General features: G+C 66.6%; 52 protein-coding genes (1 of these 52 cut by a window edge). 29 read left to right on the top strand and 23 right to left on the bottom strand.

All coding sequences use genetic code 11. The annotated features are described in order from the left end of the window. From FAZ98_RS20780 to FAZ98_RS20770, 3 genes are all read right to left on the bottom strand, one after another. Positions 1–33, bottom strand: partial view of an EAL domain-containing protein gene (locus FAZ98_RS20780; protein ID WP_158953319.1) — the 5' end (the start) only. The gene continues 1992 nt to the left of window position 1, outside the view; the window shows 33 of its 2025 coding nt (coding positions 1–33); the start codon lies at positions 31–33; the stop codon falls past the left edge of the window. 377 nt (positions 34–410) lie between these two features. Next, positions 411–1343 (bottom strand): NAD(P)-dependent oxidoreductase, encoded by a 933-nt coding sequence (locus FAZ98_RS20775; protein ID WP_158953317.1) that lies wholly within the window; start codon positions 1341–1343, stop codon positions 411–413. Positions 1344–1468: 125 nt separating this feature from the next. After that, positions 1469–2452 carry an AraC family transcriptional regulator gene (locus FAZ98_RS20770; RefSeq protein ID WP_158953315.1) on the bottom strand — a complete coding sequence of 328 codons (984 nt, stop codon included), beginning with the start codon at positions 2450–2452 and terminating at the stop codon, positions 1469–1471. A gap of 305 nt (positions 2453–2757) precedes the next feature. Between FAZ98_RS20770 and FAZ98_RS20765 the strand changes: the two genes are divergently transcribed. Both FAZ98_RS20765 and FAZ98_RS20760 read left to right on the top strand, forming a co-directional pair. Beyond that, positions 2758–3810 carry an NAD(P)-dependent alcohol dehydrogenase gene (locus FAZ98_RS20765; protein WP_158953313.1) on the top strand — a complete coding sequence of 351 codons (1053 nt, stop codon included), beginning with the start codon at positions 2758–2760 and terminating at the stop codon, positions 3808–3810. A gap of 270 nt (positions 3811–4080) precedes the next feature. Continuing rightward, the gene (locus tag FAZ98_RS20760) at positions 4081–5037 is read left to right on the top strand and encodes a LysR family transcriptional regulator (RefSeq protein WP_158953311.1); all 957 of its coding nucleotides are present in this window, start codon (positions 4081–4083) and stop codon (positions 5035–5037) included. Between the two features lie 71 nt (positions 5038–5108). On the opposite strand, the gene FAZ98_RS20755 is transcribed toward FAZ98_RS20760, so the two are convergent. After that, positions 5109–5765 carry a C39 family peptidase gene (locus FAZ98_RS20755; RefSeq protein ID WP_233272756.1) on the bottom strand — a complete coding sequence of 219 codons (657 nt, stop codon included), beginning with the start codon at positions 5763–5765 and terminating at the stop codon, positions 5109–5111. 287 nt (positions 5766–6052) lie between these two features. Here FAZ98_RS20755 and FAZ98_RS20750 point away from each other — a divergent pair, with 287 nt between their 5' ends. Beyond that, entirely contained in the window at positions 6053–6907 is an 855-nt protein-coding gene (locus FAZ98_RS20750; protein ID WP_158953309.1) for a helix-turn-helix domain-containing protein, read from the top strand. Positions 6908–7050: 143 nt separating this feature from the next. Here the strand turns inward: FAZ98_RS20750 and FAZ98_RS20745 are convergent, their stop codons facing one another. Further along, positions 7051–8967, bottom strand: coding sequence for an ATP-binding response regulator (locus tag FAZ98_RS20745; RefSeq protein WP_233272755.1), 1917 nt, complete (start codon positions 8965–8967; stop codon positions 7051–7053). 22 nt (positions 8968–8989) lie between these two features. Continuing rightward, positions 8990–9526, bottom strand: a complete 537-nt coding sequence (locus FAZ98_RS20740) for a molybdopterin-dependent oxidoreductase (protein WP_158953305.1) — start codon at positions 9524–9526, stop codon at positions 8990–8992. Between the two features lie 218 nt (positions 9527–9744). On the opposite strand from FAZ98_RS20740, the gene FAZ98_RS20735 reads away from it, so the two are divergent. Then, positions 9745–10692, top strand: a complete 948-nt coding sequence (locus tag FAZ98_RS20735) for a phosphoribosyltransferase (protein ID WP_158953303.1) — start codon at positions 9745–9747, stop codon at positions 10690–10692. A 30-nt stretch (positions 10693–10722) separates the two neighbouring features. Here FAZ98_RS20735 and FAZ98_RS20730 read toward each other — a convergent pair whose 3' ends face one another. Then, positions 10723–12417 (bottom strand): ATP-binding domain-containing protein, encoded by a 1695-nt coding sequence (locus tag FAZ98_RS20730; protein WP_158953301.1) that lies wholly within the window; start codon positions 12415–12417, stop codon positions 10723–10725. Between the two features lie 224 nt (positions 12418–12641). On the opposite strand from FAZ98_RS20730, the gene FAZ98_RS20725 reads away from it, so the two are divergent. Then, a complete protein-coding gene (locus FAZ98_RS20725) occupies positions 12642–13268 on the top strand; it encodes a glutathione S-transferase family protein (protein ID WP_158953299.1) in 627 nt (208 codons plus the stop codon). 46 nt (positions 13269–13314) lie between these two features. Beyond that, positions 13315–13935, top strand: a complete 621-nt coding sequence (locus FAZ98_RS20720; RefSeq protein ID WP_158953297.1) for a Fur family transcriptional regulator — start codon at positions 13315–13317, stop codon at positions 13933–13935. Positions 13936–14084: 149 nt separating this feature from the next. On the opposite strand, the gene FAZ98_RS20715 is transcribed toward FAZ98_RS20720, so the two are convergent. The 3 genes from FAZ98_RS20715 to FAZ98_RS20705 all read right to left on the bottom strand — a co-directional run bounded on the left by FAZ98_RS20715 (position 14085) and on the right by FAZ98_RS20705 (position 17321). After that, entirely contained in the window at positions 14085–14495 is a 411-nt protein-coding gene (locus FAZ98_RS20715) for a response regulator (protein WP_158953295.1), read from the bottom strand. Between the two features lie 237 nt (positions 14496–14732). Beyond that, positions 14733–16337: a cryptochrome/photolyase family protein gene (locus tag FAZ98_RS20710; protein ID WP_158953293.1), complete on the bottom strand. Its 1605-nt coding sequence runs from the start codon at positions 16335–16337 to the stop codon at positions 14733–14735. A 237-nt stretch (positions 16338–16574) separates the two neighbouring features. Further along, entirely contained in the window at positions 16575–17321 is a 747-nt protein-coding gene (locus tag FAZ98_RS20705) for a TetR/AcrR family transcriptional regulator (protein WP_158953291.1), read from the bottom strand. A 105-nt stretch (positions 17322–17426) separates the two neighbouring features. Here FAZ98_RS20705 and FAZ98_RS20700 point away from each other — a divergent pair, with 105 nt between their 5' ends. Next, complete coding sequence (locus FAZ98_RS20700; protein ID WP_158953289.1) at positions 17427–18941, top strand: MDR family MFS transporter; 1515 nt, start codon at positions 17427–17429, stop codon at positions 18939–18941. A gap of 40 nt (positions 18942–18981) precedes the next feature. On the opposite strand, the gene FAZ98_RS20695 is transcribed toward FAZ98_RS20700, so the two are convergent. Next, a complete protein-coding gene (locus FAZ98_RS20695; RefSeq protein ID WP_158953288.1) occupies positions 18982–20397 on the bottom strand; it encodes an aminotransferase-like domain-containing protein in 1416 nt (471 codons plus the stop codon). A 119-nt stretch (positions 20398–20516) separates the two neighbouring features. Here FAZ98_RS20695 and FAZ98_RS20690 point away from each other — a divergent pair, with 119 nt between their 5' ends. The 10 genes from FAZ98_RS20690 (at position 20517) to FAZ98_RS20650 (ending at position 29176) form a co-directional block, all read left to right on the top strand. Further along, on the top strand, positions 20517–21422 hold the full coding sequence (locus tag FAZ98_RS20690; protein ID WP_158953286.1) for a DMT family transporter: 906 nt from the start codon (positions 20517–20519) through the stop codon (positions 21420–21422). 247 nt (positions 21423–21669) lie between these two features. Next, positions 21670–22230 carry a GNAT family N-acetyltransferase gene (locus FAZ98_RS20685; RefSeq protein WP_158953284.1) on the top strand — a complete coding sequence of 187 codons (561 nt, stop codon included), beginning with the start codon at positions 21670–21672 and terminating at the stop codon, positions 22228–22230. Positions 22231–22339: 109 nt separating this feature from the next. Next, positions 22340–23215, top strand: coding sequence for a mechanosensitive ion channel family protein (locus FAZ98_RS20680; protein WP_158953282.1), 876 nt, complete (start codon positions 22340–22342; stop codon positions 23213–23215). Between the two features lie 151 nt (positions 23216–23366). Continuing rightward, a complete protein-coding gene (locus FAZ98_RS20675) occupies positions 23367–24245 on the top strand; it encodes an urea transporter (protein WP_158953280.1) in 879 nt (292 codons plus the stop codon). Between the two features lie 31 nt (positions 24246–24276). Then, positions 24277–25053, top strand: coding sequence for a class II aldolase/adducin family protein (locus tag FAZ98_RS20670; RefSeq protein ID WP_158953278.1), 777 nt, complete (start codon positions 24277–24279; stop codon positions 25051–25053). A 34-nt stretch (positions 25054–25087) separates the two neighbouring features. Then, a complete protein-coding gene (locus FAZ98_RS20665) occupies positions 25088–25276 on the top strand; it encodes a 4-oxalocrotonate tautomerase (protein WP_028205614.1) in 189 nt (62 codons plus the stop codon). 403 nt (positions 25277–25679) lie between these two features. Further along, on the top strand, positions 25680–27116 hold the full coding sequence (locus FAZ98_RS20660) for a cytochrome ubiquinol oxidase subunit I (RefSeq protein WP_158953276.1): 1437 nt from the start codon (positions 25680–25682) through the stop codon (positions 27114–27116). Between the two features lie 40 nt (positions 27117–27156). After that, positions 27157–28161 (top strand): cytochrome d ubiquinol oxidase subunit II, encoded by a 1005-nt coding sequence (gene cydB, locus FAZ98_RS20655; RefSeq protein ID WP_158953274.1) that lies wholly within the window; start codon positions 27157–27159, stop codon positions 28159–28161. Positions 28162–28177: 16 nt separating this feature from the next. After that, the gene (locus tag FAZ98_RS35965; protein ID WP_267904863.1) at positions 28178–28303 is read left to right on the top strand and encodes a hypothetical protein; all 126 of its coding nucleotides are present in this window, start codon (positions 28178–28180) and stop codon (positions 28301–28303) included. A 93-nt stretch (positions 28304–28396) separates the two neighbouring features. Further along, positions 28397–29176 carry a hypothetical protein gene (locus FAZ98_RS20650; RefSeq protein ID WP_158953272.1) on the top strand — a complete coding sequence of 260 codons (780 nt, stop codon included), beginning with the start codon at positions 28397–28399 and terminating at the stop codon, positions 29174–29176. Between the two features lie 14 nt (positions 29177–29190). Here FAZ98_RS20650 and FAZ98_RS20645 read toward each other — a convergent pair whose 3' ends face one another. Beyond that, positions 29191–29868: a methyltransferase family protein gene (locus tag FAZ98_RS20645; protein ID WP_158954102.1), complete on the bottom strand. Its 678-nt coding sequence runs from the start codon at positions 29866–29868 to the stop codon at positions 29191–29193. Positions 29869–29962: 94 nt separating this feature from the next. Beyond that, on the bottom strand, positions 29963–30811 hold the full coding sequence (locus tag FAZ98_RS20640) for an arylamine N-acetyltransferase family protein (RefSeq protein ID WP_158953270.1): 849 nt from the start codon (positions 30809–30811) through the stop codon (positions 29963–29965). A gap of 269 nt (positions 30812–31080) precedes the next feature. Between FAZ98_RS20640 and FAZ98_RS20635 the strand changes: the two genes are divergently transcribed. Next, positions 31081–32514 (top strand): carbohydrate porin, encoded by a 1434-nt coding sequence (locus FAZ98_RS20635; RefSeq protein WP_158953268.1) that lies wholly within the window; start codon positions 31081–31083, stop codon positions 32512–32514. A 7-nt stretch (positions 32515–32521) separates the two neighbouring features. Here the strand turns inward: FAZ98_RS20635 and FAZ98_RS20630 are convergent, their stop codons facing one another. Further along, positions 32522–33391, bottom strand: coding sequence for a LysR family transcriptional regulator (locus tag FAZ98_RS20630; protein ID WP_158953266.1), 870 nt, complete (start codon positions 33389–33391; stop codon positions 32522–32524). A gap of 113 nt (positions 33392–33504) precedes the next feature. Here FAZ98_RS20630 and FAZ98_RS20625 point away from each other — a divergent pair, with 113 nt between their 5' ends. Further along, positions 33505–34431, top strand: coding sequence for a DMT family transporter (locus tag FAZ98_RS20625; RefSeq protein ID WP_158953264.1), 927 nt, complete (start codon positions 33505–33507; stop codon positions 34429–34431). A gap of 14 nt (positions 34432–34445) precedes the next feature. Here FAZ98_RS20625 and FAZ98_RS20620 read toward each other — a convergent pair whose 3' ends face one another. Then, the gene (locus FAZ98_RS20620; protein WP_158953262.1) at positions 34446–35747 is read right to left on the bottom strand and encodes an MFS transporter; all 1302 of its coding nucleotides are present in this window, start codon (positions 35745–35747) and stop codon (positions 34446–34448) included. A gap of 219 nt (positions 35748–35966) precedes the next feature. Between FAZ98_RS20620 and FAZ98_RS20615 the strand changes: the two genes are divergently transcribed. From FAZ98_RS20615 to mdcH, 8 genes are read left to right on the top strand one after another with little or no spacing between them, the layout of a single operon-like run. Continuing rightward, positions 35967–36797 carry a GntR family transcriptional regulator gene (locus tag FAZ98_RS20615; RefSeq protein WP_158954100.1) on the top strand — a complete coding sequence of 277 codons (831 nt, stop codon included), beginning with the start codon at positions 35967–35969 and terminating at the stop codon, positions 36795–36797. After that, entirely contained in the window at positions 36781–38442 is a 1662-nt protein-coding gene (gene mdcA / locus FAZ98_RS20610) for a malonate decarboxylase subunit alpha (RefSeq protein ID WP_158953260.1), read from the top strand. The genes FAZ98_RS20615 and mdcA overlap by 17 nt, the downstream gene beginning before the upstream one ends. 5 nt (positions 38443–38447) lie before the next feature. Beyond that, positions 38448–39395: a triphosphoribosyl-dephospho-CoA synthase gene (locus tag FAZ98_RS20605; protein ID WP_233272753.1), complete on the top strand. Its 948-nt coding sequence runs from the start codon at positions 38448–38450 to the stop codon at positions 39393–39395. Beyond that, a complete protein-coding gene (locus FAZ98_RS20600; protein WP_158953256.1) occupies positions 39383–39697 on the top strand; it encodes a malonate decarboxylase subunit delta in 315 nt (104 codons plus the stop codon). Before FAZ98_RS20605 ends, FAZ98_RS20600 begins: the two co-directional genes overlap by 13 nt. Then, positions 39694–40557, top strand: a complete 864-nt coding sequence (locus FAZ98_RS20595) for a biotin-independent malonate decarboxylase subunit beta (protein WP_158953254.1) — start codon at positions 39694–39696, stop codon at positions 40555–40557. Before FAZ98_RS20600 ends, FAZ98_RS20595 begins: the two co-directional genes overlap by 4 nt. Continuing rightward, positions 40554–41387 carry a biotin-independent malonate decarboxylase subunit gamma gene (gene mdcE / locus FAZ98_RS20590; protein WP_158953252.1) on the top strand — a complete coding sequence of 278 codons (834 nt, stop codon included), beginning with the start codon at positions 40554–40556 and terminating at the stop codon, positions 41385–41387. The genes FAZ98_RS20595 and mdcE overlap by 4 nt, the downstream gene beginning before the upstream one ends. Next, on the top strand, positions 41387–42067 hold the full coding sequence (locus tag FAZ98_RS20585) for a malonate decarboxylase holo-ACP synthase (RefSeq protein ID WP_158953250.1): 681 nt from the start codon (positions 41387–41389) through the stop codon (positions 42065–42067). The genes mdcE and FAZ98_RS20585 overlap by 1 nt, the downstream gene beginning before the upstream one ends. Beyond that, the gene (gene mdcH / locus FAZ98_RS20580) at positions 42064–43002 is read left to right on the top strand and encodes a malonate decarboxylase subunit epsilon (RefSeq protein ID WP_158953248.1); all 939 of its coding nucleotides are present in this window, start codon (positions 42064–42066) and stop codon (positions 43000–43002) included. Before FAZ98_RS20585 ends, mdcH begins: the two co-directional genes overlap by 4 nt. Before the next feature lie 113 nt (positions 43003–43115). On the opposite strand, the gene FAZ98_RS20575 is transcribed toward mdcH, so the two are convergent. Continuing rightward, entirely contained in the window at positions 43116–43712 is a 597-nt protein-coding gene (locus FAZ98_RS20575) for an alpha-ketoglutarate-dependent dioxygenase AlkB family protein (RefSeq protein WP_158953246.1), read from the bottom strand. A 177-nt stretch (positions 43713–43889) separates the two neighbouring features. Further along, positions 43890–44222 (bottom strand): hypothetical protein, encoded by a 333-nt coding sequence (locus tag FAZ98_RS20570; protein WP_158954098.1) that lies wholly within the window; start codon positions 44220–44222, stop codon positions 43890–43892. A 451-nt stretch (positions 44223–44673) separates the two neighbouring features. Here FAZ98_RS20570 and FAZ98_RS20565 point away from each other — a divergent pair, with 451 nt between their 5' ends. Further along, positions 44674–45831: a metallophosphoesterase gene (locus tag FAZ98_RS20565; protein WP_158953244.1), complete on the top strand. Its 1158-nt coding sequence runs from the start codon at positions 44674–44676 to the stop codon at positions 45829–45831. 96 nt (positions 45832–45927) lie between these two features. Further along, positions 45928–47019: an AI-2E family transporter gene (locus FAZ98_RS20560; protein ID WP_158953242.1), complete on the top strand. Its 1092-nt coding sequence runs from the start codon at positions 45928–45930 to the stop codon at positions 47017–47019. A 55-nt stretch (positions 47020–47074) separates the two neighbouring features. Here FAZ98_RS20560 and FAZ98_RS20555 read toward each other — a convergent pair whose 3' ends face one another. From FAZ98_RS20555 to FAZ98_RS20530, 6 genes are all read right to left on the bottom strand, one after another. Next, complete coding sequence (locus tag FAZ98_RS20555; protein ID WP_158953240.1) at positions 47075–48514, bottom strand: heavy metal sensor histidine kinase; 1440 nt, start codon at positions 48512–48514, stop codon at positions 47075–47077. Further along, positions 48511–49200 (bottom strand): heavy metal response regulator transcription factor, encoded by a 690-nt coding sequence (locus tag FAZ98_RS20550; protein WP_158953238.1) that lies wholly within the window; start codon positions 49198–49200, stop codon positions 48511–48513. The genes FAZ98_RS20555 and FAZ98_RS20550 overlap by 4 nt, the downstream gene beginning before the upstream one ends. A 141-nt stretch (positions 49201–49341) precedes the next feature. Then, the gene (locus tag FAZ98_RS20545) at positions 49342–50913 is read right to left on the bottom strand and encodes an efflux transporter outer membrane subunit (protein ID WP_158953236.1); all 1572 of its coding nucleotides are present in this window, start codon (positions 50911–50913) and stop codon (positions 49342–49344) included. Continuing rightward, a complete protein-coding gene (locus tag FAZ98_RS20540) occupies positions 50910–52157 on the bottom strand; it encodes an efflux RND transporter periplasmic adaptor subunit (RefSeq protein ID WP_158953234.1) in 1248 nt (415 codons plus the stop codon). Before FAZ98_RS20540 ends, FAZ98_RS20545 begins: the two co-directional genes overlap by 4 nt. A 55-nt stretch (positions 52158–52212) precedes the next feature. Continuing rightward, entirely contained in the window at positions 52213–55422 is a 3210-nt protein-coding gene (locus tag FAZ98_RS20535; protein WP_158953232.1) for an efflux RND transporter permease subunit, read from the bottom strand. 265 nt (positions 55423–55687) lie between these two features. Next, the gene (locus tag FAZ98_RS20530) at positions 55688–56752 is read right to left on the bottom strand and encodes a LysR family transcriptional regulator (RefSeq protein WP_158953230.1); all 1065 of its coding nucleotides are present in this window, start codon (positions 56750–56752) and stop codon (positions 55688–55690) included. Positions 56753–56848 lie beyond the last annotated feature (96 nt).

Here is a 56848-nt window from a genome sequence, read left to right as displayed (position 1 = left end):
ATGGTCATGCAGTACCCCGATCAGCGTTTTCATTATTTGAGCCTTTTAGTCCCCGCTCTGGCGCAGCGGCGTTCGCCGACCCGCGCCAGATTCCCCGGCCATTCGTTTTCTATGGATTTGCTGGCGGCCGCCTGGATCGCGTTACGACTATGCTTTTTGGCTCGCTCGCGCCGAGATCATACGTCATCGGCGAGCGCCTTCCGTACGCAAGACCGCGTTGGCGCGAAAGAATGAGACTAAAACGACAAAAAAGCGCTGAAAAAAACTGAGGAAAATTGAAAATTCCACCGCCGCGCCCGGCCGCCCGGCGCCCGGCGGGACGGCCACCCGCGCGCCGAACGAAACGGCGCGCGCGACGGCAAGCCAAACGGCGAGTTAAACGGCGAGTTAAACGGCGAGCTAAACGGCGCTCAGAGCGGCGTGAGCAGCGGCTCGCCCGCGAAGTGACGCGCGGCGTTGGCGATGAAATGGCGCACCGTGGCGTTGCGCACGTCGGGCGAGGTGCCCGCCGTGTGCGGCGTGAGCACGATGTTCGTCAGGCCGACGAGCGCGGCGGGCGGTTCCGGCTCGCCCTCGTAGACGTCCAGGCCCGCGCCGCCGAGCGTGCCCGCCGCGAGCGCCGCCGCGAGCGCAGCCGTGTCGACCACGCTGCCGCGCGACACGTTGACGAGAAAACCGTCCGGCCCGAGCGCGTCGAGCACCGCGCGATCGACGAGATGCGTCGTTTGCGGGCCGCCCGGCGTGGCGATCACGAGGTAGTCGCTCCATTGCGCGAGCGCCATCAGCGTGTCGAAGTAGCGGCCGTGCGCGTCCTCACGCGGCTTGCGGTTGTGATAGCCGATCTCCATGTCGAAACCGGCGGCGCGCTTCGCGACCTTCGCGCCAATATGCCCGTAACCGACCACGCCGAGCTTGCGCCCCGTCACCGTGGGCCGCATCGCGAGGTCGTCGCGCCACACGCCCGCGCGGCACGCGGCGTCGTACTGCGGCACGGCGCGCACGGCGGCGAGCAGCAGCGCGAGCGCGTGGTCGGCCACGCAATCGGCGTTCACGCCCGCGCCGTTGCTCACGGCGATGCCGCGCTCGCGCGCGCGGTCGACGGCGATGTTCTCGTAACCCGCGCCCAGCGCGCTCACGAGTTCGAGTTGCGGCATGCGGTCGATTTCCGCGGCGGTGAGGCCGGTCGTGCCGTTCGTGAGCACCGCGCGCACGCGCTCGCCGTGCTGCGCGACGGCTTGCGCGCGCGAGTCGGCGTCGGGCGCGTAGATCAGTTCGTAAGTGGCGCCCAGCTTGGCGCGGTCGTCGTCGGTCAGCAGAATCAAGGTCAGCAGGCACGGCTTCATCGGCTTGTCATTCCTCTGTAATCACTCGGTGATGATCTATACGGCGAACACACTACACGGCGCGCCTTACATCGCCATCACACGATGATCGAATCCGCCGCGTCCCCATCGTGCTCGAGCCGCGTTCACACCGCGTTCACATAGCGCGGCGGCGGCGCGACTTCCACGCGCGGCGCGACGACCACGGCCGCATCGCGCGCACGGCGCATTTCGTCGGCGGGACTCATGCCGAACAGGCGCTTGAACTCGCGGCTGAACTGCGAGGCGCTTTCGTAGCCCACGCGCACGGCCGCCGCGCTCACGTTCAGACCGTCATGCGTGATGAGCAGCCGCGCGTGATGCAGGCGCGTGGTTTTCACGTACTGCATCGGCGAGGTGGACGTGACCGCCTTGAAGTGCGCGTGGAAGACCGCGAGGCTCATGCCCGCCTCGGCGGCGAGCGTCACCACGTCGAGATCGCCGCGATAGTCGCTGTGGATGCGGCGCAGCGCCTTGGCGATGCGCCCAAAGTGATGTTGATGCGTGAGCGCCGCGCGAATCGCGTCGCCCTGCTCGCCCGTGAGCACGCGGTAGCAGATCTCGCGCACGATCGCCGGGCCGAGAATGCGCGCCTCGCACGGCTGCGCGAGCGCTTCGAGCAGCCGCAGCACGGCGTTCGAGAGCGGCGCGTCGAGCGGCGTGGCATAGATGCCCGAAGGCTCCGAGTACGCGCCGCCGCGCGAGTCGTCGAGCGCCATCAGCAGTTCGGCGACGGTCGTGAGGTCCACGCGCACGCCAATTGCCAGAATCGGTTTTTCGGGGCTCGCCTCGGTCTCGCACTCGAACGGCATCGGCACGGACAGGACGAGATACTGCTGCGCGTCGTAGATGAACACCTGGTCGCCGAGAAAGCCGCGCTTGCGGCCCTGGCAGACGATGAAGATGCTCGGCTCGTACATCACGGGCTGACGCGGGTGGCTCTGGCTGCCGCGATAAAGCCGCACGCCGTCGATAGGCGTGACGTGCACGCCGTCGCGCTGCGTGAGATGCAGCATCAGTTCGACGATGCGGGTCTGGTTGGCGGCGGGCGGCGCGACGGCCGGCGCCGCGACGGTTTTGACGTAGACCATTGCGGTTGTACCCCAAATGGATGAGGCGGGCAGAGAAACAGGCTTGCCAATCTATCACCGAACGCACGCGCGCGTGCTTCGCCAGGAGAAACAGGCAAGTCTTCGATAGATTCAGGTATTCCCTGGGTGGCTGCCGATCCTTACGATGGGAACCCTGCCGCAACGCCCCAGCCGCACCCGGGGCGCGGCCTGAAGCAACACCGCACACCAACCCCGCACGACACCGCACGAGCCCGCGCAACGCTTCGCGGGACACCGCGGCAACGCACCAGCAACACCCTCGCAACCCGGATCAAGGAGCCCCCATGTACCCGACTCAAGGCTATGCAGCACGCGACGCCGCTTCGCCGCTCGCCCCGTTCGAATTCGAGCGCCGCGACCTGCGCGACCTCGACGTCCGTCTCGACGTGCTCTTCTGCGGCGTGTGCCACTCCGACCTGCACCAGGCACGCGACGAATGGCGCAACTCCATTTTCCCGGTCGTGCCGGGCCACGAGATCGTCGGCCGCGTGACGGAAGTGGGCAACGGCGTGACGAAGTTCAAGGTCGGCGAACTGGTCGGCGTGGGCTGTCTCGTCGACTCCTGCCGCACCTGCCCGAGCTGCGACGAAGGCCTCGAACAGTATTGCGAAAACGGCTGGGTCGGCACCTATAACGGCGCCGACAAGCTGACCGGCGACATCACCTTCGGCGGCTATTCCACGCAACTCGTGGTCGACGAAGCCTTCGTGCTGCGCGTGCCGGAAAGCCTCGACGCCGCCGCCGCCGCGCCGCTGCTGTGCGCGGGCATCACCACGTACTCGCCGCTGCGCACGTGGGGCGCCGGTCCCGGCAAGAAGGTCGGTATCGTCGGTCTCGGCGGCCTCGGCCACATGGGCGTGAAGCTCGCTCACGCCATGGGCGCGCACGTCGTGCTGTTCACGACCTCGGCCTCGAAGATCGAAGACGGCAAGCGCCTCGGCGCCGACGAAGTCGTGATCTCGAAGGACCCGGAGCAGATGGCGAAGCACGCCAACAGCTTCGACCTGATCATCAACACCGTGGCCGCGCAGCACGACCTCAACCCGTTCATCGAGCTGCTGCGCCGCGACGGCACGATGACGCTCGTGGGCGCGCCCGAGCACGATCACCCGTCGCCGCAAGTGTTCAACCTGATCATGAAGCGCCGCCGTCTGGCGGGCTCGCTGATCGGCGGCATCGCGGAAACGCAGGAAATGCTGGACTTCTGCGGGAAGCATGGCATCACGTCGGAAATCGAAATCATCGACATGCAGGACATCAACAACGCCTACGAGCGCATGCTCAAGAGCGATGTGAAGTACCGCTTCGTGATCGATCTCGATTCGCTGCGCAAGTAAGCCGCGCCGCCCTTCTGACTTAACGCCGTGCCCCGCCGGGCCGTCCGATCGGACGGCCCGCCAGTCCTTCCGCTTCCTCCGCATCGAAACCACGCGCAGCCGTGCGCGCCGGTTTCCGTAGTCGAGCCGGCGCCCGCGTGCGCCGCCCTGTCACCGTCACTGAATGGCCCGCTGCCGTGCGTCGCTGTCCGCGAGACGCCCGCTGATCGTTTGCTCTTGCCGTTGCAACGCGGATTTCGTTCCAAGCCGATAAACCGAAGGAGCTCGCCCGTGATCGATCGCATCCAGGCGATGCGCACGTTCGTCCGCATCGTCGATACCAACAGTTTCACCAAAGCCGCGCAGTCGCTGGATATGCCGCGCGCCAGCGCGACTACGCTGATGCAAAACCTCGAATCGCTGCTCGGCACGCAATTGCTCGTGCGTACGACGCGGCGGCTTTCGCTTACGCCCGAAGGCGCCGCGTATTACGAGCGCGCCGCGCAGATCCTCGCCGACATCGACGATGCCGAAGCGAGCGTGCGCCAGCAGCCCGGCGCGATTGGCGGCCGGCTGCGCGTGGAAATGCCCGGCCTGATCGCCAACGCGATCGTGCTGCCCGCGCTCGACGACTTCCACGCGCGCTATCCGCAGATCGACCTCGTGATCGGCGTGAGCCTGCGCAACGTCGACCTGGTCGGCGAAGGCGTCGATTGCAGCATCCAGCTGGGCGAGTTGCCCGACTCGGGGCTCGCGGCGCGGCGTCTGGGCGTGCTCGAACACGTGACGTGCGCGAGTCCCGCGTACCTCGCGCGGCACGGCGCGCCCACCACGCTCGACGACCTCGGGCGGCATCGCGTCGTCAATTTTCTTTCGCCGATCACGGGCCGCCCGTTCGAATTCGACTTCGAAGTGGACGGCAGCGCGACCAAGGTGAAAGTGGACGGCTTCGTGCACGTCTCCGACGAGTTCGCGTATCTGACCTGCGGCCTGCAAGGCTACGGCCTCGTCCAGCCGCCGCTGCTCGCGGCGCAACCGTATCTCGACAGCGGCGCGCTGAACGAGGTGCTGCCGCAGTGGAAACCGCTGCCGACGCCGGTCTCGGTGGCGTTCGTGAAGTCGCGCCAGCTTTCGCCGCGCGTGCGCGTGTTCGTCGACTGGCTCGCCGAGCTGTTCGACGACGCCGGGCCGATCAACCGCGATCTCTCGCACGTGCGGCGTCTGCTGGAAGGCTTGCAGCCGGCCTGACCGCCCGGAGACGAAGCCGCGCCGCAGCCGCGCGCCGGTTTATCGGCAGGTGGCGGGGGCGCGGCGCCGGTTCAACGCGGCTTCGAGAGCGCCATGCCGCGGCGCGCATGAAAGCGCGCGACGGTGGCGCAGGGCAGCCAGGCGTTGGCCTGATACGGCGCGACACCGGACGGATTGTGGAACCACACGCCGCCCTCGCCGCGCCCGTGCAGCAGGATCAGATGGCCGCCCTGGCGCGCGCTCGGGCGGTCCGGATAGCGGATTTCCGGGCTCACGGAGACGATCACGAGCGTGTCCTCGTTCAGGCGCGCGGCGCTCGCCTCGATGGGCTCGTCGGTCATCACCTGCACGCGCACGCCGAACTCCGCCTCCACCCACGCGGCGAACGGCCGGTAAATGAGGCCGTCCACGCCGCCGTCCTCGCGCACGCGGTACACGCCGTGACGCAGCGCCGCCTGGAGCAGGTCGGCGCGCGGCGCGTGCGCGACGCCCCAATAGTCGAGCGCCGATTCCAGGCAGGTCAGCCCGCACAGGCGTTGGGCCCAGAAGCGGTAGTCGTCGGGTCGCGCGAAACCGCTGCGCCGCCAGCCGGGGTCGTCGCACGGGTCGGCGCGCGCCTCGACGATGTTCGCCACCCACTCCGGGCTGCCCCATTGGCTGTAGTACGGCACGGCGAAATGCCGATAACCATGGCCGCTCCCTGCCGCCTCACACGCGTCTTCCAGCACTCGATTGCCTCGTTGCGATCCGGGTAGAACGCGCCATCTTCGCAGATCGCCCGCGCATGCCGCAACGCCGCTCCCGGGCGCTTGCGCGCCCGCGCGCGCCTATACCACACGACCCATCGCACCCCAATTAAGCCGCACGAAAAAAATCGGTCAACTTTTCTCATTTGATGCGATTAGAATATCGAGCTACCCGCACGCAACCGGTCCGGACGCCCATCACGCGGCGCTCGCGGGGGCGCGCCATAATGACTCAGACACCCAATCCACCTTTCCCCCCTTAACGCAGTATGTCGAACGTTGCAGACACAACCGACTCGGCTACGGTCGCGGAACGCGTACGCGAGTTGATGACGCGCCACGGCATCGGCAAACGTCAGCAAACCACGGAGCTGTGCCGCATTCTCGACCTGAGCTTCTCGCAAGGGCACCGCAAGCTGCGCGGCAACAGCCCGTGGACGCTTGCGCAAATCAAGAAGGTGGCCGAGGCGTTCGGCGAGCCCGCGGGCCAGTTGTTCGGCGCGCAGTTGCTCGACCCGGGCATGGTCGGCGCGAACGCGCAGGAAGCGGTGCTGTGCGTGAGCGCGGCCGAACTGCCCTGCACCGCGTGGATCGGCGCGCCCGTGGAAGCCGGCAGCCGCCCCGACTTCGTCGCTTACGAGAAGCAGGGGCAGTGGCGCGTGGTGCGCCCCGACGGCGCGCTGTACCAGAACGCGCGCGAAGTGCACAAGATCGAGATCTATCCGCGCCGCGCGGAATCGGACAAGCCGCTCATCGCCGTGGTCGACGACGACCACGCTTCCGCCGACAACCTGCGCGACTACCTCGAACACAGCGGCTACACGGCGCACGCGCTGTACGGCCTCGCGGCGTTCAACGAGGCGCTCGAGAACCAGGTGTTCGACGGCGTGGTGATCGACTGGCTGTTCGGCCCGCAAACGGCTGCCGAAGCCATTCGCCGCGTGCGCGCCTCGGAAAACCCGGAAGCGCCCATTTTCGTGCTCACCGGCGAACTGCTCACGGGCAAGGCGAGCGAGTCGGAGATCAGCCAGGTGGTGCGCCACTACAACGTGGCCTGCTACGAAAAGCCGGCGCGCATGGCCATTCTCGTGGCCGATCTGTCCAAGCGGCTGAATCGCGGCTGAGCTCGCAAACGTTGGCTTATGCCTATTTCTTGCCGTGAAGGCGTGTTTCGCGCGCCGCCGCACCGCCGCACAACGATGGCGTGACGCGAACCCGCGCGACCGCCATTACCCGTGCCTAGCGGCCCGGTTTGCGCCGCGAGCGCTCAGGCGCGCGCCTCGCGCGGCGTGCCGAGCGCGCGTTGCACGGCCGCGCGCAGCACGTCGTAGTGCACGGGCTTCGAGAGCCGGTCGAAAAATTCCGCCTGAACGCCAGGCGCCGCTTCGGCGAGCGTGGCGATCCCTCCGACATCCGCGCTCACCGCGATCACGCGCGGTTTCTCGCGCGCGCCGTAGTCCGCGTCCAGCGCGGCGGCGAACGCATAGCCGTCGCGGCCCGGCATGTGCAGATCGAGCAGCACCACGTCGCACGGCACGGCGTCGAGCAGCGCGAGCGCGCTGTCGGCGTCGGCGGCGGCGAGCGCCACGTAGCCCATGTGCGCGACCATCTCGCAGAGCGAATCGCGCACGAGCGGGTTGTCGTCGACGACCAGCACCTGCGGCGGCGCCTGCACGCCCGGCTCGGTCACGGGCACGATCGGCGCGGCCGGCGCGTCCACGGTCATGACGGGAATACGCACCGTGAAAGTGGTGCCCTCGCCCACGCGGCTCGCCGTGTCGATGCGGCCGCCGAACAGATCGACCAGCCCGCGCACGATCGCGAGCCCCATCCCCGCGCCTTCGTAGCGCCGCGAGCGCGACGCGTCGAGCTGCGTGAATTCCTGGAAGATGAGCGGAATCTGCTCCGCCGCCACGCCCGGCCCGGTGTCGCTCACGACGATCGCGAACGTACCGGCTCGCGCGCCGCCGCGAAGCCGGGCAGCGGCGTCCGTGCTGGATTGCGCCGCTTCAGGAGAAGCCGCCGCAGACTCGGCCGCCTCCAGCGCGAATTCAACGCGCACCGTGCCGCGCTCCGTGTAGCGGATCGCGTTGGTCACGAGATTGTTGGCGATCTGGCGAATCCGGTGCGGATCGGCGACCACGCGCCGCGCGCCGCCCGTGAAGCCGTGCTCGAACACGAGCGCGCGAGCGCGTGCCGCCCGTTCGTTTTCGTCGACGATCGATTGCAGCAGCTCGTGCGGATCGAACGCTTCCTCGCGCAGTTCGAGCTTGCCCGCGCCGAGCCGCGCGTAGTCGGTGAGATCCTTCATCTGCGCTTCGAGCTGGCGCGCGGCGGTTTCCAGCCGCGTGATGACCTTGCGGTCCGCTTCCGAGTGCGAGTTGAAGCCGAGCAGTTCGATCGACGAAACGATCGCGTGCAGCGGCGTGCGCAACTCGTGGCTGATCATGCCGAGAAACGCGTCCTTCGCCATGCTCGCCTCGCGCGCCGCGCGGCTCGCCTGGTGCTCCGCCTCCAGCGCCGCGCGCTGCTGATGCAACAGCCGCGTGCGCCGATAGCCGTTCATCACGAGCAGCACCGCCGCCGCCGCCGAGAGCACGAGCAGCACGAAGCCCGCCGCGAACAGCTCGCGGCGCTTGGCGATGAAGTCGCGCCGGATCGCCTCGCGCTCGCTCACGTCGACGGAGCGGCGGCTCAGCGCCAGGTCGGTCACCTGCGCCCAGTGCAGGTCGAGCAAGGTGAGCATGGGCACCGCGCTCGACGGATGCGTGTCGAGCGTGGCGATCTGCGATTCGAACGGCGTGATGGTCGCGTCGAGGACGGCGAGATCGGCCTCCTGGCGCTTCATGAGGCGCGGCGTGGCTTCGAGCGAGCGCGTGGAGCCCTTCATCACGTTGAGTTTGGATTGCAGCAGTTCGTAGCGCAGCCGCACCTTGTCCGCGTCGCGGTCCATACCGCTGGCGTAGATCAGCAACTGGCTCTCGAAGCGCGCATAGGCGATCTGCAACTGCGCGGCGTCCCAGTACAGCCCGTCGTAACTGCCGGTCAGACGCTGCACGACGCGCGGATTGAGCAGGTTCGCATACAGCAGATAACCAACCGCGACCACCGGCGGCGCGAGCGCCGCGACCCAGATCGCCACCTGCACGATACGGCGCAGGCGGGACTGCAGCGGAGTCAGCAACCGGTCTTGCATCGCCTGCGGCTCACCGTTTGATGGTCATCGACTTGATCTGCCAGGCGAACTTGGCGTCGCCGGCCGCGCCGTCGAGATCGAGCGGATATTGATCGCGCGGATAGATCAGAAAGAGCGGGCCGAAGTCGCTGACCTTGAGACGCTGGCCATTCATCGCGTAAGCGAGCACGACGCCGTAGCGCGCGGCGTCGGCGACGGGCACGACGCAGGTGTAGTCGTCGATCGTGTGGATCTCGATCTCGCTGCCGTACGCGCCCACGGCCTTCAGCACGTCGGAGAGCAACGGGCCCGTGAAGGTGGATTTGGGCGTCCACGTGGTCGAAGTGGCGATGGCATGCACGGGCAACTGGAGCAACTGCGCCTCGCTGAAATGAAACGACGTGTGCTCGGGATTATTGGTCACGCGCACTTCGCCGTCCACGTCGAGCGACAACGAACCCGAGGGCGCCGCGTGCGCGAGCGGCATCGTTTCCACCGTCACGGCCAGCGCGCATGCCAGCGCGGCGGCGAGACGCCGCCAGCGCGACCCGTCCTTGAAATCCTGCATCTATTTCCACCTTTTTTCGCGCGATGAATCGCGTCGTTTCCTGCTGTTCTGGCCTTTCCTGCAGCGGCCCCCGCCGCCTCCTGCGCCCCGTCGGCCTGCACCGGCCCGCGAGCATAGGCATAATATCGTCAAACCTTGCGCCGACAATAGACGTCTTCTTTTCGCACAACAGCGTGAGAATGTCGCGTCGGAGTCCGATTGCATTGCATTTCCTCCGAATGGATAAGCCCATCGTTCCGCTCACTTACGAACAGCTCGACCACTGGGTCGAATCGCTGCAACCGGCCCTGATCGCAGAGGAATTCGCGATGGTGGTCGGCATTCTGCGCGGCGGCGCGCCGCTCGCCTTGATGGTTTCGCACGCAACGGGTGCGAGCGTCGCTTTCCTGCGCTACGACCGCGGCACCCGCGAAGTGCGCTGGGATTCGACGCTGCCGCTTCCCGAGCCCGGCTCGAAAGTGCTGCTCTGCGAAGACATTGCCGGACGCGGCAATACGCTCGTCGACTGCATCGGCTTCTTGCGCGAACACGGCGTGGTCGTGCGCACGCTCACCGGCGCCTTCGACGATCTGAGCCGTTTGCGCCCCGATTATTCGATCGACGCGAGCGGCTATTTCGCGCTGTTCCCGTGGGAACGCCAAGCCTACACCGAACGCTACCGCGCCGACTGGTCGCGCGACGCGAAAGGCGAAGGCACGCGCATGGCCGACGACCACGAATACGCGGTCTACGCGATCGATTTGGACGGCGTGCTGCTGCCCGACATTTCGCCCACGCGCTACGACGAAGACCTCACCGCCGCGCTCGCCGAACGCGATGCGCTCGTGCCATTCGACCGCCTGCCCGGCATCGATCTCAAGCACACGCGCGCCATCATCACGGGCCGCCCGGAAATGGATCGCGAACGCACGCGCGTATGGCTCGAACGGCACGGCTTCGGCCATCTCGAACTGGTCATGCGCACGCCCGACTCGCACGACGAATCGCCCACGGGCGCGGCCGCCCACAAGGCCGCGGCCGCGATCAAATGCGGCGTGACGCATTTCATCGAAAGCGACCCGGTGCAGGCGATTCTCATCGCGCAGAGCGCCCCGCTGTTGCGCGTGATCTGGTGGAATGCGCAAACGCGCACGGGCACGCTGATCGGGGCTTCGGCCTGGAGTTGAGCGCCAGCGCCGAGCCGCGGCGCCGGTGTGTCACCCGCCGCGCCGCGCTTCGATAAACGCGGCCGCGCGCGGCGACGCCACCACGATCAGCTTCATGGTCGCGCGCGTGGCGCCCACGAACAGCTTGCGCGCCGCGCGCTCGTCGAACGTCTCGAAGTCCACTTCCGTAAGAATCACGCACGGCGCGGACTGCCCCTTGAAGCGATAGATCGAATCGAGCAGCACGTCGCCCTCGCGGTACTCGGGATTGCCGAACAGGTCGTACTGGCCCGTGAAATGGCGCAGCCGATGTGGCCCGAGATCGTCGTGCGTGGTGAAGCGCGAATGCTCGCGCCCGCGAAATGAGAGCACCACGATGTCCTGCTTGCGAAAACCCAGCGAGAGCGCCTGGGTGATCGCGCGTTTGGTGGCGTCCACCACGCCGGAATCGTTTGAAACCTCCGCGCCTTCGTCCCATGCCGATACCGTCACGTCCGAGCCGTCGAACGGACTGCCCGCCACGAGTTGCGCGATAGCGGGCACGGTCTCGCCCGCCACGTCGCGCAAAAACGCGAGCACGTCGCGCGGGCTCCGGTAGTTGGTCTGCTCGCGCAACACGGTCCAGCCGGGCAAAGCGGCCGGCGCGCGCGAGAAGAGGTTCTGCAGCGGGTCTTCGAGCCACCACCACGCCGCGCCCCGGCCATCGTCCGCTGCGGTTTCGGGACGCAGCAAGCGCGCCAGCGCGCTCACCCACGCTTCGTGAAAATCCTGCCCTTCGTCGACGATCAGCACGTCGAACTGCCAGTGCTCAGGGATGGGCGCCTGCGCGAAGCGGCGCTCCAGTTCCTCGAACGGGTTCGGGCCTTCGAACTCCGGCACGTGACCGCCGTCGCGCGCAACCCAGTCGCATAGCTGGTGATAGTTCGCGACCTTGACCTCGGGCGGTGCGAGTTTCGCGATGTGGTCCGCGAGCGGGCGGTTGAAACACACATAGAGCGTGCGCGCGCCGCGAGCGACGGCGTCTTTCATGACCTGCACGGCAAGCTGCGTTTTGCCCGAGCCCGCCGTGCCGATCACGCGCAGCCGGAACGGCGCGAATTCGAGGCGCCGCGCCCAGGTGGCGAGGCCGCCCGCGAGCCGCGTGACGAGCGTGTCCGCCGCGCCGATCAGCGCGCTGGTGTCGGGCGTGAGGGAGAGTTCGTCGGCGAGAAAATGCGGGATGCGCGCGGCGCACGGCAGACGCGGCTCGTTCTCGGGCAGCGCTTCGAGCACGACAGCGGCAAGCTTCGCCTTGCGCGTGGCGTCGACGATACGCGCCGGGTTCACGCCCGCGATGGCCGGATTCCGCACCACGTGGTCGGGGCAATAAAACAGCTCTTCGAGCCCGTAGGTGCCCGCGCCGAACGCCGCCGTGAAGCGCCGGTGCAGATTTTCCATCGTGCGCGCAAGACCCACGGCCACGTTGCGCTCGGTTTGCAGATGCGCCTTGACGAGCCCGTTGGCCGTTTCGCGCAGGAAGCCCGCGCGCTGCTCCACCAGCATCACGCGCCCGGCCGGGCTCACGATCACGAATTGCGCCTCGCCGAACACCGAAAAGCTCTCGGCGAGCCGGGTCCAGTGAACGCCGTGATAGACGGTATAGGTGTCGGGTAAGCCGTGCGCGAGCGCCGCCAGCGTTTCGCGTTCGCGCGCGGCGGCGCCGGTGGCTTCGAGGTGTTGCCAGTCGTCGGGGACAATGCGGGCCATAGCGTTCCAATGTGGGGCGATGCGCGCGCTGGACCGCGTTTCGGGCACGACTGCGGAACTCCTCGCGCAACGCAGCGCCTATTCTACGAAAAGCATCGCTGGCGAAAAGCCGGCCAAAAGACATAGGCCGAACGGGCGCGGAAAAATCGCGCCAATTCGTGTATCGTGGCTGCCAGTCCGCGCCTGACTGGCGCCCTAATTTCATTGCAAGGAGAACGCACCAGATGATTACGATCTGGGGACGCGCCAATTCGGTCAACGTCCAGAAAGTCCTGTGGTGTTGCGACGAACTCGTACTGCCGTTCGAGCGCATCGACGCGGGCGGCCAGTTCGGCCGTCTCAACGAGCCTTCGTTTCTCGCCCTGAATCCCAACGGCAAGGTCCCCACGCTCGTGGACGGCAACTACGTGCTGTGGGAATCGAACGCGATCGTGCGCTATCTCGCGCTGGAATACGGTCCGTCGAGCATGCTCTACCCCGCCGAGCCGAAAGTGCGCGGCTCGATCGAGCGCTGGCTCGACTGGTCCGCCACCTCGCTCGCGCCCGCCGAACGGCCGGTGTTCCTCGGCCTCGTGCGCACGCCGCCCGAAAAGCGCGACATGGCGCAGATCGCGGCGGACCTGCATCAGGTGAGCCAGCACTGGCGCCTGCTCGACCAGCATCTCACGGGCCGCTTTTTCCTTGAAAACGAGCGCTTTTCGATCGCCGACATCGTGCTGGGCGCCTTCGCGCGGCGCTGGTTCGGCCTCGAAGGCGTGGAGCGCGAGCCGTTGCCGAATCTCGAACGCTGGTATCAGCGCATTGCGCAACGCGAGGGCTTCCGCAAGTACGTGGGCATCCCGCTCACGTGAAAGGGCTGCGCGGGCGGCCGAACGGCGCGCCCCGTATAATCGAGAGATGAAGACAGCAAAACCGTCCCCGGACGCCGCCCGCCACGGCGCGGCGCACGACCACCACGCTCAGGGTCACGACTCCGCTCATGACCACGAGCATGCCGACCACGGGCACGTTCACGCGACCGGGCCGGTGTCGGGTTCGTCGCTCGAAGCCGCGCTCGCGATGGCCGAGAACTATTGCCGCGAACGCGGCGAAAAGCTCACGCCCATCCGCCGCAAGGTGCTGGAGTTGCTGCTCGCTTCCGGGCGGGCGACCAAGGCCTATTCGCTGCTCGACGAAATGCGCCAGATTCACCCCGGCTCCGCGCCGCCCACGGTGTATCGGGCGCTCGACTTCCTGCTTTCGGCGGGGCTGATTCACCGTATCGAATCGATCAACGCGTTCGCGGTCTGCCACGACCTCACGCAATGCCAGCACGGCATTCTCGTGGTGTGCCAACAGTGCGGGAACGTGACGGAACTGCACGAGCCCAAGCTGCGCCAGGCGCTCGTCGCGCAGATCGAGGCAGCGGGTTACCGGTTGGCCGGCGACGGGATCGAACTCAAGGGTTTGTGCGCGGAGTGCCAGACTGCGCAGGCCGAGGCGGCGTCGGCATCGGCAGAAGCCACCGCGCATTCCTGAGCATTCGCCGCGCCGCGCGGCGCCATGCCGAATCGCCAAAAACGCCGCGAGATCCGCGGCGTTTTTCTTTTTACGCGACGCTTTCCGCCCGCCCGCGCGAGCACCGCGAGCGGCTTACGGCACCCGTTGCGAAGACGGAAAGCGAAGGCTTACAGCGAATGCCGTTCTTCGAGCGCGTCGCTGAGCAGCGTCACGAGCGCTTCGGGTTTCGCCGGTTTGGTCATGAAGTGCTGGAAGCCTTCGCCGATACTGCGCAGCCGCCAGCTTTCGTCGGTATGCCCCGTGAGCGCGACGGCGACGGCCGGTGCGTGATCGCTGCGGATTTCGTGATCGCGCAAGCGCTGGATCAGATAAAAGCCATCCATGGCCGGCAGGTCGAGATCGCAAACCACCGCGTCGGGCAGGAGTTCGATGGCGGCTTCGACGCCGGATTCGGCGTCTTCGACCGCGACGACGCGGGCGCCCTCCGCTTCCAGCAGCGAAGTCAGGGAGGCCCGGCTTTGCGGGTCGTCTTCGACAAGGACGATGGTCGTCCGGTCGAGCTTGTGTACTGCGTTCATTGTCGTGTTGATGCCTTTCTGTCTGTCAGGCCGTATCGGGCCCACCGCGAGGCGGCCCTGCTACGGCAGTGACCGGCGCGCATGCAAGGCGGCGAAAACGCTTCGCGCCATGACGTGCGTCGTCGCGGGCCGTCCTGATAGAGCAATATTGGTGCCGCAGGGTTCCGCTCAATGCGACAAACCGTGTTGCGCCGCGCACATTATCCGCGCGACAAGTCAGCCCGATGAACGGCGCGCTTACGCTTCCTTACCGCTGCCCGCGTTATCGGGATTTTCGGCGCTCTCGGGCGTGGCCAGCGCGCGCTGCCTGCCGGTTTTCGCGAACGCTTCGAGCGCACGCTTGCGCGCGAGATCATGTTCGACGACCGGCTCCGGATAGTCCTTGCCGAGCCGCACGCCCGCCGCGCTCAATTGCTCCGCGCTCGCTTTCCATGGTTCATGCACGAATTTGTCGGGCAGCTTCGCGAGTTCCGGCACCCATTGGCGGATATACGCGGCGCGCGGGTCGAACTTCTGCCCTTGCAGCACGGGATTGAAGATGCGGAAATACGGCGCCGCATCCACGCCCGAGCCCGCCACCCATTGCCAGTTGGCCGGATTGCTGGCCGGATCGGCGTCGACGAGCGTGTCCCAGAACCACGCCTCGCCCGCGCGCCAGTCGAGCAGCAGATGCTTGGCGAGAAACGACGCCGCCACCATCCGCACGCGATTGTGCATGAAGCCCGTGTGCCACAGCTCGCGCATCCCGGCATCGACGAGCGGATACCCCGTGAGCCCGCGCTGCCACGCGCGCAGGCCCTTGCGGTCCTTCAGCCACGGCATGGCGTCGAAGGCCGGCCGCAGATTGCGGGTCGCGAGATCGGGATAGTGGAAGCGTTGATAGTGGCAAAACTCCCGCCAACCCAGTTCGCTGGCGAATTTTTCGGCGCTCGACGCGCGCCGCGCCGACCCGCGCCCGTGCGCATGCTGCGCGGCCCGCAGCGCGGCCCAGACCTGACGCGGCGACACCGCGCCCACCGCGAGATACGGCGAGAGGCGGCTCGTCGAGCCGTCGGCGGGGTCGTCGCGGCCGTCGCCGTAAGCGTCGAGGTCGTCGTGGAGAAACACGCGCAGGCGTTCGAGCGCCGCGTCCTCTCCCGCCGGCCACGCCTCGCGCATGCCGCCCGCCCAGTCGGGCTTGTGCGGCTCGAAGCCGAAATCGGCGAGCTTCGATGCGCGTTGGGTAAGACCTGCTGGCAGACGTTGAAATTTCATCCCATCGGGCTCGCCTTCCGGCGGCGCGGGATCGCCCTTCTTCAGGCACGCGCGCCAATAGGCGCTGTACACGAGGAACGGGCTGCCCGACTGGTTGAGCACCGTCCACGGCTCGTTCAGCAGTTGCCCGTTGAAGGTTTCCACCGTTAGACCGCGCTCGCGCAGCCCGGCCTTGAGCTTGCCGTCCGACTCGCGCTGCGCCGCGCCGTAGCGACGGTTCCAGTACACGGCCTGCGCGCCGCTGGCTTCGGCGAGCCATTCGATCGTCTTCGCCTCGTCGCCTTCAAGCAGCAGCAGCTTGCCACCGCGCTCGTGCAGCGCCGCCTCGAGCGCGCGTAGCGAAACATGCCGCCACCAGAGTGCGGCGGCGCCGTCCGGGCGCTCGCCCGCCGCCTTGGGATCGTGGATCCACACGCAGATGAGCGGCGCGCCGCTCGCCGCCGCCTGCGCGAGCGCCGGGTGATCGGCGAGCCGCAGATCGTCGCGAAACCAGACGATGGCGGGCGCGGCGTGGGAAGAAGACTTGGAAGCAGTCAGACGAAACCTCGGCCTTGGTGAGAACACCGAAGCGCGCGGGCAGCGACGCATCGGCGGGATGTACGGATTGCGCGCGACAGGCGCACGAATCGTGCCAGCCCGCCGCGCTGAATCCGGCGGCCCGCAGCGTATCACGTTGCCTGGCGGCTGCCAGCCCTGAATCTTCCCCAATTACCGCCCGGCGTCGCACGGTCGAATGCCGTGCTCATGCGTAGCAACGGAACCGCCGAAATCCGCACCGTGACCTACGCGGCGAAGCCGCTCGCCGATGTGCCGCGAACCAGGCAGTTAGTTGCGATGGTCGTGCGAAGCCACGGGCCCCACGCCTTGCGTAATGAGCGCCACGGCATGCCGGGCGATGGTTTTCGCGTCGACGTCGCGTTGCTGCGGCCCGTTGCGCCAGATCGGCGCGGTGGCGAGCGGCAGCAGCGTGAGCCCCATCAACGAATGGAACAGCAGCGACGGCTCCAGCGACGCGTTGAGCCGCCCGGCGCGCTGCCAGCGCTCGATGGCCGCGTGCGCCTTCTTCTGGTTCTCGTGCCCGTAGCGCTCGTGCATGCGCTGACGCAACAAACCGCCCTCGCTGATGACCTCGCGCACCCACAGCGGCGCGAACCACGCATAGGTTTGCGCCACTTCGACGAAGCGCTCGGCCAGCGCCGTGAGCGCGGTCACGGGATCCTCCGGATGCGCCTCGAAAATGCCGCCGAACGCCTCGCGCAGCGGCACGAAACGCTCGTCGATGATGACGTCGATCAACTGGTCGCGCGTCTTGAAGTAGTAGTGGACCATTGCGGGCGTGACGCCGGCCTCGCGCGCGATCGCGGCCAGCGACGTGTCGAGCATGCCCTGACGCGCGAACAGCGCGAGCGCGGCTTCGATCAGCCGCAAGCGTTGCTCCGCCCCGCCCGCGCCGCCGCTCGGCCTGCCGGGACGGCGCGCGGGCGCGGTGGCCGCGGCGGCTGCGGCGTGGGCGAGATCGCCGTCGACGGCACTGGCACCGGCGCTCGCCGGCGTGGAATCGGAGGTTGTCATACGCGCTTGCCTGCTTGCATCCCGTTACGATTTGAATTTTGACCAACTGGAATAATTGTCTTAATATTAATCGCCCGGTTAATTAATTTCAAGCTTGAACAAGCTATGGAAAGTACGTTGAAGTCCCCTGCCGCCTCCGCGCCGTCGTCCGCCGATCACCCGCCGCTCCGGCTGCTGTTTCCGGCGCTGCTGCTCGTGATGCTGCTCGCCGCGCTCGACCAGACCATCGTGTCCACGGCGTTGCCCACCATCGTCGGCGAACTGGGCGGCCTGGACCGGCTCTCGTGGGTCGTCACCGCGTACCTGCTCACGTCCACCATCGTCGTGCCGCTCTACGGCAAGTTCGGCGATCTGTTCGGGCGCAAGATCGTGTTGCAGGCCGCCATCGTCATCTTCCTGGCGGGCTCGGCGCTGTGCGGCGTCGCGCAAAACATGCCGCAGCTGATCGTGCTGCGCGCGCTGCAGGGCATTGGCGGCGGCGGCCTGATGGTCGTGACGATGGCGGCCATAGGCGACGTCATTCCGCCCGCGCAACGCGGCAAGTATCAAGGCATGTTCGGCGGCGTGTTCGGTCTCGCCACCGTGATCGGGCCGCTGCTCGGCGGCTTTCTCGTCGAGCATCTGTCGTGGCGCTGGATTTTCTACATCAACCTGCCGCTCGGCGCGCTCGCGCTCGCGGTGATCGGCGCCGTGTTCAAGCCGCGCGCCGCGCACGTGAAGCACGTGATCGACTACATGGGCGCGGCGTGGCTCGCGGGCGCGCTCACCTGCCTGATCCTGTTCACGAGCGAAGGCGGCTCGCTGCTGCCGTGGAACTCGCCCACGCTGTGGCTCACGCTCGTGCTCGGCGCGGTGTCGGTCGCGGGTTTCATCCACGAGGAAAAACACGCCGCCGAACCGATCATGCCGCTCGAACTGTTTCGCGAGCGCACCTTCGTGCTGTCGAGCCTGATCGGCTTCATCGTGGGCGTGTCGCTGTTCGGCTCGGTCACGTTCCTGCCGCTGTATCTGCAGGTCGTGAAAGGCTCCACGCCTTCGCAGGCCGGCATGCAGATGCTGCCGATGATGGGCGGTGTGCTGCTCATGTCCGTGATCACCGGGCGCCTCATCAGCAAGCTCGGCAAGTACCGCATGTTTCCGATCATGGGCACGGCGCTCGTGGCCGTGGCGATGATGCTGCTCGCGCGCCTGCAGATCGACACGCCGCTCTCGCGCATGTACGTGTACATGGGGCTGCTCGGCTGCGGGCTCGGGATGGTGATGCAGGTGCTGGTCCTCGCGGTGCAGAACGCGGTGGCGTTCCGGCACATGGGCGTGGCCACCTCGGGCGCGACGCTGTTCCGCTCGATCGGCGGCTCGGTGGGCGTGGCCGCGTTCGGCGCGGTGTTCTCGCACGGCCTGCACGCGCGCCTCGAAACGCTCCTGAGCAGCGACGTGGCACTGCCCCAGCCGCTCACGCCCGAGGTGATCCGCCACTTGCCGCCCGCCGTGCACGCGCAGTATCTCGACGCGTTCGCGGGCGCGCTGCACACGGTCTATCTTTCGGCGGCGTGCGTGGTGGTGGTCTCGTTCGCGCTTTCATGGCTGCTGCGCGATTTGCCGCTGCGCAAGCAGCAATAACGCGTTTCGCTCGCGGCACGGTTTTTTTTACGTACGCCGATCAAGCCAGTTGCGCCGCGCGCGACATCGCGCACTCCAGCGTCTCGTACACCTTGGGCCGGTTGCACTGCGAGACGTTGAAGCGCAAGAACGCGCCCGCGCTGTGCGACACGCTGAACACGTTGCCGGGCGCGAACACCACGCCTTCGCCGAGCGCCTCGCGCGCGACCGGCGCGGCGTCGAGTCCGCCGGGCAGCGCAGCCCACACGAACAAGCCCGCCTGCGGACGCGTCCATGCGCGCAAACCGAGCGCGTCGAGCCGGTGCAGCGTCTCGCCCATCGCGTCGGCGAGCCTCGCGCGCAGGCCGTCCAGATAACGCCGGTAGGTGCCGTCCACGAGCAGCCGCTGCACGAGGTCGGCGGCCACTTCGCCGTTGCCGAACGATACCGCCAGCTTCAGATCGACGAGCGCCTCGATCCAGTCCGCGCGTGCGGCGATGAACCCGCAGCGCGCCGCCGCCGACATCGTCTTCGAAAAACTGCCGATGGTGATCACGCGCGCGAGGCCGTCGAACGCCGCGAGACGCGGCGCGCTTTCGCTCTCGAAGTCCGCGAAAATGTCGTCCTCCACGATCAGCAGATCGTGCGCCTCCGCGAGCTTGAGCACGCGATGCGCAACCGCGGGCGCGAGCGTCGCGCCGGTCGGATTGTGGACCGCCGAATTCGTCACGTAGAGGCGCGGCCGGGCCTCGGCGAGCGTCTTCTCGAACGCGGCGAGATCGGGGCCGGTGGGCGTGTACGGCACGCCGATCACGCGCACGCGATGCGCGCGCAGCAACGCCTGAAAATTGAAATAGCACGGGTCGTCGACGAGCACGGTGTCGCCGGGTTCGAGCAGCAGGCGGCACAGCAGGTCGAGCGCCTGGGTGCCGCTGTCGGTGAGCACGATCTGGCCGGGCGCGGCTTCCACACCGTGCTGCGCGAGCCGCCACGCCAGTTGCTGGCGCAGCGCGGGCAGCCCGAGCGGCGAGGCGTAGTCGGTCAATTGCGCGCGCGGGTCGCGGGCGATCGCCCGTAATGCGCGCCGCACGGCGTCCTGCGGCAACCACGCGGCGGGCAGCCAGCCGCAACCGGGACGCAGCGCGTCGGCCTCGGTTTCGAGCGACTGGCGCGTGAGCCAGAGCGGATCGATTTCACGGTCGAGCTGCGGCCCCAGCGCCGCGAGCGCGAGCGGCGGCGCGTGACCGGCCACGAAAAATCCCGCGCCGCGCCGCGACACCAGCACGCCTTCGGCCACGAGCCGTTCGTACGCGTCGACCACCGTCGACTTGGAAATGCCGGTCTGTTCGCTCATCGTGCGGATCGACGGCACGCGCGCCCCGGCCGCGAGCGAGCGCGCGGCAATGCGCTGGCGCAGCGCTTCCATCACCTGTTCGACGCGTGTGATCGCCATTCCCGGCTGACCGTTGAGCTTCATCCGTACTGCTCCGTAATCAATACAGTTTGTCGAAATTGTACTGATCTGTAGCTTACCGTTCGCGCGCGGGAAGCGCATCATCGGCGCATCGATTTTTGGTTTTCTCACGATTTCCGCCCATGCGCAAAACGCTCGACTCCACCACCGACGGCTGGCTTTGCGGCCTCGCCGGCGTACTCATCTTCAGCGGCTCGCTGCCCGCCACGCGGCTCGCCGTAATCGGCCTCGACCCGGTGTTTCTGACCGGCGCGCGCGCGACCATCGCCGGCGCGATCAGCGCGTTGCTGTTGCTGGTCTTGCGCGCCGCGCGGCCCGCGCGCAACGAAATCTGGCCGCTCGTGATCGTCGCGCTGGGCGTGGTGGTGGGCTTTCCGCTGCTCACCGCGCTCGCGTTGCAGCACGTGAGTTCGGCGCACGCGATCGTCTTCGTCGGCTTGTTGCCGCTCTCCACCGCGCTGTTCGGCGTGCTGCGCGCGGGCGAGCGGCCGCAACCCGCGTTCTGGGTGTTCTCGGCGCTCGGCAGCGCGGCGGTCGTGGCCTTCGCGCTGCGTCACGGGCTCGACGCCTCGCCGCTCGGCGACGCGCTGATGCTCGGCTCGATCGTGGTCTGCGGGCTCGGTTACGCGGAAGGCGCGCGGCTGTCGCGGCGGCTCGGCGGCTGGCAGGTGATCTGCTGGGCGCTGGTGATCTCGCTGCCGGTGATGGCGCCGCTCGCGGCATGGCTGTGGCCCGCGTCGCTCGCGACCGTAGGCGCCGCCTCGTGGTGGGGGCTCGCGTACGTCTCGCTGTTCAGCATGCTGATCGGCTTCGTGTTCTGGTATCGCGGGCTCGCGCTCGGCGGCATCGCGGGCGTCGGTCAGTTGCAGTTGCTGCAACCGTTCTTCGGCTTCGTGCTCGCGGCGCTGCTGCTGCACGAAGCGGTGCCGCCCGCGATGATCGCGGTGACGGCCGTGGTGATCGCCTGCGTGGCGGGGGCGCGGCGCTTCGGACGCGCCTCGGCGGCGGCAGCGCGGGCGCGGGCGTGATGGTTCGGTGTGCGTGCGGCGTTTCGCCTTGACCTCGACGCCGGTTGAAGGTGGCTTCGGCGCGCGTTGTCGCAACGTCTGGCGACGCGCACGCAGTACGCAACATGACGCATGCAGCGGATAGCGGCAAGCGGCATGCGGCAGCGGCAGGCGGCGCCCATCGTCGGCGAATTTTTTTAACGCGCTTCAAAACCGCGCCGCCGCAAGGCATAGTGAAGGATTCGCCTCGCCTCGCGCCCCGCCCGTCATGACGCCCGCTTCCCTCTCCCACGCGCCCGCTCTGGTGCGCGACGCCACCGCCGCCGACTTTCCCGCCATCGCCGCGATCTACGCGCATCACGTGCTGCACGGCACGGCGTCGTTCGAGGAAGCCCCGCCGGGCCCCGACGAACTCCTGCGCCGCCACGCCGCCGTGCGCGAGCAAGGCTTGCCGTGGATCGTGGCCGAACTCGAAGGCCAGGTCGCGGGCTATAGCTACGCGACGCCGTACCGGCCGCGCCCGGCGTATCGCTATTCGATCGAAGATTCGATTTATATCGACGAGGCATTTCGCGGACGCGGTCTCGGCCGCACGCTGCTCGCCGCGCTGATCGCGCGTTGCGAAGCGGGCCCGTGGCGGCAGATGATCGCCGTGGTCGCCAACCCGCAAGGCGGCTCGCTCGCGCTGCACGAGCAGCTGGGCTTCACGCTCGTCGGCACGCTGCGCGGCATCGGCTTCAAGCACGGCGAATGGCGCGACACGGTGCTGCTGCAACGCACGCTAGGCGCGGGCGCCGATACCCCGCCGAACGCCGCGCCCGCGCGCTGACACGCCCACGCGGCGAGCGCCGCCAATCCCGGCGCCGCGCGCGAAACGCCGCTCGTACAATACGTCCCTGGCTCACCGGCGCACCCGCGCCGACAAGGACTTTTCGCTCATGCAATCCCTTCTCGCGCACGTCCACCCGTCCAACTGGAGTTTCCTGTGGGACGCGCTCACCGTGTTCGCGCTGCGCCTGTGCGCCGCCGTGGCGATCCTCTGGCTCGGCTGGTGGTTCGCGCGGCGCGTCGCGAACTGGCTCGCGCGCCAGGCCAGCATCGACCCGACCCTGCGGCCCATCGCGCGCGACACGGCGTTGTGGGGCGTGCGGCTCATCGCCATCGTCGGCGCGCTCTCGCAGATCGGCATCCAGACCGCGAGCATCGTCGCGGTGCTCGGCGCGGCCGGTCTCGCCATCGGCCTCGCGCTGCAAGGCACGTTGCAAAACATCGCGGCGGGCATCATGTTGCTGCTGCTCCGGCCGTTCAAGGTGGGCGATTACATCGACGGCGGCGGCGGCAACGTCGCGGGCACCGTGGAGGAAGTGAACCTGTTCACCACGCGCCTCACGAAACCCGACGGCATTTGCGAATACGTGCCGAACAGCGGGCTGTGGAGCAACTCGATCCGCAATTACAGCCGCAATCCCACGCGGCGGCTCGATCTCGAGGTGGAAGTGTCGGTGCGCGACGACGTCAATCGCGCGCTCGACGCGTTGCGCGCGCTCGCCGCCGCCGACCCGCGCGTGCTCGAAGCGCCCGCGCCGCAAGTGATGGTCGCGCGTTTCGACGACAGCACCGTCGTGCTCAACGTGCGCGTGTGGGCCAACATCGACACGTACTGGGAGATGCGCTGGGATCTCTCGCGCAAGGTGCGCCAGGCGCTCAACGACGCGCAATGCTCGCTGCCGCTGCGCACGCGCGAACTGCATATCGTGCAGACGCCCGCCGATCCCAAAGACACCTCCGGCGACACGCAACGCTCGTCGCCATAACCTCGTTTGCGCACGGCGGCCGCGCGGGTAAAACCGCGCGCAAATAGCCGATATCAACGCGCGCGCATGCCGCTGGCGCGCCGCATCGCCTATGCTCGGCTTTTTGTTCGCGCCGCCGATGCTCTCCGCCCGTTTTTCCGTCGATGCCGATATGTCCCGCGATGCCAACGCCTCGGCGCTTCGCACGCTGTTGCGCAGCCTCGGCCAGATCGTCTTGCAGGCACACGCGGGCACGGGCGCCTGCGTCCTCGCGGCACTCGCGCTGACCGACTGGCGGCTCGCGTGCGCGGCGCTGCTGGGCGCGACGGCGGCCAACGTCTGCGCGCAGGTGAACGGCCACGCCGGCGCCGCGATCCGCGAAGGCCGCGCCGGCTTCAACGGCGCGCTCGCGGGACTCGCGGCGCAAAGCGTGATGGGCGATGCGTCGACGGCGGCGGCCGTGGCGCTGATCGCGGGCGGCGCGAGCGCGTGGATCGCGCCGCTGCTCGAACGCCCGCTCGCCCGCGCGCGACTCGCGCTGTATTCCACGCCTTGCCTGATCGTCACGTGGCTGTGGCTGCCGATGCGCGCCAACGTCGCTGCCGACGCGGCTTTCGTTGCGGATTTCGTCCATAAGCATGCCGCGTTGAATCCCATCGCCAGCGTGCTGGGCGGACTCGCGCAAACCGTGTTCGCAACGGGCGCCGCGCCGGGTGCCTGCGTGCTCGCGGGCCTCGCGTTGTCGTCGCGGCGCGCCGCGAGTTTCGCGTTATGCGGCGCCACGTTCGCCACCGCGCTCGAATTCGCGTGCGGCGCCCCGTACGCCGATCTCGACGCGGGCCTCGCCGGTTTCAACGGCGCGCTGGCCGCGCTCGCCACCCACACGCTGGGCGCGCGTGCCGCGTTCTGTGCGACGATGCTGGCCGCGGCGCTGCATCGCCTCGCGGCGCACTACGGCTTGCCCGCGCTGACCGCGCCGTTCGTGCTGGCGAGCTGGAGCGCGCATCTGGCCGCGCGACGCTGGCGCGGCCACGCATCGGCCGCGCACTGAAACGCAAGCGGCCATCACCGAAGGAACCGCCATGTCTTTCGCTCATCGCCCGATTAGTACGCACGCCGAAACCGCGCCGCGCTCCGCCGCCGAAACGCAGATGCGTGTCGATCTGGCCGCGGCGTACCGGCTCATTGCGCTCAACGGCTGGGACGATCTGATCTACACGCATGTCTCGGCGGCGGTGCCCGGCGAGCCGGGACGCTTTCTCATCAATCCGTTCGGTCTCGCCTTCGACGAAGTGCGCGCCTCGAATCTCGTGAAGATCGACACGGAAGGCCGTATCGTTGGCGCGAGCGAGCATGCGGTGAACGCCACGGGTTTCGCGTTGCACGCCGCCGTGCATCTCGCGCGCGCCGACGCCGTCTGCGTGATGCATCTGCACAATACCGCCGGCATTGCCGTGTCGATGCAGCGCGACGGCCTGTTGCCCGCTTCGCAGCACGCGCTGCGTTTTCACGGCGACCTCGCGTATCACGACTACGAAGGGCTCGCCTTCACGCCCGCCGAAGGCGCGCGGCTCACGGCGAATCTCGGCGCGCGTTTCGCGATGCTGTTGCGCAACCACGGCACGCTCACCACGGGCCGCACCGTCGCCGAGGCCTACGTGCTCATGGCAACGCTCGTCAAAGCCTGCGAGATCCAGTTGCAGGCGCAAGCAGGCGGCACGCCGCTCGTTCGACCGCCGGCCGACATCGCCGCGCGCACGGCCGAACAACTGCGCGACGGCGGCGCGATCGAAGGCGAACTCGAATGGCCCGCGCTGTTGCGCAAGCTCGATCGCATCGACGCGTCGTACCGCGAATAACCTTCACCTCACTCTCTCATCAGGATCGCTAATCATGCCGACTTTCCACATCGAAATGTTCGAAGGCCGCAGTGTCGAACAGAAGCGCCAACTCGCCGCCGCGCTCACCGAGACCACCTGCAAGGTGCTCGGCGTCGAGCCGCAATCCGTCGACATCATTTTTCACGACGTGAAGCCCGAGAACTGGGCAACGGCGGGCAAGCTCTGGAGCGATCCGCGCTGAGCGCCTTTATCGGCACGCCTTCGTCGACAATTTGCACGAATTCCGCCGCCAGGCTCCGTGTCATGCGAGCGATGTCGTTCGCGTGACACGCGTCGCGTTTCTCCGTTTCTCCCCGCTCTTTTCGCTTGCCCGTTACACCCCTGGGCAGTTTGACGCAGTGCGCGCCGCGCGCGCGGTCGATTGCCGCACTTCGCTGTCACACACCGCGCGCGCCTCAACGTCCGCTTCGCGACTTACTTGATTTTTATCAATGCGTTAGCGCATCCCAATATCGGCTTTCCATTGACCGATGCGACAAGCTGGCGCACATCGCACCGCAGCAAAAGCGCGGCCATTCCCCTACGCTTACGCCATTCGCACCGCACATCGGCGCGCACGCATCAGGCTAAGCATAGGCACGCACATGCACACGTCACTCTCCGCTTTCGATCTCGCCCGGCTGCAATTCGCCTTCACGGTTTCGTTCCATATCGTCTTTCCCGCGCTGAGCATCGGCCTCGCGAGTTTCATCGCCGTGCTCGAAGCGTGCTGGCTCAAAACGCGCCAGCCGTTCTACAAGGAACTGTGCCTGTTCTGGTCGAAGGTGTTCGCCGTGGCGTTCGGCATGGGCGTGGTCTCGGGCGTCGTGATGAGCTACGAGTTCGGCACCAACTGGGCCGGCTTCTCGTCGTTCGCGGGACCGATCACCGGGCCGCTGCTAATGTACGAAGTCATGACGGCGTTCTTCCTCGAAGCGGGCTTTCTCGGCATCATGCTGTTCGGCTGGAATCGCGTGAGCCCGCGCGCCCATTTCGGCGCGACGCTGATGGTGGCCATCGGCACGCTCATCTCCACGTTCTGGATTCTCGCTTCGAATAGCTGGATGCAAACGCCGCAAGGCTTCGCGATCGAGAACGGCCACGTCGTGCCCACCGACTGGTTCAAGATCATCTTCAACCCGTCGTTTCCGTACCGGCTCGCGCACATGGCGATCGCCGCTTTCATCGTCGCCGCGCTCGTGGTGGCCGCGACGGGCGCATGGCACCTGCTCAAGGGCCGCCGCGATCCGGCCATCAAGAAGATGTTTTCGATGGCGCTCGGCCTGCTGCTCGTGCTTGCCCCCGTGCAGGCTTTCGTGGGCGACGCGCACGGCCTGAACACGCGCGAATATCAGCCCGCGAAGATCGCCGCGATCGAAGGCATCTGGGACACCGAGCAAGGCGGCACCGCGCTCAATCTGTTCGGCCTGCCCGACATGAAGGCGGAAACCACGCGCTACGCGCTCAAGGTGCCGCATCTCGGCAGCCTGATCCTCACGCATAGCTGGGACGGCGAAATTCGCGGCCTCAAATCGTTCCCCGCCGACGAACGCCCGTATTCGCCGCTGCTGTTCTGGAGCTTCCGCGTGATGGTGGGCTTAGGCATCCTGATGATCGTGCTCGGCGTGGCCGGCTGGGTGTTGCGCAGGCGCGGCACGCTCTACGAATCGCGCCGGTTCCAGCGCTTCGCGCTCGCCATGGGTCCGACCGGTTTCGTCACGTTGCTCGCGGGCTGGATCACCACCGAAGCGGGCCGCCAGCCGTGGGTCGTCTACGGCGTGATGCGCACCTCGCAAGCGGTGTCGCCGCTCACCGCGCAGCAAGTGGGCATTTCGCTGATGGCGTTCGTGGTCGTGTACTTCCTCGTGTTCGGCACCGGCATCTACTACCTGCTCAAGCTGCTGCGCGAGGGTCCGCCGCTGCCCACGAGCACGCCCGCCGCGACGCCGCCCGAACCGGCTCATACGCCGCACGCCGCGCTCGAGGCGAACCAGACCGCGCGCCGCCCGATGTCCGCCGCCGATCAGCTGATCGACGCCTGATCCCGCACGCCAACATCTTCCGCAAAGAGGCAAGACAAGCATGGACGTCACCGTTATCTGGGCCGCGATCATCGCGCTCGGCGTTCTTCTCTACGTGGTGCTCGACGGCTTCGATCTCGGCATCGGCATCGTGTTTCCGTTCTTCCCCGACGAGTCCGAACGCGACCTCATGATGAACACGGTCGCGCCGGTCTGGGACGGCAACGAAACATGGCTCGTGCTCGGCGGCGCGGCCCTGTTCGCCGTGTTCCCGGTGGTCTATTCCACCGTGCTCTCGGCGCTCTATCTGCCGCTCGTGTTCATGCTCGCGTGCCTGATCTTCCGCGGCGTTTCGTTCGAGATTCGCGCCAAGGCCAACCGCACGAAGCATCTGTGGGATCTCGCCTTCATCGGCGGCTCGACGGGCGCGGCGTTCTTCCAGGGCATCGCGCTGGGCGCGTTCCTGCAAGGCATTCCCGTCGACGACGGCCGCTTCGCCGGCGACGCCTTCGGCTGGCTCACGCCGTTCAGCCTGCTTTCGGGCTTCGGCCTCGTGGCCACCTATGCGCTGCTCGGCAGCTGCTGGCTCGTGGCGAAAACGGAAGGCGATCTGCAACGCCGCCTGCACCGGCTCGTGTGGCCGCTCACGGTCATGCTGCTCGGCTTCATCGCGCTCGTGAGCATCTGGACGCCGATGCAGGACCCCGCCATCGCCGACCGCTGGTTCCACTCGGGCCTGTTCTGGCGGCTCGCGCCCGTGCCGCTGCTGGTGGTCGCGTGCGCCGCGTGGATGCGCTGGGCCGTGGTCGCGCGCCATCACAAGTCGCCGTTCGTGGCCGCGCTCGCGCTCGTGCTGCTCGGCTTCGTCGGCCTGCTCGTGAGCCTGTGGCCCTATGCGATTCCGCAAAGCCTCACGCTCTGGGAAGCGGCCGCGCCGCGCGAAAGCCAGACCTTCACGCTGATCGGCGCAGCGTTCATTCTGCCCGTCATCCTCGCGTACACGGCGCTCGGATACTGGGTCTTTCGAGGCAAGGTGCGTCATGGCGACACCCATCACTACCACTGAAGCGCGGCGCGAACGCATGCCGCGCAAACTGCCCGGCTGGCTCTGGTTCGTGCTGCTCTGGTGCGGCGGCGTGGGCGCGGCCGTGTCGCTCGGCTTCGTGTTCAAGGTCTTCATGAACCTCACGCTGTTCGCCGTGCACTAGCGGCGCGCCGCGCGAGCCTGCGCACCCGCTCGTATTCGGATTCGCCGCGGCACGCTAGACTGTAGGCCGTCTGTCAACTACAGCGAAACCGACATGCAACCGATGACCTTCATGGAATGCGTGAAACGCGCGTGGGCGAGCGCGGCACAAGCCGCCGCCAGCATGCCGCTGCTCATGCTCGGCACCTTCTTCGCCTATGCGGCGCTCGGCGGGTTCGCGCTCGCGGGGCGGCCGGTGCCGGACGAAGGCGTCACACGCTCGGGCGGCCTCGTGCTGCTCGGCAATCTCGCTTCCATCGTCAATGCGCTGATCTACCTCTGGTTCACGCTCAAGGTCTCGCGCTTCGTACTGCTCGGCGAACGCACGAAGCCGCTCCTGCCCGCGGGCGCGAAGCCGCTGCTACGTTTGTTCGCCGTCGGGGTCATGATGGTGGCCGCGCTCGCGGCCGTGGCGCTCGCGCTGTGGTTGATCCTGCGCCCGCAATATCAAGGCGGCGCAGCGTTCCTCGGCATCCTGATCTCGGTGATCTGGATTTTCGTGGCCGTACGGCTCTCGCTGCTGTTTCCGTCGATCGCGACGGGCGGCCCGATCGCGTTCGGCGCCGCGTGGCGCGACAGCCGCGGGCACTTCTGGAATTTGTTCGGCGTTGTGTTCGTGGCCGCGCTGCCCGTCGTGCTGGCCGAGATGATTCTGCTGATCGGCCTGGGCATCGCGGGCGCATCGCCGGGCGTCGTGCAAACGCCCGCGTGGATCGCCGCGCTCGCGGTCGGCCAGAGCATCGGCAATATCGTGTTCGCGCTCCTCACGACCACGGCGCTCGCCTGGCTGTATCGACGTTACGGCGACGCGCTCACGACCCACGCCGCTTCGTAAGCCGCGCTACCGCGCTACCAGACGCCCGGCACGAAGCGATAGCGCACGCGCTCGCTATACGCGCGGTAGCCGGGCAAGTTTTCCGCCAGCGCGCGTTCCTCGCGCACCGCGCGCCACGCAAGGGCGAGCACCATCGGCGGCACACAGGCCACGCCCCACCACGAGCCGAGCATGAGCGGCGTGCCGAGCAACAGCAGCAGCGCGTAGCCGTACATGGGATGGCGCACGTAAGCGTACGGCCCGGTGTCGACGACAGTGTGGCCGCGCTCGTGCTGGATCTTCACCACCGGCGCCGCATAAGCGTTCGCCGCAAACACGCCGCGCGTGGCGTAGATGTCGACGAACACCATGGCCGCGCCAATCACGCTCAGCCACACCGGCATGTGCGAGCCGCGCAGACGCACCGCGTCGAGCCCCATGAGGCACAGCCACGCGCACCACGCGAACGCCACGCACGCGAGAAATACGCGATCCCACGCCTGTTGCTCGCGTTGCGCGATCGGCTTGAGGCGTTCGGCGAGCAGAGCGGGATTTTCGCGCGCGAGCCACAGGCCGAGCCACACGGCGCACGCGCTCCATTCGAGCAGCCAGAGCCACGCATTCGTCCACGCCAGCGTGCCTGCCGCGCCGAACAGCAGCGCGCCCATCACCGCGAACGAGATCGCGATCTCCACGAACAGCTTCGTGCGCAACGCAGTCTTCATGGTGCCCTCCCAGCGCGCCGCAGGCGGTAGCCATCTGCTCCGTCGCTCGCCTGCCCGACGTCTCGCTCGTGCCCGATGCGCGTTATGGCTTCGCGGCGTGCGACATCATGCGTGCAAATAGCGCGCCAGCGTCGAGCGGCGACGTGTCGATGCCGAAGCGCTCGCGCAGGCATTGCGCGAGTTCCGCGCCGTTCGCGAGCGTGCGTTCTTCCGTCACCCGGCCTTGCAGATCGCGCTCCGTGAAGCGCTCGTTGAACAGGATCGCGCGGCCGCTTTCGCGCACGACACAGGCGATCAGGCTGAACGTGAAGAACGATTCCGGCGACGCCGAGGTGTACCAGTTCGCGACTTCGTAATCGCACCATTCGGCGGGCGTGGCTTCGAACCGATACACGTCGAACCACTTCTCGCCATCGAATAGTTCGAGCTTGTGCTCTTGCGCCGACAAGGCCAGCACGCGCGCGAGTTCGTGCGGCGTTGGCTGCGGCGCCCCGGTCGAAAGCGCGAGCGGCGCGCACAAAGTCGCGCCGCCGAAGCCCACGTCCACGAGCCATGTATCGCCCGCCACGGCCACACGCAGCAGCATGTGCGTGCGCGGCGTGCTCGCGCCGGGCGCCTGACCGAACAGCACGCGCGCGGCAAGCGGCGTCACGTCGAAGCCGAGTTGCATGAGCGCGTGCGCGAACAGCGTGTTGTGCTCGAAGCAATAGCCGCCGCGCCGCTGCGCCACGAGTTTCTCGACGATATCGGGCAATTTGACCGATACGCGCCGGCCCGCGAGCGGGTCGAGATTTTCGAAAGGAATCGCAAGCGGATGCAAGCGATGCAGTTCGCGCAGCACGTCGAGCGTCGCGGCGCGCGGTCCGTGATAGCCGATGCGCTGAAAATACGCGTCGAGGTCGAGGGCGTGGTCGGAATGAGTTTGGGTCATGACGCTTTAATCGAAATATGGGCGAATCGAGGTTCGCGCCCGAATCATAAGCTAATGATGGCGACTTCATCGGCACGCAAAAAAGGCCGCCGATAATCGACAGACAATCGTAATCCACGCCGTGCCGGCGCATTGTCCCGGCGTTGGAAAAACGTCGCGCATCGATTGACTCGGCGGAGCGCGATCAGTACGATTGCGCCGTCCGCAAAACGACGGATATTCAATGGCTTGCGAACACCGGCGCCGTTAGAAAAAAGACCCGCAATACGATGAATACGAACCGTTCAATCCGCCTCGCCTCGCTCGCGGCGTGTGCGACGTTCGCCTATGGCGCGGCTTACGCGCAAGGCGACGCCGCCGCGCCCGAAACGGCCGCCGACACCGCCGCCGACGTCACCGCCGAAAAGCCCGCCGACGACGCACCGGCGAGCCTCTGGACGCGCCCCACGCTACTTGGCGACATGGGCGGCGTGCGGCCGTGGCTCGCGCAATACGGCGTAAGTTTCGCGCTCACCGAGACGAGCGAGTATCTCGCGAACCTGCGCGGCGGACTGGCGCGCGGCGGCGATTACGACGGCCTGACGCTCGCCACGCTGCAACTCGACACGAGCAAGGCGCTGCACATTCCCGGCGGCCTGTTCAACGTGAGCGCCTTGCAGATTCACGGCGCGAGCGTCAGCACGACGCATCTCGGCACGCTGAACACGGCGAGCGGCATCGAGGCACCCGACGCCACGCGGCTCTGGGAGCTGTGGTATCAGCAGTCGTTGTTCGACAAGCGCCTCGACGTGAAGATCGGCCAGCAAAGCGCCGACACCGAATTCCTGCTGAGCCAGTATGGCGCGCTGTTCGTCAACACGATGTTCGGCTGGCCCGCGGTGCCGACCTACGATCTGCCTTCGGGCGGACCGGCATATCCGTTCGCGAGCCTCGGCGTGCGCGTGCGCGGGCAGATCACCGAGTCGCTCACGGGCCTGCTCGGCGTGTACGACGGCGATCCGCTCGGCAACGATCCGCAAAACGTTAGCGGTACGAACTTCAATTTGCACAATGGCGCGTTCGTGATCGGCGAACTGCAATATGCGATCAATGCGCCCGATACGGAAGGCCACGCCAGCGCGCACGGTTTGCCCGGCACCTACAAGCTCGGCTTCTGGTACAACAGCAACCGCTTCAATGACCAGCGCTTCGACACTCACGGCGTGTCGCTCGCGAGTCCCGCCTCCACCGGCGTGCCCGCCACGCACGGCGGCAACTACAGCCTTTACGCGGTCGCGGATCAAACCGTGTGGCGCCCGAATCCGGAAGAAGCGCGCAGCGTGGGCGTGTTCGCGCGCGTGATGGGCGCGCCCGGCGACCGCAGTCTCGTGAATTTCGCGGCCAATCTGGGCGTGGTGATGAAGGCGCCGTTCAAGGGGCGCGACAACGACAGCGTCGGTCTCGCGGCCACTTATATCAAGGTCGGCAACGCCGCGCACGACCTCGATCTCGACCATCTGAACATGCTTGGCGGTCCTTACGGCATTCGCACGCAGGAGACCACGCTCGAAGCCACGTATCAGTATCAGGTCGCGCCATGGTGGCTGCTGCAAGCCGACGCGCAATACACCTTCAACGCGGGTGGCGGCCAGAATCCGCAGAATCCCGCCGCGCCGCTGCGCAATACCTTCGTGATCGGCGTGCGCACCAACGTCACGTTCTAGGCGCTCGCTAGGCGCGCTGGCGCGGCAGCGAGAGGTCTTGCACCATTTGCTGCGCGAGATAGTCGCAGGTCGGGCGATTCGACTTCAGGCTGCGCGCCACGACAATATCGAGCGGTTCGATCTTCGGCAGGCCATGCGCCTCGCCCAGTAGCGCGAAGCGCGGCGGCACGCTGCAGCGCGTGAGCGCGACCACGGCGATGCCCGCCTCCACCGTGGCCATCAGCCCCATCAAACTCGCGCTGCTATACGCCGCGCGATAGCGAATTCGCGCCGCGTCGAGCGCCGCGACCGTATGCGCGCGCGCCACGCTGCCGTGCTCGTAAAGCCCCACCGGCAACGGCGACATGGCGAGCGGCGCCGGGTCCGTGGCCGAGCCGACCCACACCATTTCCTCGGCGCGCACGAATTCGCCGCGCAGCTTGCGGTCGCGCGTGACGAAGGCAATGTCGATCTTGTTGTCGGCGAGCATGGGCCCGAGCGCCACGCTCTGCGCGCAGACGATTTCGATTTCCACGTGCGGATACAGCGTCGAAAAGCGCCGCAACACCGGCGACAACAATGACGCCATGTAGTCGTCGGGCGCGCCGAGCACCACGCGACCCGTCACCTCGGGCCGCACCATCGCCGCCCACGCCTCTTCCTGCAGATCGAGCGCGCGCCGCGCGTATTCGAGCAGCGTATTGCCCGGCCGCGTGAGCGCGAGATTGCGGGTGTCGCGCGTGAACAGCGTCGTGCCGAGCATCTGTTCGAGCCGCTTGATCTGCATGCTCACCGCCGCCTGCGAGCGATGCACGGCCACCGCGCCCCTGGTGAAGCTGCCCGCGTCGGCCACGGCCGCGAACGTTCGCAGCAGATCGATATCGAACTCGGGGTTCATGATTCATAAGCGCAGTTGATGGAATTGTTCAATTTAATTCGTTTGCCGATGGCTCGCAACTCCCGAATACTGAAAGCGTTTTCAACCTGCTTTCGATTTTTCGCGTGACCGCCATGCAATCCGAAATCCACGGCAACCGCCAGCAAGGCGTGCTCATGCTCGCGAGCGGCGGCCTGTTGATGGGCACGCTCGGCGTGTTCGTCGAAGAAGCGCGCCTCGGCGCGCTCACGCTCGTCTTCTTCCGCTGCCTGTTCGGCATGCTCGCGCTCGCCGCGTATTGCGCCTATAAAGGTTGGCTCTCGCCACGGCAATTCACGCGCCGCACGCTAACCCTCGCGCTCGTCTCGGGCGTGCTGATGGTCACGCAATGGGTGGGATTTTTCGACGCGATCCATCGCACGAGCATCGCCGTGGCAACCGTCGTGTTTCATGTGCAGCCGTTCTGGGTCGTGCTGATCGGCGCGGCGCTCTTTCATGAGCGGCTGGGCGCGGACCGGCTCGGCTGGATCGCGATTGCGTTCGTCGGGCTCGTGCTCGCCTCGGGTGTGCTCGCCGAAGATCACATGGCCGATCATCCGCGCTATCTGATCGGCCTGATCGAGGCGCTGATCGGCTCCGTGCTGTATGCGAGCGTCACGCTCATCGCCAAGAGTCTGGGCGGCTTTCGCCCGCATCTGCTCACGCTCATGCAGTGCGTGGTGGGCACCGTGTGTCTGCCGATCATCGCACCGTTTTTCGCGCCGCTCGAACTCGCGCATATTTCGCCCACGCAATGGGGCTGGCTCGTCGGCATGGGCGTGCTGCACACAGGTTTGTCGTATGTGCTGATCTATGGCGCGCTGCCCAAGCTCACCACGCCCGTGATCGCCGTGCTGCTGTTCGTGTATCCGCTCACGGCCATTGCCGTCGACGCGCTCGTCTATCACCGCGCGCTGAGCGCGCCGCAACTCGCGGGCATGGCGCTGATCGTGACGGCGAGCCTGGGCGTGAATCTCGGCTGGCGCCTGCTCCCGCCGAGGCTCGTCAAGTTGCGGCGATAAACCCCGTTAAACCGTCAGGTCGGCAAGGTTTCGCCCTTCGTTTCCGGCGCAAACGGAATGATCAGGAGTCCTAGCACGAACGCGATCGCGGTGAGCGCGACCGGCACGCCCAGCGTGTGCATATGCAGCACCGCCGCGCCCAGCAGGAAGTTCACGCCCGCGCCCACGAAGCGGCCGAACGAGGTGCAGAACGCGAACGCCGTGGCGCGCACGCGCGTTTCGAACTGCTCGGGCAACCACAGGCTGAATAGCGCGAAGTTACCGCCGAAGAAGCCCAGCACGAACAGCAGCGCGATGAACGGCACGAGCCCGTTCTCAAGGTAATACGCCCAGCCGAAACTCGCTGCGATCGTCACGGCCATGCCCGCGAAGTAAATGGCGAGCGTCCACTTGCGGCCGATGCGCTCGGCCATGGGCGGCAACGCGAGACAGCCGAGTATGGTGCCGATGGAGAGAATGCCGGTGGCGATCGACGCCGTGCGGATCGCCTCGGCCTTGCTCGCGCCCGCCTTCGTCGCCAGTTGGATCACGGCGGAAGGTTCGTACACCGCGCCCGCCCACAAGCCGATGATCGCGATCGTCAGAAGCGCGCAGGCAACCACGGTGCGCACGCGGTACACGTCGCCGAAAATCTCCCGCAGCGGCCGGCTGCGATGCACGTGGCTCGCCTCCGACTTCTGCCACTTTTCCGGCTCCTGCACGCGCGTGAGCACGAGTATCGCCACGACCACGGGCAGCGCGCCCGTGAGGAACATGGCGCGCCAGCCGAAGTGCACGCCCACCGTGTAGTTGAGCGCCGCGGCAATGAAAAAGCCCGCGTAATAACCGGTCTGCAGATACCCCGCGCCCATCTTGCGGCGATCCTCGGGCCACGACTCGGCCACGTAGGTGCCCGCGAGCGCCCACTCGCCGCCAATGCCCACGCCCGCGAGGAAGCGATAGATGCCGAGCGCCCACACGCTTTGCGCCGTGGCCGACAGCCCCGTGAAAATCGCAAACATGAAGATCGTGCCCGCCAGCACGCGCGTGCGGCCGAAGCGGTCGGCGAGCGGGCCCCAGATGAACGACAGCCCCCAGCCGACCAGAAATAGCGCGAACAGAAGCGAGCCCGCGAGCCCGACATTCGCGGCCGTTGCCGGATAACCCGAGCGCGGCAGCAGTTCCGTGAGCGCGGGCGTGAGCACGAGCGCATAGATGAACGAATCCATGCCGTCGAGCGTCCAGCCCGCCCACGCGCCCCAGAAACCGGCAATTTGCGACCGGTTGAGCGGTGTCTTGCGTTGAGCACGCCGCGCGGGCTCGGTGATCGAATTCATGATGCGTCTCTCTCCTTGGCTGGCTCGCGCCTGCGCGGTCGCGCTCGCGATGCGTGGATACGCCACTGCGGATGCGGCCGGTCTGACGCCGGCCGTCATCGAAACTCCCTATGCTTGCTGTCAGCGTTGCTTTCTTTCGTCTGCCGATACGGCGTGTTGCGCGCGCCGCGGGTTTTGGAGGCTTCCGCCGCGTTCGTTTTATATATAATATTTGATCTTATGAGCGACGCAACGAATGGTTTTCCCCTGGACGACAGCGCGGCGCCGGGCCTGCCCGCCGCTGCCGCGCCGCGCACCAGCACGTCTCGCATGATCGCCGACGCCTTGCGCGCCGCCATCGTCGAGGGCAAGCTCGCGCCGGATTCGCCGCTGCGCCAGGACGCGATCGCGCGGCATTTTTCGGTGAGCGCAATTCCCGTACGCGAGGCGCTGCGCCAGCTCGCGAGCGAGGGCTGGGCGAAGATCGAGGTGAACAAGGGCGCGAGCGTCGCGTCGCTGTCCGCCGACGAGGCGCGCGAAATCTACGAAATCCGCTCGGCGCTGGAGAGCCTCGCGCTCGGCCTCGCCGTGCCGCATCACACCAGCGCGTCCCTGCGCGAAGCGAGCGCGCTCGCGGCGGCGGCGAAGCGCGAGCGCGACCCGTCGCTCTACGTGGCGCGCAACGAGGCGTTTCACATGAGCCTCTACGGCCCCGCCAATCGTCCGCAATTGATGGAGATGCTCACCGCGCTGCACCGGCGCGGCGAGCGTTATCTGCGCCTGAAGTTCGGCTTTCCCGAGTACAAGGGCGAGTCGGATTCCGAACACGCCGAGATCATCGCGGCCGTGAAGCGTGGCGACGTGCCCGCCGCGCAAGCGCTCGTGGCCGCGCATCTGCTCGGTACGGGCGAGCTGATCTACCGTTTCCTGACCGAGCGCGCCGCGTTGTCCGCCGCGCCCGCCAAAGTGACCCAAGCGGCGGCGCAGCCCGCGCCCACCGCGCGGCCCAAAGCCGCGCGCGCCGCGTCCACCCGCTCACGGAGTCGAACCGCCGATGAAGCCTCAAGCTGATACGCCGAGCGTGCCGCGCTCGTGGACCACACGCCGCGACGAGAAAGCGCGCCGCCTTGCCGCCATTGCGGACTGGCTCGAAGACGGCGTACTGCCCGCCGCGCGCATGACCGACGCACTCGAATTGTTGATCCGCCCCGGCGACCGCGTGGCGCTCGAAGGCGACAACCAGAAGCAGGCCGACTTTCTCTCGCGCTCGCTCGCGAAGGCCGACCCAGCGAAAGTCAACAACGTGCATCTGCTGATTTCGAGCATCAGTCGTCCTGAACATCTCACGCTGTTCGAGCGCGGCATCGCGCATCGCGTGGATTTCGCGTTTGCCGGGCCGCAAAGCCTGCGCGTGGCGCAGCTGCTCGAAGACGGCCAGCTCGAAGTGGGCGCGATTCACACCTACGTCGAGCTTTACGCCCGTATGTTCGTCGACCTGATTCCGCAAGTCGCGCTACTGTGCGCGGAGAAAGCGGACCGCCACGGCAACCTCTACACCGGCCCGAATACGGAAGACACGCCGACGATCGCCGAAGCCGCCGCGTTCAGCCAGGGCATCGTCATCGTTCAGGTCAACGAAATTGTCGATGAACTGCCGCGCGTGGACATTCCCGGCTCGTGGGTCGACGTGGTCGTGCAGGCCGACCGCCCCTTCGCCGTGGAGCCGCTGTTCACGCGCGACCCGCGGCATATCGGCGACTTGCAGGTGCTCACCGCGATGATGGTCATCAAGGGCATCTACGCGCCGTATGGCATTTCGTCGCTCAATCACGGCATTGGTTTCGACACGGCCGCGATCGAGCTGCTGCTGCCCACATACGGCGAATCGCTCGGCCTCAAGGGCAAGATTTGCCGCAACTGGACGCTCAATCCGCATCCCACGCTGATTCCCGCCATCGAGTCGGGCTGGGTCGACAGCGTGCATTGCTTCGGCAGCGAAGTGGGCATGGAGGCGTATATCGCCGCGCGCCCCGACGTGTTCTTCACCGGCAGCGACGGCAGCCTGCGCTCGAACCGCGTGCTGTGCCAGCTTGCGGGCCAATACGGCGTCGATCTCTTCATCGGCTCGACCTTGCAGATCGACGCGGACGCGAATTCGTCCACCGTCACGCGCGGGCGTCTCGCGGGCTTCGGCGGCGCGCCCAACATGGGCCACGATCCGCGCGGCCGGCGTCACGCGAGCGAAGCGTGGCTCAAGTTGCTGAAGGACACCGGCCCGGTTTCGCGCGGCCACAAGCTCGTCGTGCAGCTCGCGGAAACGTGGAAGAAAGGCGGCGAACCGACGTTCGTCGACGAACTCGACGCCATTGCCGTGGGCCGCAAGAGCGGCATGCCCATCGCACCCGTGATGATTTACGGCGACGACGTGAGCCACGTGGTGACCGAGGAAGGCATCGCGCACCTGCATCGCGCGGAAGGCATCGACGAACGGCGCGCGGCGCTCGCAGCCGTGGCGGGCGTGACGCCTATCGGCTTGCGGGCGCAGGCGGAGAAAACCGGCGAACTGCGCCGCAAAGGCATCGTTCAGTACCCCGAAGATCTCGGCATTCGCCGTGGCGACGCCAAGCGCTCCTTGCTCGCGGCGCGCAGTATCGACGATCTCGTGACATGGTCGGGCGGCCTCTACACGCCGCCCGCGCGTTTTCGCAGCTGGTGAGCGCGATGCGCACGCTCGCTTCCCTGGACGCACTCGCCACGCATGCCGAAGGCGCGGCGTCGATCTTCCCGCCGCCGCGCTCGAACGAGGCGGCACGGCTCGCCCGTTTCGCGCGCGACGCGCTGATCGACGAAGCGCGTCTCACGCCGAAGCCCGCGCTCGTGGATGCGCGCGGCAGCGGCGCGCATGTCGATCTCGATCTGGCGACCATGCTGCGTTCGGCGCACGCGCTCGAACCCACGTTCGAAGCGCTCGCGCGCGCCTCGCGGGGCGCGCTGCCGGGCACGGCGTTGCGCACCGATCTCGCGCGTATCGGCCGCTCCGGCGAAGCCGCGATGATGCGCGCGACGCAAGGCAGCAACGCGCATCGCGGCGCGATCTGGATTGTTGGCTTGCTGGTTGCGGGCGCAACCATTTCGCACACGCCCGCGCCCGGCGACAGCGGCTACGCGCACGCGGCGCGCATCTGCGAAACGGCCGCGCAGATCGCGCGTTACGACGATCTGCTCGCGCAACCGCTTTCGAGCAACGGTGAACGCGTGCGCGAGCGCTACCACGTGGGCGGCGCGCGGCGCGAAGCGCAGGACGGCTTTCCGCACGCGCTGCGCGTGGGCTTGCCCGCACTCTACGCGGCACGCGCGCACGGCAGCGGCGAGGCGCACGCCCGCGTGAACACGCTGCTCGCGATCATGGCCTCGCTCGACGACACCTGCGTGCTGCATCGCGCGGGACTCGCGGGCCGCGCCGCCGCGCAACAGGGCGCGCAACGCGTGCTCGACGCGGGCGGCATCGCCACGCAAGCCGGCCGCGCGGCATTCGACGCGCTCGAACGCGCATTGCTCGAACTCAACGCATCGCCGGGCGGCGCGGCCGATCTGCTCGCCGCGACGCTCTTCATCGACACCCTGATTCAGCACCGCATCGGCGGAAGGACGGTTTCATGGAACAACTGAATTTCGACTATCCGGCGCAGCGCGCCGTGACGACGCGCGCGCACGTGGGCGTGGTCGGTTCGGGCGATCTGGAAGTGCTGCTGCAGCCCGCGACCGGCATGCAGGCGCACGTGGTCGTGCATACGAGCGTGGACGGCTACAGCCATATCTGGAAGAGCGTGCTCGACCGCTTCTTCACGCGCTACGACGGCGCGGCGCTCATCGAGATCAATGACTTCGGCGCGACGCCGGGCGTGGTCGCGCTGCGGCTCGCCGAAGCCGTGGAAGCCGCGCAAGACAACGCGCAAGGAGGCCGCTCATGAGCACGCCCACGTTGCTGCGCGAAAGTTTCATCGAACTGACCGCGCGCGAGCGCGCCGCCGCCGTGCTCGACGCGGGCACGTTCCGCGAACTGCTCGGGCCGTTCGACCGGCTCGAATCGCCGTGGCTGCCGTTGCAGGGCATCGTGTGCCAGGCCGACGACGGCGCGGTGATCGCACGCGGCACCATCGACGGCGAACCGGCCGTGGTGGCCGCGATCGAGTCGGCGTTCCAGGGCGGCAGCATTGGCGAAGTGTCGGGCAGCAAGATCGCCGCGGCGCTCGAACTCGCGTTGGCCGACTGCGAGCGCGGCAAGCTCGTGCGCCCCGTCATCCTGTTCGAAACCGGCGGCGTGCGCCTGCAGGAAGCGAATCTCGGCCTCGCCGTGATCGCCGAAATCCAGTCGGCGATCGTCGCGCTGCGCCGTCACGTGCCCGTGGTGGGCGTGATCGCGGGCATGGTGGGCTGCTTCGGCGGCATGTCGCTCGCGGCCGCGCTGTGCTCGTATCTCGTGATGACGAAGCAGGGCCGCCTCGGCATGAACGGGCCCGAGGTGATCGAACAGGAAGCGGGCATCGAAGAACTCGACGCGAGCGATCGCCGCCACGTGTGGCAGTTGATCGGCGGCGAGCAACGCGCGCGCACGGGTTTCGCCGATGCGCTCGTGGACGATGCCGTGGATGACGTGCGCGCCGCCGTGCGCGCGGCGTTCGCGCAAGGCGTGCCCGCCGAACCTCGCTCACAGGCCGTGGCGGCCACGCTCGCGAAGCTCGCGCAGGTCGATCCCGCCAGCGTGACGCCCGACACGATGCGCGCGATTTTCGCGGCCACGCCCCTCGACATTCGCGGAGAACTCGCATGAACGACAAGACGAACCTCGCGACAAGCCGTGGCGCGACGTGGCTGCGCGCACTCGCGGGCCAGCACGCGGCAGGCACCTGCGTGCAGTTCGCCGATGCGCCGCTCGATGGCGCGCACGGCGAAAGCGCGCGTTTCATCACCGTCGCGCCCGACGCCGAGAATCGCTTCCCGCGTGCGCGCGACAACGTCGTGGGCCTCGAACAAGGCTGGCGTCTCGCGCAAGCCGTGCGCGACGCCATCGCCGAAGATACGGCCAGCGGCACGCGCCGCCCGATCGTGGCGATCGTCGACGTGAAGAGCCAGGCGTACGGCTATCGCGAGGAAATGCTCGGCATTCATCTCGCGTGCGCCGCAGCCGTGGATGCGTACGCGAGCGCGCGGCTGGCCGGGCATCCCGTGGTCGCGCTGATCGTCGGTCCGGCGATGTCGGGCGCATTCCTCGCGCACGGCTATCAGGCCAATCGCATCGTCGCGCTCGACGCACCCGGCACGATGGTCCACGCGATGGGCAAGGAAGCGGCCGCGCGTGTCACGCGGCGCAGCGTGGAAGACCTCGACGCGCTCGGCGAAAAGATCGTGCCGATGTCGTATTCGATGGCGTCGTTCGCGAAGCTCGGGCTGCTCGACGAACTGATCGAAGGCGTGAACGCCGATGCGCCCAGCGATGCCGATATCGCGCGCGTGCGCGACGTGATCGCGCGGAAGGTGCGCGAAGCGCGCGACGACAAGAGCGGCATGGCGCACCGGCTGCAAGGCGAGTCGGCGCAACGCACGCGGGCGGCGTCGATCGAGGTGCGCAAGCGCCTCGCACAACAGTGGGACGCCAGCTGATGCAACCCTGCGCCGCGCCGCCGTTCGCCGCCGATGCACCGCGCGCGGACGACACGCGCTGGCGCGCGCACGACCTGCTGCGCGTGACGCGTCTTTCGCAGGCAAGCGACGCGCCGGATTGGGTAGCCGAGGCGATGACACACGCGCCGTGGGTGGTCGTGCGGCGCGCGCAGGCGGCGGCGGGGTTTCTTGCCGTGGGCGTGCGTGGGTTCACGCGCGCACAGCGTTTCGGCACGTGGATTGATAGTCAGGATGTCGAAGCAATTTTGCGTCCCGAGCAATTGCTGGATCGCGAGCCGCTATCCGCACGCGCAACGTTGCCAGCGTGGATCGCGCTGGCAACGTTGCGCGAGACGCCCGGCTCGCCGCTTCGCGATTTCATGTGGGGACCCACGGGCAGCGCGGGATTCGAGCTTGCCACGGGCGCCGCCACCGTGGGCGCGGCGAGTGACCTCGATGTGCTGATTCGCGCACCGCATCGGCTGGATCGCCTGACGGTCGAGGCACTTTCGCGCGCGCTGGAGCAGGCCGCCAGCCGCGCGAATACACGCGTGGACGCGCAACTCGAAACGCCCGCGGGCGGCGTCGCGCTGGCCGAACTCGCGGCGGCCAAGCCGCGCGTCCTCGTGCGCGCGAATCGCGGCGCGCAACTGCTTGCCGATCCGTGGCGCCCATCATGACGCTCGCCCTGCTCTTTCCCGGCCAGGGCGCGCAAAGCGCCGGATTTTTGCATCGATTGCCGCAGCACGACGCGGTGCGGGCGACGCTCGACGAGGCGTCGGCCGTGCTCGGTGTGGACGTGCTCACGCTCGACACCGCCGAGGCGCTGCAATCGACGGTTGCCGTACAAATCGGTCTGACAGTCGCGGGCGTGGCGCTCGCGCGCGCCCTCGCCCGCGAAGGGCTCGAGCCTGAATTCAGCGCGGGCCTTTCCGTGGGCGCCTACGCTGCGGCGGTTAGTTGCGAATCACTTGCCTTTGCCGACGCCTTGCGCATGGTGCGAAAACGCGCCGAGTTGATGGAACACGCGTGGCCTTCGGGATACGGTCTCAGCGCGGTATCGGGGTTGAGCGAAACGCAGATCGAAACGCTCATTGCCGTTCATGCGCGCGAGGGCGGCGGCGCGGTCTATGTCGCCAACGTCAATGCGCCGCGCCAGATCGTCGTGGCGGGTGCGAATGCCGCGCTCGACGGCTTCGCCGCGCGCGTGCTGGCCGCCGGGGCGCGCAAGGCGCAGCGGCTCGCCGTATCGGTTCCTTCGCATTGCGAACTGCTCGCCGAAGCCGCCGATGCCCTCGTCGAATTTGCGCGCGAGATTCCATTTCGCGCCCCGCGCGGCGTCTATGTCGACAATCGCGGTGGCCGCCCGCTCCATAGCGGCGACGCCATTCGCGCCGACCTCGCCACCAACATGCGCTACACGGTGCGCTGGTTCGACGCGCTCACGGTCATGATCGAAGCGGGCGCGCATGTATTCGTCGAAGCCCCGCCGGGACAGGTGCTCACCGATATCGCGCGAGAGCATTATCCGGACGCCGCGGCCATCGCGGCCGCCGGTGTGGAGTTTGACCGGTTGGTCGCGATCGTAAAACGGCGGCTCGGCGCGGCCAGCTGAAAACGTTTCCAGCGCCGGACGTTTATGCGCATAAAGTCTTATCGCAATTTTAGCGAAATCGACCGCGCACCAAGCAATCGATCAACTTCGCTTATCTCACCGGGAATTACGCGCTATTTTCGATAACCCTCGGTCACCACGCGAAACGTGAGATTCACGCGCTCGCCATTGACCGACGGCGCTTTCGGCACGCGATGCCGCCACTCCGCTTGTGTTCGCCCTTTCATCACCAGCAAACTGCCGCTCATCAAGCGAAACGCGCGCACGACGCCCGTGGCGTTGTGGCGCAGATCGAAGCGGCGCTCGGCTCCGAGACTCAGCGAAGCGATGACCGGTTCAGAGCCGAGTTCAGGCTCGCGGTCGGCGTGCCAGCCCATGCTGTCGGTGCCGGTGCGGTAGCGATTGAGCAGCACGCTGTTGAAGCGCACGCCGCAGAGGCCGGAAATGGCGTCGCGTAATTCGGCAACGGTACTCGACCACGGCTGCGGTTCATTGCGAATGCCCGAATAGACATAGATCGCGCCGGGGTCGCCCTGCCACGCCGTCAAGCGCGGTTGATCCACCCAGCCACCGGGCGTGCGAATGCGCTCCTGGCGCCAACCGGCTTCGGCGACGATGCGCGCGAGCGTTGCGGCAGCCGCCTCCGGCGCGAGCCAGTCGGGGTACCAGTCGACATCGGGTTGAGGGGTATCGTCGAAGAGATCGAACATCGCGTGCTGTTGCGCGAGACGCGCAAAAAACGAGGAATCACAGCACGCAGTGTCGCATGACACGGACCCGGCAGCCCGTGCGCATCTTGCTCATTCATCCCGCGCAAGCGCGTTTCTAACGGCTCGCATCAGCCGACGATGCGAGCCCCGCGACGCGACGCGGCATGTCACGCAACATCAGGTCAGCAAGGCGATGTAGAACACCACCGCGCCGATCAACGCGCCGATGAAGCAGAAGCCCTCGGGCGCGTCGTCGCTGGTCCGGGAGCGCAGCCAGCCGCCCACCGCGCCGAAGAAACCCGCGATGCCGAGCGCGACGAACACCATCGTCACGTCGAACAGCGCACTGCGCCCGATCTCCAGCATGTCGATGCCTTTGACCGCGACGTACACGGCAATGGCCATAACCGAAAGCACGACGAGCGGCAGCATGACGTGACTGCCCTCGTGCCCGACGTGTCGACCGTGAAAACCATGGTGTTCATGAGCAAGCGGCTTGGTAATTTTCATGACCGTCTCCCTCAAAGCGCCCGAATTGCGGGGCCCTGTTTCGAGCATAGTCCAAGCTTCGAGCCGATTCAATGAACGTTTAATAGCCTGCGACGGCACCGCGCGCCGCATCGCAAAATCCGATTGTGCGGGAGACGCCTGCGCTGGCGTCGCGCCCGATCGCGGCAACGCAGCAATCGGGTCGCACGATTCGAACGCCCCTTTCATACACGCATGGATGTATGCGATGTGGTTCGCATCGGCAACACTATGCGGCGCCGCGACATGGGCTCGCCATCCCATCCGGCACGAAGTCTGCTATCTCGTTTGTAGGTAGAATGCATCGCATTCCCAGTCCGCCGCGCCGTGCTTTTTCGAGATCCTTTTCGGAAGCGGCACACCGCGGTCGACCCCGCACGCCGGCGCCACCTTGCGCCCCGCGCGCTCGTCTACTCCTTCCGTTTGCGCCGCCATGCCCCGACTTTCGTTTCTGGTCCGCTTCATCGCCATCGGCGTGCTGCTGCACGTTTATGTCGGCTTCCGCCTGATTCCCGAGTTGCCCGTGCCGGCCGCGGGCAAATGGCTCGCCGTGCTCTGGCTCGTGCTCTCCGTGCTGTTCATTCCGCCGGGCATGCTCGCGCGCCGCTTCGAACGGCAACCGCTCGGCGACCGGCTCGCGTGGATTGGCATGCTCGCAATGGGCTTCTTCTCCTCGCTGCTGATGCTCACGATCCTGCGCGACATCGTGCTCGCCTCGGCGATGACGGTGGCCGCGCTGTGGCCCGGCGTCATCGACCTCAACATCTGGCGCACGGATAGCGCCGCCGCCGTGATCGTGCTGTCGTTCGTTTCCAGCGGCTTCGGGTTCTTCAACGCGCGGCGGCGCGCGCCGGTGCGCAGCGTCGAAGTGCCGATACGCAATCTGCCCGCCGCGCTCGACGGCTTCACGATCGTGCAACTGAGCGACATCCACGTTGGGCCGACGATCAAGCACGGCTATGTGGAAGCGATCGTGCGCGCGGTGAACCAGCTCGAAGCCGACGTCGTGGCGATCACGGGCGATGTCGTGGACGGCAGCGTCGCGCATCTTTCCGCGCACACGGCACCGCTCGGCGAACTGAGCGCGCAGTACGGCGTGTATCTCGTCACGGGCAATCACGAGTACTACTCGGGCGCCGACGCGTGGATCGCGGAGTTTCGACGCATCGGCCTGACCGTGCTGATGAACCAGCACGTGGTGATCGAGCACGACGGCGCGCGCCTCGTGCTGGCCGGCGTCACCGACTTCACGGGCGGCCATTTCGATCCCGCGCATCGCAGCGACCCGGAAGGCGCGCTGCGGGGCGCCCCCGACGATGTCGGCACACGCGTGCTGCTCGCGCATCAACCGCGCAGCGCGCACGCCGCCGCCGACGCGGGCTTCACGCTGCAGCTTTCCGGACACACGCACGGCGGCCAGATTTTCCCGTGGAATTTCCTCGTGCGCCTGCAGCAGCCGTTCACGGCGGGCCTCGCGAAACTCGGCAGCCTGTGGGTCTATACGAGCCGTGGCACCGGTTACTGGGGACCGCCCAAGCGTCTTGGCGCGCCCTCGGAAATCACGCGCGTGCGGCTCGTCGGCGCGCGCTGATCGTCGCTCCGTCCTTGCCGGTATCATGAGGCGACGCATGCGCCCGCATGCCCCCGCATGCACAGCGTGCGCGCCTCACGAGGAATGTCTCCGCTCATGGACGGCAACAAACACCTTCACCAGACGTCGTTCTATCTTCTGCTATTCGTGGTGTCGATCGCGCTGTGCTTCGTGCTCGCGCCGTTCTTCAGCACGGTGTTGTGGGGCGCCATTCTCGCGCTGATCTTTCAGCCGGTGCAACGGCGGCTGGTGGCGAAGCTCGGGCGGCGGCGCAATCTCGCCGCGTTCATCACGCTGACGATCTGTCTGCTCATCGTGATCTTTCCGCTCACGCTCGTGACGGGCACGCTCGTGCAGCAGATCGCCTCCGCCTATGCGCAGGTGCGCGGCGGCACGCTCGATATTGGCGCGTATTTCAGTCAGATCGTGCACGCGTTGCCGCAGTCGATCCAGAACCTGCTCGCGCGCTACGACCTCATGGATCTGCCGGGGCTGCAGCAGCGTCTTTCGGCGGGCGCCGCGCAGATCAGCCAGTTCGTCGCCACGCGCGCACTCTCGTTCGGGCAGAACACCCTGCAATTCCTCGTGAGTTTCGGCGTGATGCTGTATCTGTTTTTCTTTCTCGTGCGCGACGGCCGCGAAATCTCGCGCCTCATTCGCGACGCCATTCCGCTCGATGAGCAGCACAAGCTGCATTTGATCCGCAAGTTCACGACGGTGATTCGCGCAACGGTCAAAGGCAACGTAGCCGTGGCGGTCGTGCAGGGCACGCTCGGCGGCATCGCGTTGTGGGTGCTCGGCATTCAGGGCGCGCTGCTGTGGGGCTTCGTGATGATGGTGCTTTCGCTGCTGCCCGCGGTGGGCGCGGCGCTCGTGTGGGCGCCTATCGCCGTCTATTTCATTTCCACCGGCGCGCTCGCGAAAGGCATCGGTCTCGCGATCTTCGGTGCGGTGGTGATCGGCACTGTCGACAACGTGTTGCGTCCGGTACTGGTCGGCAAGGACACGCGCCTGCCCGACTGGGCCGTGCTGATCTCCACGCTCGGCGGTATATCGCTGATCGGCATCAACGGCTTCGTGATCGGGCCGTTGATTGCCGCGCTCTTCATCAGTTGCTGGGACTTGTTGCGCCGCGATCAGCACAGCATCGAGCACGACAATCCCAACACGGACGACGACCCGGTCTAGGCGACCCGGTCGAGGCGACCCCGTCTTGGCGACCCCGGAATAGCGCGAACGCGCGTTACGGCGAGACGTGCAACGGCACGCCCGCGCGCCCTTGATTCACGATGCCGGCCGCCGGAACCACGAACGCACCGGCGCTCTCCACGGCCACGGAAAACCCGAACGTGTTGATGCCGCCCGCGCTACGCACGAACACCGTGCCGCCATGCATTTCGGCCACGGCCTTCACGATCGACAAACCGAGCCCGTGATTCTCGTGGCTGTTCGAACGCGCCTCCTGAATGCGATAGAAGCGATCGAAAATATGCTCGCGCACGAACGGATCGAGCGGTTCGCCGGGATTCGACACGGCGATTTCCACGTGCCCATCCTGCGGCGCCACGGTCGCCTGCAACAACGTGCCCGGCGGCGAATGCTGGATCGCGTTGACGAACAGGTTGCTCACCGCGCGGCCGATCAGCGAAGTATTGACCCAGGCGCGCGCGTCGCCCTGCACTTCCACGCGCAATTGCGCCTCTTCCAGCGGCATTTCGAGGAACTCGAGCATGCGTTCGATCTCGCCGCGCAACGACACCTCGGTGAGGTCCGTGGCGCGCTCGCCGCGATCGCTGCGTGAGAGGAACAGCATGTCGTTGACGATCACGCGCAATCGTTCGAACTCCTCGAGATTCGATTGCAGCGTCTGTTGCAACTGTTCGACGGAGCGGTCGCGCGTGAGCGCCACCTGCGTCTGGCCGATCAGAATGCTCACCGGCGTGCGCAATTCGTGCGCGACATCGGCATTGAACGACTCGAGCCGCTCGTAGGCTTTATCCAGCCGTTCGAGCGCGCCGTTGAACGACGTGGCGAGTTCGTGCAACTCCTCGGGCAACGCGTCCGCGTGCAGCCGCTGGCGCCGGTTCGACGGACTCAGTTGCGCCGCTTCGCGCGTCAGCCGCCGCAACGGCGCGAGGCCGAAGCGCGTGACCGCACGGCTCAGCAGCGCAACGGCCACCGTCGACAAGGCAATCAGCGCGCCCAATGCAAGACCGAAACGCCGCAACATGCCTTCGGTGCGCAGGCAATCGCTGCCCACGACGAGCTTCACCTCGGGCCGGTCGCCGCTCGCGGGAATCGTATAAGTGGACGTGATGATGTCGTACTCGCAGCCTTGCGGGCGCACGAGCAGATGATTCGGTCCCACGTCGCCGGTGACCTTGCCGACGATGGGCGTGCCGAACCGGAAGCGCGGATCGGGGCCTTCGACGTAGTAATGCATCGGGCTGTCCGCAGGCGAGAGATCGCGCAATTTCTCCTGCACGAAGGCCCATTTCTGCACATCGGGTGCGTGCGCAACGATCAGGCTCGCAATGCGCGCGCGCGTGTCGAGCGTCTCGCGCAGCTCGTTGAACAGCAGCCCCTGCATGAGAAAGAACAGCCCCGCGCCCGTGAGCGTGAACACCACGAGCGACACCGCCGCGAACATCGCCGACAAACGCAGCGTGATCGAGCGCTTCATGACAGCATGCCTCCGTCCTCGCGCACTTCGAGCACGTAACCCATGCCGCGAATGGTGTGCAGGAGTTTTGCCGCATGCGGGCCGTCGAGCTTGGCACGCAGACGCTTGATGGCCGTTTCGACCACATTGGCGTTGCTTTCGAAATTCACGTCCCAGACGAGTTCGGTGATGAGCGTCTTCGAGAGAATTTCGCCGCGCCGCCGCGCGAGCACGGAAAGCAGTTGAAACTCCTTCGCGGTGAGATCGAGTCGCACGCCGTCGCGCGTGGCGCGGCGGCTGATCAGATCGACCTGTAGATCGCCAACCGAAATCAACGTGGATTCCTGCGCGCGGGCGCGGCGCGTGAGCGCGCGTAGCCGTTCGACAAGTTCGAGAAACGAAAACGGCTTGGTGAGATAGTCGTCGGCGCCGTCGCGCAAACCATGCACGCGGTCGTCCACACGGTCGCGCGCGGTCAGCATGATGACCGGCGTGTCCTTCTTCGCGCGCACCGCGCGCAGCACGCCAAAGCCGTCCAGCTTCGGCAGCATCACATCGAGCACGATCACGTCGAAGTCGTACTCAGTGGCCATCCATGCGCCCTCTTCGCCGTCCATCGCGACATCGACGATCCAGCCTTGCTCCGTGAGTCCGCTGCGCAAATAGTCCACGACCTTGCGCTCGTCCTCGATCACCAATACTTTCATGCCCGCCCTCCTTATTGCGCGTTGCTCCGTGGCGCGTGCGGCGCGCTTCCTGCGCGCCGCACGACGCCCGCTGCGGCTCATGGCCGCTTCCTCACCTCACGCGCCTTTCTACGCTACGGTGTATGGCATTTGCGATGCCTGTTATGGGTGCGGCGAATTCGTTGCCGCCGCTTCCAGCGCGCCGCTTGCCGGTTGACCCGGCTGCGTCGCGCTCATATTCACTGCGTTGTCCTTCGACGCCGGCTCGCGGCACGTTCCGGCGCTGCACGCCAGTTCGCGATCGCCCGCGCTCCAGCCGCCGCCCAGCGCTTTCGCGAGATACACGACCGTGGCCACCTGCTGGCCATGAATCTGCACCTCCTGACGCTCGCTCGTGAGCAACTGCTGCTCGGCGTTGATCACGTCGAGAAACGCCACGAGGCCGCCCTGGTAACGGTCGTTGGCCAGATCGAACGATTTGCGTGCGTCGTCCACGGCCGCCTGGCCGTCGGTCGAGGCGCGCTCCAGCACCGAAAGGCCCGTTACCGCATTTTGCACCTCCTGGAAGGCCGTGAGCACGGTTTGTCGATATGAGGCCTGCGCCGACTCGTAGCCAGCCTGCGCATAATCGACGCCGGCGGCCCGTTTGCCGCCGTCGAACAGCACCTCGCCCGCCGTCGCGCCCACCGACCACATCAGGCTCGGCACCGAGAAGAGCCCGCCAAAACGCGTGGATTCCCACCCGAGCGTGGGCGAAAGCGTGAGGTCCGGAAAGTACGCCGAGCGCGCCACGCCGATCTGCGCATTGGCCGCCGCCATTGCCCGCTCCGACGACGCTACATCGGGACGCCTTTGCAACAGCTCGCTGGGCAGGCCCGTGGGCAGCGCGGGCACCGGCAAGGCCGTGGTTCGGGGCGCCAGCGCGAACTCCGGCGCGGGCTTGCCAACCAGCACGGCAATCGCATGCTCGTCCTGTTGACGCTGATTTTCCAGCAAATGCACCTGCGTTTTCGTCGCGTCGAGTTGCGCCTTTTGCTGCAACAGATTGAGGCCGGACACGGCACCCAGATCGTGCTGCGCGTTCACGAAATCGAGCGCTTTCTGCTGCAACGCGACGGAGCGATTTACCACGTCGATCTCGTCGTCGAGTTCGCGCAGCGCGAAATAGTCGGTGGCGAGTTCGGCGGTCAGCACGAGGCGCGCGTTCGCGAGATCGTCGCCCGCCTGCTGCGAAGAAGCTTGCGCCGACTCCACCATGCGCCGGATGCGCCCGAACAGATCGAGCTCGTAACTGATGGTCGGCCCGACCTCCACGTTGTTCTGCACCGTGGATTGATTCGGCGTGGCGTAATTCGTGAGCGGCCGGTTCGCCGAAATGCGCTCGCGCTCCACGCCCGCCGCGAGCGACACCTGCGGGCTCTGTTGCGACGATACCGAAGCGAGCGTCGCGCGCGCCTGCGCATAATGCGCAACGGCCACGCGCAGCGTCTGATTCCCGGCGAGTGCCTCTGTTTCGAGGCCGTCGAGTTCCGTGTTGTCGAACACCTTCCACCACTGCTGATCGAGTTGCGCATGCGAAGGCTGCGCCGCATGCCAGTACGAATCGGCGGGATCGACACGCCATGCCGCCGGGCTGGCCGTTTGCGGCGCATGATAATCAGGACCGACCGTGCATGCCGACAGGGCGATCGCGCCAATCGTCAGGCATCCTCCATATTTGCCGAAGCCGCTCACGTCGCGCTCCGCTGCGGCGCTTCGTGCCCCGCGCTGGCCTTCTTCTGCGGCACGACCACGACGGTATCGCCATCGGCAATCGAATCGCTCGGATTCATCACGACGCGATCGCTCGCCTCGAGACCATGACTGATCTCGAGCGACTGCCCGAGGTCCTGCGCGATCTCGATCGGCTTCAGCTTGATCTTGCCGTCCGCATCGACCACGGCGAGGCGCGGCCCTTCGGCGCGAAACAGCAGCGTATTGCCGGGCACCGTCAGCAGGCCCTTCGAGTCGGTCTGCAACGCCGCCTGCACATAGGCGCCGGGCAACAGCTTGCCGTCGCGATTCGGCAGCGTGATCTCGACCTGCAAGGTCCGCGTGGCGACGTCGATAGCCTGCGCCGTGCGCGTGACGGTGCCGTCGAACGTGACGCCCGGCATTTCCTGCTCGGTCACGCTCACGTGCTGGCCCACCGCCACTTGCTGCGCGTAGGTCTGCGGCACGTCGATGTAGAGCCGCAGCGGGTCCGACTGCGCGATCGCGAACAGCGCGTGCCCCGCGCCGCCGTTGCCCGCGTTCACGAGATCGCCAATATCGACGTTGCGCTGCGTGATGATGCCCGTGATCGGCGCGACGATCCGCTGAAACGACTTCATCTCCGCGAGGCGATGCATGTTCGCTTCGGCGGCCGCGAGATTCGCCTGATCCTGGCTGAACGCGCCTTGCCGGTCGTCGAGTTCCTGCTGCGAAACCGCATCGCGTTGACGCAATTGCTGGGCGCGATCGAACGACGTCTTCGCCAGCGACAAGGTCGAGACGGCCTGATCGCGCTGCGCCTGCGCCTGCGCGAGTTCCTGATCGATCTCGGGCGTGTCGATGTCGGCGAGCAATTGCCCTTGCTGCACGTGCGCGCCGATATCCGCATACCACTTGCGCACATAGCCGTTCGCCCGCGAGTAGATCGGCGCTTCGACATAGCCGCGCAACGTACCGGGCAACACGATACGCCCGTCGGCACCCGCGGCCTTGGGTTGCACGACGCTCACGTACTGCTTCGCGTTCTGCTTCGTGACGGCGGCCAGATGATGCGAGCCCACCAGGTTCGAAACGATCGTGCGCGTGGCGCCCGCCGCGAGCAGCAACGCGACGACGATCACCGCGAGGCGCGCGCGCTTTCCCGCCTGGCCGCGTGCCGGCAGGTCCAGGCCCTGCTCCCCGCCCACGGAGATGTCGAGCGATGAATGATGGTGAGGTTCGTTCATGTCTTCGGCCAGTTCGGGATAACGGGTTTGACGTGACGTTGCTTCAACGGGTGACTCAATCGCGGCGGCGCTCCGCATCGCGCCGTTGATTGCGCGCCTGCTTCGCCTCGGCACGGCGCGCGAGCCGCGCATGCACGGACGCGAACATGAGCGGCACGAACAACAAGGTGGAAACGGTGGCGAACAGCAAGCCGCCGATCACCGCGCGGCCGAGCGGCGCATTCTGTTCCGCGCCTTCGCCGAGACCGAGCGCCATCGGCACCATGCCGATCATCATCGCGAACGCCGTCATCAAGACCGGGCGAATGCGCGTGGCGCCCGCTTCGAGCGCGGCCGCGAGCGGACTCGCGCCATCGGCAAGACGCTGACGCGCGAACGAGACCACGAGAATGCTGTTCGCGGTGGCCACGCCCACGGTCATGATCGCGCCGGTGAGCGCGGGCACGCTCAAATGCGTACCGGTGATGAAGAGCATCCACGCGATGCCGGCGAGCGCCGCGGGCAACGCGCTGATGATGATGAGCGGGTCCGCCCACGACTGAAAGTTCACGACGATCAGCAGATACACGAGCACCACCGCCACCGCGATGCCCACGCCGAGACCGATGAACGACGTGCGCATCGTGTCGATCTGGCCGCGCATCGTGATGGTCGTGCCACGCGGCGCGTGCGCTTGCGCCTGCTTGATGATGCTGTCGATATGCGCGCCCACCGCGCCGAGGTCGCTGCCTTCCACGCTCACCAGCAGATCGATCACGGGACGAATGTTGTAGTGCGAGACGATGGCGGGACCGTCGTGCGGCTTCAACTGCACGAGGTTGCTCACGAGTTGCAGCGGGCCGTTGGCGTTCGTGGCACGCGCCGAAACGGGCGTGCCCATCACTTCGTTCACCGACGCTTCGCGATACTGCGGCGTCTGCACGGCGAGCGGGTATTCAACACCGTTCTGCGGACTCACCCAGAATGCCGGCGAGGTTTGCGAGCTGCCCGAGAGCGCGATCAGCACGTCTTGCGCCACGTTCTGCGGACTCAAATTCAACTGCTGCATGCGCGTGCGATCCATTGCGAGCATGAGCGCGGGTTCGTCGTTGCGCTGCTCGATATGCGCGTCCACTGCGCCGGGCAACTGCCGCACGCGCTTGAGCAGCGTGCTCGCGAGCGCCATGTTCTGGTCGAGATTCGCGCCGACCACTTGCACGTCGATGGCGGCGGGCTGACCGAAGTTGAGGATCTGCGTGATGATGTCGGCAGGCTGGAAAAAGAATTCCACGCCGGGAAAACGTTGCGGTAGCAACGTTCTGAGTTTGTCGACGTAGGTGAGCGACGGGTCGTGGCCGTCCTTGAGCGCGATCTGGATTTCGCCGTCGAGCGTGCCGACCGTGCCCGAGTTGCTATACGAGAGATTGATACCGCTATACGGCAAGCCGAGATTATCGACGATCGTATCGAGTTGGTCGGCAGGCACGACTTCACGTATCGTCTGCTCGACTTCATCCGCAAGGCGCGCGGTTTCCTCGATGCGAAACCCGGTGGGCGCGCGCATGTGCAGACGAATATCGCCCGCATCGACGGTGGGAAAGAAGTCACGCCCGAGAAAGAACACGAGACCGACCGACAGCACGCAAAACGCGAGAAACGTGCCGCCGAACAACCGGCGCCGCGCCAGCAATAAACTCAGGAGCGCAATATAGTTGGCCCGCACGCGCTCGAACGCGTGATTGAAGCGCCAGTGCACGCGCGCGAAGAACGAACGCGATGCCTCACGGCTCGCATGCGCGGCGGGATCGTGGCCTTCGAACAGCAGCATCGCGAGCGTGGGCACGAGCGTGCGCGAGAGGATGTACGACGCGACCATCGCGAACACCACCGCCTCCGCGAGCGGCACGAACAGAAAGCGCGCCACGCCGGTCAGGAAGAACATCGGCACGAACACGATGCAGATACACAGCGTGGAAACGAGCGCGGGCACCGCGATTTCCCCCGCGCCTTCGAGAATGCCGGTGTGCAGATCGGAGCCTAAATGCAGATGTCGTTCGATGTTTTCGATCGTGACCGTGGCATCGTCGACGAGAATCCCCACCGCGAGCGCGAGCCCGCCGAGCGTCATGATGTTGATCGTTTCGCCCAATGCATAGAGCGCGATGATCGACGCGAGAATCGACAGTGGAATCGAGACGGCAATGATGAGAGTACTGCGCCAGTTGCCCAGAAACAGCAGGATCATCGCAGCCGTGAGCGCGGCGGCGATCAGCGCTTCGCGCACCACGCCCTGCACGGCCGCGGAAACGAAAATCGACTGGTCGAAGAGCGGCTTGATGACGAGATTGCTGGGCAGCGTTTCGCGCGCCTTCGGCAGCAAGCTCTTCAACGCGCCCACCACCTGCAAGGTGGACGCATCGCCGCTCTTGAGCACCGACATCAGCACGCCGCGTTGACCATCCTGACGCACGATATTCGTTTGCGGCGTGAAGCCGTCGCGCACGTGCGCGACCTCGCCGAGGTAGGTGGTCGCGCCATTGACCGTTTGCACGGGAATGCGATTCAGGCCCGCGATAGTATCCGGCGACGCATTCGTATCCACGCGATATTCGGTTTGCCCGAGCTTCGCGGTACCCGTCGGCAAGATGAGATTTTGCGCGTTGACGGCGTTGACGATATCGGCCGGCGTGAGTCCTTTCGAAATCAGCGCGCGCGTATCGATATCCACGGAAATCACACGCGTTTTGCCGCCGTACGGATACGGTACTTGCGCGCCGGGAATCGTAATGAGTTGCGGGCGCAGAAAATTCATCGCGACGTCGGCGAGTGCCTGCTCGCTCATCGAAGTACTCGAGAGCCCCAATTGAATCACCGGAATACTCGAAGCCGAATAACTGATCACGAGCGGCGGCGTCGCGCCGGGCGGCATTTGCTTTACCTGCGCCTGCTCCGACGCTACCGCTTGCGCGATAGCCGTTTGCAAACTCGCGCGCGGTTGCAGAAAGAGTTTGATGATGGCAATGCCGGGCAGCGATTGCGATTCTACGTGCTCGATATTGCTGACCGTGGTCGTGAGGCTGCGCTCGTTGACCGAGGTGATGCGATCGGCCATGTCCTTCGCGGAGAAACCCGTGTAGTTCCAGATGATGCTGATCACCGGAATGTTGATGTTCGGCAGCACGTCGGTTGCCATCGACATCAACACGAACGGCGTGGCCAGCACGATCATGATGGCCATCACGATGAACGTGTAAGGCCGTTTCAGCGCGAGATTGACAATCCACATGTCAGTGTTTTGGGCAATTCAGGCGAGAGGGAGAGACGAAGCGCATTCGTCCAGCGGTGCCGCATCATAGGCAATCGCAGTGGCAATTCGCTGGCGCCAATATGGCGAAATTGACAGGCAATACTAAAGACGCGCGGCACACGCGCGAGTCAGCGGAAAGTGTGCCGTCATGGCGTTGGCAAGCGCCGCCGCAAGAGTGAGTTTGCGGACCGGCGCTTCATTAAGCACTTCAATTAACGCGTCATAAAGTGCTTCGATTCCGGTATTAATTCACGAGTCGCAAACGCTCGGGATCGCGCACATCACGGCTATGGCGTGCGCTGTGTCCTTCGCGCACTTCGCGCGTGCGGGCGCCGTGACCGTTTGCCTGCGAGGCATCCAGATGGCGGCGTACCGGCGTCTCCGACATCGAAAGCGCGGCTTCCTGTTCGGCCAGCACGAGCGGGACTTTCTCGCGCAGGAATTCCACGAAGGTACGGATCTTCGCGTCGAGATAACGGCGCGACGCGTAGAGCGCGTAAATATTGAGCGTTTGCAGGCGGTGCGTGGGCAGCACGCGCACGAGCGTGCCATCGGCGAGACCGGGCAGCGCCACGGGCACGGGCAGCGGACCGATACCCATGCCTTCGCGGATGGCGAGTGCGAGCGCTTCGGGATTGTTCACCTGGAACGGCGTCACACCGGTATGGCGGAACGTTTCGCCAAGCGGGCCTTCCGAAACCCACTGACCGGCGGGCAAACTCGCATCGGTGAGATGGAGGCACGTGTGCACTTCGAGGTCGTCGAACGACTTCGGCACGCCACGCGCGCGCAAATACGCGGGCGAGGCGCAGAGTATGGCCGCCGTGCTGCCCAGATGCTGCGAGATCAGCGCGGAATCTTCGAGCTCGGCCGCAATCACTACCGCCACATCGAAGCCTTCCTCGATGATATCGGGCATCTCTTGCGCGATCGTCAGATCGACGGCCACTTCCGGCAAGTGCTGCTGATAACGCGCGATCAGCGGCATCACATAATGCTGACCGAAACTCGTGCCGCCATATACCCGCAGCTTGCCGGCCGGATTCGCATGCGCCGCCGCGGCCTCGGCTTCGGCTTGCTCGATGTCGGCGAGAATACGCTTGCAGCTTTGAAAGTATCGTTCGCCCGCTTCGGTCAACGACATGCGCCGCGTGGTTCGATTCAGCAAGCGCGTACGCAGGCGCGATTCGAGGTCGGTGACCGCGCGCGACACCTGCGCCGTCGTCATCGTTTCGCTCGCGGCGGCACGCGTAAAACTCCCCGACTCCACCACTCGCACGAAGACTCGCATATTGCGCAGCGTATCCATCAGTAACTCCTGTTCATTCGCCCAGCCTTTGCCATCTCAACCGAATGCGCACAGTGTCGCGCATGAGCCGTGGCCCGATGCTGACTTCAACATGGC

This window comes from Paraburkholderia acidisoli (assembly GCF_009789675.1).
Taxonomy (GTDB): Bacteria; Pseudomonadota; Gammaproteobacteria; order Burkholderiales; family Burkholderiaceae; genus Paraburkholderia; species Paraburkholderia acidisoli.
This window is presented reverse-complemented; position numbering and strand designations above follow the sequence as displayed.

Bases quoted from the DNA above. Each gene is read 5' to 3' on its own strand.
- FAZ98_RS20670 (WP_158953278.1), top strand. From the start codon at position 24,277: ATGTCTTTCGCTCATCGCCCGATTAGTACGCACGCCGAAACCGCGCCG.
- FAZ98_RS20770 (WP_158953315.1), bottom strand. From the start codon at position 2,452: ATGGTCTACGTCAAAACCGTCGCGGCGCCGGCCGTCGCGCCGCCCGCC.
- FAZ98_RS20575 (WP_158953246.1), bottom strand. From the start codon at position 43,712: ATGTTCGATCTCTTCGACGATACCCCTCAACCCGATGTCGACTGGTAC.
- FAZ98_RS20560 (WP_158953242.1), top strand. From the start codon at position 45,928: ATGGACGGCAACAAACACCTTCACCAGACGTCGTTCTATCTTCTGCTA.
- FAZ98_RS20600 (WP_158953256.1), top strand. From the start codon at position 39,383: ATGGAACAACTGAATTTCGACTATCCGGCGCAGCGCGCCGTGACGACG.
- FAZ98_RS20605 (WP_233272753.1), top strand. From the start codon at position 38,448: ATGCGCACGCTCGCTTCCCTGGACGCACTCGCCACGCATGCCGAAGGC.
- FAZ98_RS20695 (WP_158953288.1), bottom strand. From the start codon at position 20,397: ATGAAGCTCAACGGTCAGCCGGGAATGGCGATCACACGCGTCGAACAG.
- FAZ98_RS20675 (WP_158953280.1), top strand. From the start codon at position 23,367: ATGTCCCGCGATGCCAACGCCTCGGCGCTTCGCACGCTGTTGCGCAGC.
- FAZ98_RS20595 (WP_158953254.1), top strand. From the start codon at position 39,694: ATGAGCACGCCCACGTTGCTGCGCGAAAGTTTCATCGAACTGACCGCG.
- mdcE (WP_158953252.1), top strand. From the start codon at position 40,554: ATGAACGACAAGACGAACCTCGCGACAAGCCGTGGCGCGACGTGGCTG.
- FAZ98_RS20775 (WP_158953317.1), bottom strand. From the start codon at position 1,343: ATGAAGCCGTGCCTGCTGACCTTGATTCTGCTGACCGACGACGACCGC.
- FAZ98_RS20620 (WP_158953262.1), bottom strand. From the start codon at position 35,747: ATGAATTCGATCACCGAGCCCGCGCGGCGTGCTCAACGCAAGACACCG.
- FAZ98_RS20615 (WP_158954100.1), top strand. From the start codon at position 35,967: ATGAGCGACGCAACGAATGGTTTTCCCCTGGACGACAGCGCGGCGCCG.
- FAZ98_RS20565 (WP_158953244.1), top strand. From the start codon at position 44,674: ATGCCCCGACTTTCGTTTCTGGTCCGCTTCATCGCCATCGGCGTGCTG.
- FAZ98_RS20530 (WP_158953230.1), bottom strand. From the start codon at position 56,752: ATGGATACGCTGCGCAATATGCGAGTCTTCGTGCGAGTGGTGGAGTCG.
- FAZ98_RS35965 (WP_267904863.1), top strand. From the start codon at position 28,178: ATGCCGCGCAAACTGCCCGGCTGGCTCTGGTTCGTGCTGCTCTGGTGC.
- FAZ98_RS20700 (WP_158953289.1), top strand. From the start codon at position 17,427: ATGGAAAGTACGTTGAAGTCCCCTGCCGCCTCCGCGCCGTCGTCCGCC.
- FAZ98_RS20550 (WP_158953238.1), bottom strand. From the start codon at position 49,200: ATGAAAGTATTGGTGATCGAGGACGAGCGCAAGGTCGTGGACTATTTG.
- FAZ98_RS20665 (WP_028205614.1), top strand. From the start codon at position 25,088: ATGCCGACTTTCCACATCGAAATGTTCGAAGGCCGCAGTGTCGAACAG.
- FAZ98_RS20660 (WP_158953276.1), top strand. From the start codon at position 25,680: ATGCACACGTCACTCTCCGCTTTCGATCTCGCCCGGCTGCAATTCGCC.
- FAZ98_RS20725 (WP_158953299.1), top strand. From the start codon at position 12,642: ATGATTACGATCTGGGGACGCGCCAATTCGGTCAACGTCCAGAAAGTC.
- FAZ98_RS20630 (WP_158953266.1), bottom strand. From the start codon at position 33,391: ATGAACCCCGAGTTCGATATCGATCTGCTGCGAACGTTCGCGGCCGTG.
- FAZ98_RS20690 (WP_158953286.1), top strand. From the start codon at position 20,517: ATGCGCAAAACGCTCGACTCCACCACCGACGGCTGGCTTTGCGGCCTC.
- FAZ98_RS20650 (WP_158953272.1), top strand. From the start codon at position 28,397: ATGCAACCGATGACCTTCATGGAATGCGTGAAACGCGCGTGGGCGAGC.
- FAZ98_RS20735 (WP_158953303.1), top strand. From the start codon at position 9,745: ATGGATAAGCCCATCGTTCCGCTCACTTACGAACAGCTCGACCACTGG.
- mdcH (WP_158953248.1), top strand. From the start codon at position 42,064: ATGACGCTCGCCCTGCTCTTTCCCGGCCAGGGCGCGCAAAGCGCCGGA.
- FAZ98_RS20715 (WP_158953295.1), bottom strand. From the start codon at position 14,495: ATGAACGCAGTACACAAGCTCGACCGGACGACCATCGTCCTTGTCGAA.
- FAZ98_RS20680 (WP_158953282.1), top strand. From the start codon at position 22,340: ATGCAATCCCTTCTCGCGCACGTCCACCCGTCCAACTGGAGTTTCCTG.
- FAZ98_RS20570 (WP_158954098.1), bottom strand. From the start codon at position 44,222: ATGAAAATTACCAAGCCGCTTGCTCATGAACACCATGGTTTTCACGGT.
- FAZ98_RS20730 (WP_158953301.1), bottom strand. From the start codon at position 12,417: ATGGCCCGCATTGTCCCCGACGACTGGCAACACCTCGAAGCCACCGGC.
- FAZ98_RS20635 (WP_158953268.1), top strand. From the start codon at position 31,081: ATGAATACGAACCGTTCAATCCGCCTCGCCTCGCTCGCGGCGTGTGCG.
- FAZ98_RS20625 (WP_158953264.1), top strand. From the start codon at position 33,505: ATGCAATCCGAAATCCACGGCAACCGCCAGCAAGGCGTGCTCATGCTC.
- FAZ98_RS20685 (WP_158953284.1), top strand. From the start codon at position 21,670: ATGACGCCCGCTTCCCTCTCCCACGCGCCCGCTCTGGTGCGCGACGCC.
- FAZ98_RS20710 (WP_158953293.1), bottom strand. From the start codon at position 16,337: ATGCGTCGCTGCCCGCGCGCTTCGGTGTTCTCACCAAGGCCGAGGTTT.
- FAZ98_RS20555 (WP_158953240.1), bottom strand. From the start codon at position 48,514: ATGAAGCGCTCGATCACGCTGCGTTTGTCGGCGATGTTCGCGGCGGTG.
- FAZ98_RS20740 (WP_158953305.1), bottom strand. From the start codon at position 9,526: ATGCAGGATTTCAAGGACGGGTCGCGCTGGCGGCGTCTCGCCGCCGCG.
- mdcA (WP_158953260.1), top strand. From the start codon at position 36,781: ATGAAGCCTCAAGCTGATACGCCGAGCGTGCCGCGCTCGTGGACCACA.
- FAZ98_RS20585 (WP_158953250.1), top strand. From the start codon at position 41,387: ATGCAACCCTGCGCCGCGCCGCCGTTCGCCGCCGATGCACCGCGCGCG.
- FAZ98_RS20535 (WP_158953232.1), bottom strand. From the start codon at position 55,422: ATGTGGATTGTCAATCTCGCGCTGAAACGGCCTTACACGTTCATCGTG.
- FAZ98_RS20540 (WP_158953234.1), bottom strand. From the start codon at position 52,157: ATGAACGAACCTCACCATCATTCATCGCTCGACATCTCCGTGGGCGGG.
- FAZ98_RS20750 (WP_158953309.1), top strand. From the start codon at position 6,053: ATGTCGAACGTTGCAGACACAACCGACTCGGCTACGGTCGCGGAACGC.
- FAZ98_RS20765 (WP_158953313.1), top strand. From the start codon at position 2,758: ATGTACCCGACTCAAGGCTATGCAGCACGCGACGCCGCTTCGCCGCTC.
- FAZ98_RS20640 (WP_158953270.1), bottom strand. From the start codon at position 30,811: ATGACCCAAACTCATTCCGACCACGCCCTCGACCTCGACGCGTATTTT.
- FAZ98_RS20720 (WP_158953297.1), top strand. From the start codon at position 13,315: ATGAAGACAGCAAAACCGTCCCCGGACGCCGCCCGCCACGGCGCGGCG.
- FAZ98_RS20705 (WP_158953291.1), bottom strand. From the start codon at position 17,321: ATGACAACCTCCGATTCCACGCCGGCGAGCGCCGGTGCCAGTGCCGTC.
- cydB (WP_158953274.1), top strand. From the start codon at position 27,157: ATGGACGTCACCGTTATCTGGGCCGCGATCATCGCGCTCGGCGTTCTT.